This window comes from Streptomyces herbicida, assembly GCF_032656585.1.
GTDB lineage: Bacteria > Actinomycetota > Actinomycetes > Streptomycetales > Streptomycetaceae > Streptomyces > Streptomyces herbicida.
In genome coordinates, this window is the sequence record NZ_JAUYWJ010000001.1 from 230,063 (window position 1) to 286,422 (window position 56,360).

Below are 56,360 nucleotides of genomic sequence, written 5' to 3' on the forward strand. Positions count from 1 at the left end.
ATGCCCAGGGAGATCAGGGCGCCCGCGGCCGCCGTACGGATCAGGGAGGCGAGCGGGGAGACGGTGAGCCTGCCGTGGGCCATCGGCAGCAGCACGCCCAGCGGCGCCAGCAGCCCCAGGCCCTCGCCGATCCGTCTGGCCGCCTCCGGCCAGCCCAGCGCCAGGTCGGCCCGGATGCCGGCGAGCGGGCGCAGATTGGCGGGCATCACCCAGGGGACGTCCAGCGGCCGCAACATGAGCCAGGCGACGAATGCGAGGTGTGCGACGAGGAGGACACCTCCCGTCGTACGGATGCGGATCGCGGCACTGCCGCCGATGGAGCCTTGACGCTGCACGCCCCCCAAGACGCGCCCGTGTGCACGATCGGTTCCGGATCCGTCACGCGTGCGTGCATGAGGCCTCCCACACACCAGGGGTTCGGCCGGCCGTCAGCCCGCCGTCACCTCGCTGGAGGGCGGCTCCGTGCTGCCCGGCCGGGACCGGACGTCGTCGGTGCACTCGTACCGTCGCAGCGGCTCGTTGCCCGGCCCGCCCAGGATCACCGAGCCGTCGCCCTCGGCCGCCGCCGAGTCCGAGAACGTGCAGACGATCTGGGCGAGGGCGTACGAAGTGAGCTCCTGCGGTGCCGTGCTCAGCCGCAGCGTGTCCTCGGGGTCCCTGGGGCGCGGGCCGCTCACGCTCATCCCGCCGTGGACGTACGTCGTGTACCCCGCGTCCCGCTCACTGGGCGAGGGCGACTCGGCGAGCTGGTCCAGCAGGCCCTGTGCCACGATCACCCGCCGCTTGGCGTCGGGCGTACCGTCCGGGACGCGCACCGACCGGTCCACGGTCACCAGCGACGCCCGGCACAGCAGGAAGACCTGCACGGGCACGCCCCGGGAGGACTGGGCCGACAGATCCGGCTCGGCCAGCGAGCACGGCACCCGCGAGGGCGCCGCGCCGAAGTCGGTCGGCACCTCGGTGGCCCGGATGCCGCACCCGGTGAGCACGGCGGCGAGGAGCGGGAGCGCCAGCAGGCGTCGAGCGTTCATGACGCCCCTTCCTTGGAACCGTCGGACGGGCCGCCCTTGTCGTCGTTCTCCTCGGTGAGCCGCGAGGCGTCCCTGGGCAGCCGCAGCGTGAACACCGCGCCGCCCTCGGGCGAGTTGGCGGCGGTGATCTCGCCGCCGTGGATATGGGCGTTCTCCAGGGCGATGGACAGGCCGAGGCCGCTGCCCTCGGAGCGCGGACGGGAGGCACTCGCCTTGTAGAAGCGGTCGAAGACGTGCGGCAGGACGTCCTCGGGGATGCCGGGGCCGTGGTCCCGTACGGCGATGACCAGCTCGTCGTCGGCGATGCGCACCGACACCCGCACGGGCGACCCGCCGTGCTTGAGCGCGTTGCCGATCAGGTTGGCGAGGATGACGTCCAGGCGCCGTGGGTCGAGGCGGGCGTGGATGCCGCGCTCGGCGTCCAGTTCCACCGCGTCCAGCCAGGCACGGGCGTCGATGCAGGCGGTGATCTGGTCGGCGATGTCGACGTCGTCCAGGACCAGCCGGGCGGTGCCCGCGTCGAAGCGGGTGACCTCCATCAGGTTCTCGACGAGGTCGTTCAGCCGCCGGGTCTCGCTCACCACCAGCCGTACGGCGGGCTCGATCATCGGGTCCATGCTCCCGGCCTCCGAGTCCAGCTCCTCCTCCAGCACCTCCGTGACGGCGGTGATGGCGGTGAGCGGCGTACGGAGTTCGTGGCTCATGTCGGCGACGAAGCGCCGGGACGCCTCGTCCCGAGCGGCCATGTCGTCGACCCGCTTCTCCAGCGCCTCGGCCGCGTTGTTGAACGTCCGCGACAGATCCGCGAGTTCGTCGGTGCCCGACACCCTGAGCCGGGTGTCGAGCTTGCCCTCGCCGAGCCGCCGGGCGGCCACCCCGAGCCGGTGGACCGGCTTGAGCACGGTCGTCGCGGCGGCCTGCGCGAGCAGCGCCGAGCCGATCAGCGCGAGCCCGGTGGCGATACCGAGCGACCAGGCGAGGGAGTTGAGGTCCTTCGCCTCCGGCTCCAGGGACTTCACCATGTAGCCGGTGGGACCGCCGCCGATCACCTTCGTGCCGGCCACCAGATACGGGGTGCCGCGCTCGACGATCCGCTGCCAGTACAGGTGGTACGGCGACTTGTTGCTGCCGGTCACCTCCTGCTGCTTGTTCACCGCGGCGCGCAGCGACTTGGGCACCTCCTCCAGCGCGAACCCGTTCAGGCCGCCGGAGTTGCCGTACACCGTGTTGCCGTTCGCGTCCTCGCCGACCAGCAGCACGCTGAAGCGCTGGCTGCTGTTGGCCATCTGGCCCGCGGTGCGCTGCAGTTCGTCCTGGGTGGGGTGCACGGGCAGCGCGCCCGCGCGGTTCTGCATCTCCTGCTGGAAGTCGCGCAGCACCGCGTCCTGGGTGCGGGTGAGCACGGCCTCCCGGTTGAGCCAGTAGGCGATGCCCGACGCCGACACGGCGGCCGTCAGCGCCACCAGCCCGAAGACCACGACCAGACGCAGCCGCAGACTGGTGAAGCGCAGCCGTGACACGGTTCCCTTGCGACCCGCGGCCCAGCCGCGGATACCCCCTTGCGCGTCCGTCACTGAGGAGTGTCCAGGCGGTAGCCGACACCACGCACGGTACGGATCAGCGTCGGGGACGACGGCACGTCCTCCACCTTGGCGCGCAGCCGCTGCACGCACGCGTCCACCAGCCGGGAGTCACCCAGGTAGTCGTGCTCCCACACCAGCCGCAGCAACTGCTGCCGGGACAGCGCCTGTCCGGGCCGCCGGCTCAGCTCCAGGAGCAGCCGCAGCTCGGTCGGTGTGAGCTGCAGGTCCTCGCCGTTCTTGGTCACGGTCATCGCCGAGCGGTCGATGACGAGGCTGCCGAAGGTCGCCGAGTCGCTCGACTCCCGTTCCCCGCGCCGCAGCACGGCCCGGATGCGGGCGTCCAGCACACGGCCCTGCACGGGCTTGACGACATAGTCGTCGGCGCCGGACTCCAGCCCGACCACCACGTCGATGTCGTCGCTGCGCGCGGTCAGCAGAATGATCGGCAGCTGGTCCGTGCGCCGGATACGCCGGCACACCTCGAACCCGTCGATGCCGGGCAGCATCACGTCCAGCACGATCAGATCCGGTCGCTGCTCACGCAGCAGTTTCAGTCCGTCCTCACCGGTGGCAGCGGTGGCCACACGGTGTCCCTGGCGCGTCAGTGAGAGCTCCAGGGCCGTGCGGATGGCGTCGTCGTCCTCGATCAGCAACAGGGAAGGCACGGGGCTCATTCTGGCCCATGGAGGGGCTTTCGTACGAGCTGTGGGGCCGGGAGCTGCCCGGAATCGCGCTACCGCCACCACCTGTGCACATTCCGTGATTCCCCTGTGGCCGACCCCTGTGACAGGTCTGTGACAGTCGGCGGACACGGCCATGAAGGTCCCCGGGCAAGCTTTTCGGCACAGGCAAGGAAGCAAGCCGAAGCAAGACCGAACACCGGAAGTCCACGACGGGGGGCGCGAGATGAACACGCTGCACAGCATGAGCACCAGCGCAGTGATCACGCGGCTGCACGACGTGAACCGGGGTTCCGAGAAGTCCGGTGCCGTGAGCGGGCGGGGGTGCGCTCGCGGCACCGGGCGTCAGCACACCACGTACATGTCGGTGGTTGACGCTCGCACGGGGGGAAGCAACACGGGGGTCACGGGGGCCCACGGGGGAACCGCGTACAGGGAGGACACGGGGGAGCGCCGCTCGCTGACGGAGGCGGAGTTCACCGCCTACGTCCAGGAGCGCCGCGCCTCCCTGTACGCGACCGCCTACCACCTGACCGGTGACCGCTTCGAGGCCGAGGACCTGCTGCAGAGCGCGCTGTTCTCGACCTACAAGGCGTGGGACCGGATCAGTGACAAGGCGGCGGTCGGCGGATACCTCCGCCGCACCATGACGAACCTGCACATCAGCGCCTGGCGGCGCCGCAAGCTCAACGAGTACCCGACCGAGGAACTGCCGGAGACGCCCGGTGACACGGACGCGATGCGCGGCACGGAACTGCGCGCGGTCCTGTGGCAGGCGCTGGCCCGGCTGCCCGAACTCCAGCGCACCATGCTGGTCCTCCGTTACTACGAGGGCCGCACGGACCCGGAGATCGCGGAGATCCTCGACATCAGTGTCGGCACGGTGAAGTCCAGCATCTGGCGGTCGCTCCGCCGGCTGCGCGAGGACGAGGTCCTCAGCTTCGGCCGCGACGAGGAGAACGCCTTCGGCGAGCTGGTCGCCTGAAGGTCGGAGCCCGCGGCCGGAGGCCGCTCATGGGCTCGACGGGGGAAACGGGGGTCCGGGGGGACTCACGGGGGAAGTACGGGGGAGCTCCACCACGGGGGACGCGGGGGAGCGCAGGAAAGCGGGACTGGAGGGCCGGGGGGTCCGTCCAGTCCCGTTTCCGTGTGTACGGCTCCTGCGCTCGGCTAGGCCGCCGTCTGCGCCGCCCGTACCTGACGGCCCGCCGCCGCGGCCGCCAGCCTGCCCAGTGCCTCGTCACGGTCGCAGGAGTGGGCGCCCAGCGACACCTGGCGGGCGACGATCGACCGCTCCGCGCGCATCAGCCGCCAGCCACGGCGCAGCAGGAACGGCACCGACTTGCGGCCCTCCTTCAGGTCCCGCAGGAAGCGGCGCCGGAAGGTGGTGAACGGCCCGCGGTTCAGACACAGGGCGTCGGCCAGGATGCCCAGCTCACCACAGCGCGCCACGATCTCGGCGGCGAAGATGCCCTCCGCGATGAACAGCGGGGTGCGGTCGATGCACAGCGACTCCTCGCCGGTCCGCGCGCTCAGCGAGATGTCGTACACCGGTACGGTCGTCGACCCCGTCGCGCACAGCCGGGCGATGGCCTCGACCGCGACGTCCGCGTCCCATGACAGCGGGTGGTCCCAGTCGATGTCCGAACTCCCCTCCACCAGCGGCAGCGTCGGGTCGTCGCCCTCCTTGTAGAAGTCGTCGAGGCGCAGCACGGGGAGCCCGGAACGGGCGGCGACGAGTGACTTGCCCGAGCCCGAGGGGCCGCACAGCAGCACGACACGGGCGGGAGACGGGGGATGAATGCTCACGGAACACCAGTTTGACGTATGGCGAGCCTCCTGCCGACCCCACGGGTCGGCTTTGGCGCGTGCGTCACACAACACTTCCCCTCGTGCCCGTGAGATCACCGTGCGCAGGGGGCGGATTCGGCAGCCGCGGTCGTGGCGCGTACGGCTCTGCTGCGGGTCGGCTTCGGGGAGTTCGTTGCGCCTCAATTGCTGCCGGTGTGGCGTGAATCGGCATGGGTCGGCTTTTGAGTGTGCCTCGCACCTCAACTACCCTTTGTGTCGACTCGATTACCTTGTGCACCGGAAGGCGGCACCAGAAATGGCCCGACACGCGTCCACCCACAACCCGACCGCGCGGCGCGCCCTGATCGCGCTCGCGACCGCCGGAGCGGCCCTGGGGGCGGGCGCGGCGACGGCGTCCGCCGCCGGCCCGCTCGTCGACATGCCGTCGCGGTCCACCTCGCTCGGCAGCGTCGACCCGGCGGCGGGCACGCAGAGCCTGACCGGCACGCTGGGCTACGCCCTCGGTCCGGTCGCCGGCCTCAAGCCGAACCCCCTCGCGGGCACCGGAGCCGACCCGCTCGACAACGGAGTCGGCACCCAGCTCGCCGACTTCAGGCCCATCACCTCCAAGGCCCTGACCGGGCCGGTGGCGCAGGCGCAGTCCCTCGGTGCGGTGCCCGTGGTGGGGCAGGCGGCGAAGCTGCTGGGCGGACTGGGCTGACGCCCGCCGTCACGAGGAGAGCCGCGCCGCCCCCGGACGGAGGGGCGGCGCGGCTCTCGGTCTGTGTCCGGGCTCAGTACGACGAGCCCGAGGCGCCCAGCGACCCGGTCGGGTGCCAGACGGTCTTCGTCTCCAGGAACGCCGTCATACGGTCGATGCCCGGCGTCGCCGAATAATCCACAGGCTGTGGACGAAGAACGCGCTTCAGGTTGTCGGCCGCCGCGATCTCCAGCTCCTTCGCCAGCACCTCGTCGGCGCCCGCGAGGTCGATCGCGTTGACGTCCTGGTGCGCGGCGAGGGGCGCCGCGATCTCCGCCGTACGGCCGGAGAGCACGTTGACGACACCGCCGGGCAGGTCGGAGGTGGCCAGCACCTCGCCCAGGGACAGCGCCGGAAGCGGGGACTTCTCGCTCGCGATCACGACCGCCGTGTTGCCGGTCGCGATCACCGGGGCGGTCACCGAGACCAGACCGAGGAAGGACGACTCCTGCGGCGCAAGTACGGCGACCACACCCGTCGGCTCGGGAGAGGAGAGGTTGAAGAACGGGCCCGCGACCGGGTTGCCGCCGCCCACGACCTGGGCGATCTTGTCGGTCCAGCCCGCGTACCAGACCCAGCGGTCGATCGCGGCGTCCACCTGGGCCGCGGCCTTGGACTTGGACAGACCCTCGCCGTCGGCGACCTCCCGGACGAACTGCTCCTTGCGGCCCTCCAGCATCTCCGCGACGCGGTAGAGGATCTGACCCCGGTTGTACGCCGTCGCGCCCGACCACGCCCCGAACGCCTTGCGCGCGGTGACCACCGCGTCACGGGCGTCCTTGCGCGACGCAAGCGGCGCGTTCGCCAGCCAGTTGCCCTTCGAGTCCGTCACCTCGTACACCCGGCCGCTCTCGGAACGCGGGAACTTCCCGCCGACGTACAGCTTGTAGGTCTTGAAGACGGAGAGTCGCTCAGTCTTTTCGGTCTTGTCAGACATCGAGGTACGCCTCCAGGCCGTGGCGGCCGCCCTCGCGGCCGAAGCCCGACTCCTTGTAGCCGCCGAAGGGCGAGGTCGGGTCGAACTTGTTGAACGTGTTGGACCAGACGACGCCCGCACGGAGCTTGCCGGCCACGGCGAGGATCCGCGAACCCTTCTCCGTCCAGATGCCCGCCGACAGGCCGTACTGCGTGTTGTTGGCCTTGGCCACGGCCTCGTCGGGCGTACGGAAGGTGAGGACCGACAGCACCGGGCCGAAGATCTCGTCGCGGGCGATGGTGTGCGCCTGGGTGACGTTCGTGAACAGCGTCGGGGCGAACCAGTAGCCGGAGGTCGGCAGTTCACAGGCTGGGGACCAGCGCTCGGCGCCCTCCGCCTCGCCCTGCTCGGCGAGCGAGGTGATGCGGGAGAGCTGCTCGGCGGAGTTGATCGCGCCGATGTCGGTGTTCTTGTCCAGCGGGTCGCCGAGGCGCAGCGTGGACAGGCGGCGCTTCAGGGACTCCAGCAGCTCGTCGTGGACCGACTCCTGGACGAGGAGACGGCTGCCCGCGCAGCACACCTGGCCCTGGTTGAAGAAGATGCCGGTCACGATGCCCTCGACGGCCTGGTCGATCGGGGCGTCGTCGAAGACGATGTTGGCGCCCTTGCCGCCCAGTTCGAGGGTGAGCTTCTTGCGGGTGCCGGCGACCGTGCGGGCGATCTCCTTGCCGACGGCCGTGGAGCCGGTGAAGGCGACCTTGTTGACGTCCGGGTGCGCGACGAGCGCGGCACCCGCGTCGCCGTAGCCCGGAAGGATGTTGACGACGCCCTTGGGCAGGCCCGCCTGGCGGCAGATGTCCGCGAAGAACAGCGCCGAGAGGGGGGTGGTCTCGGCCGGCTTGAGGACGACCGTGTTGCCGGTCGCCAGCGCCGGGGCGATCTTCCACGCCAGCATCAGGAGCGGGAAGTTCCAGGGGATGACCTGGCCGGCCACGCCCAGCGGCCGCGGGTTCGCCCCGCTGTGCCCATTTGTCGTCCTCCGGCCGAACCCGGCGTAGTCGAGCTTGTCCGCCCAGCCCGCGTAGTAGAAGAAGTGCGCGGCGACCAGGGGGAGGTCGGCGTCGCGGGTCTCCTTGATCGGCTTGCCGTTGTCCAGCGTCTCCAGGACGGCCAGCTCGCGGCTGCGCTCCTGGATGATCCGCGCGATGCGGAACAGGTACTTGGCGCGCTCGGAGCCGGGCAGCGCGGACCACTTCTCGAACGCCTTGCGGGCGGCCCTGACCGCGCGGTCGACGTCGGCCTCGCCGGCCTGGGCGACCTCGGAGAGAACCTCCTCGGTCGACGGGCTGACCGTCTTGAAGACCTTGCCGTCGGCGGCCTCGGTGAACTCGCCGTCGATGAACAGGCCGTACGAGGGCGCGATGTCGACGACCGAGCGGGACTCGGGTGCGGGTGCGTAATCGAAAGCCATGGGGGATCAGTCCACCGTCACGTAGTCGGGGCCGGAGTAGCGGCCGGTGGCCAGCTTCTGGCGCTGCATCAGCAGGTCGTTCAGCAGCGAGGAGGCGCCGAACCGGAACCAGTGGTTGTCCAGCCAGTCCTCGCCCGCGGTCTCGTTGACCAGGACCAGGAACTTGATGGCGTCCTTGGACGTGCGGATGCCGCCGGCGGGCTTCACGCCGACCTGGATGCCGGTCTGGGCGCGGAAGTCGCGGACGGCCTCCAGCATGAGGAGGGTGTTCGCGGGGGTCGCGTTGACGCCGACCTTGCCGGTCGAGGTCTTGATGAAGTCGGCCCCGGCCAGCATCCCGAGCCAGCTCGCCCGCCGGATGTTGTCGTACGTGGACAGCTCGCCGGTCTCGAAGATGACCTTCAGACGGGCGGACGTCCCGCAGGTCTCCTTCACGGCGACGATCTCGTCGTACACCTTCATGTAGTGGCCCGCGAGGAACGCCCCGCGGTCGATGACCATGTCGATCTCGTCGGCGCCCGCGGCGACGGCGTCTCGCACGTCGGCCAGCTTCACGTCCAGGGCGGCGCGGCCGGCCGGGAAGGCGGTGGCGACCGAGGCGACCTTGACGCCGGAACCGGCGACGGCCTCCTTGGCGACTGCCACCATGTCGGGGTAGACGCACACGGCCGCCGTCGTCGGGGTCGTACGGTCCGTCGGGTCGGGGTGGACCGCCTTGGCGCCGAGCGCCCGGACCTTGCCCGGGGTGTCCGCGCCTTCCAGCGTCGTCAGGTCGACCATCGAGATGGCGAGGTCGATGGCGTACGCCTTCGCGGTGGTTTTGATGGAGCGGGTGCCGAGGGAGGCGGCGCGCGCCTCCAGGCCCACCGCGTCGACGCCGGGCAGCCCATGGAGGAAGCGGCGCAGCGTGCTGTCGGACGCGGTGACGTCAGCGAGGGCAGCGGGTGCAGTAATGGGCATGGTCACCAGACGAGCATATCTACGCGCGTAGCGGCTGTATACCCCCGGATGCTCATCGCGTGCTCCGCGACCACGTATGAGCACCGTCGGCGGCGTCGGGCAGAATCGGGACCATGACGACCCCGGACCACCAGTCACCCGCGCCACAGCCTCCGGTGCCCGCCGCGAGGGACCGGATCTACCGCTCCCCCACGGGGATCGCGGGCGGTGTGATGCTGCTCGCCATCGTCCTGTGGCTCGGCATCGACGCGCTGACCAGGGGGCACGGCCACGCGCCCTGGCTGGCGCTGGCCACCCTGATCCTGCTGGTCCCGCTGGTGGTCGCCTTCACCCTGCGCCCGGCCGTGTTCGCCAACGAGGACCGGCTGCGCATCCGCAACCCCTTCCGCGTGATCACCCTGCCCTGGGGCGAGGTCGCCTCCCTGCGCTCCGGTTACTCCAACGAGGTCGTCGCCAAGTCCGGCACCAAGTACCAGCTCTGGGCCATCCCCGTCTCCCTCCGGGCCCGCAAGAAGGCCACGCGGCGCCAGGACCGGGCCGCCGCGGAGACACGTGGCGGCGGCAGACCGGGGGCGTCGGCGCGCGGCGGCCTCGGCTTCGGCGGGGCGCGGGACACCGCCGCACCGGGCGGGCAGACCCGCGCGCAGACCGACCAGGTCATGGACGACCTCCGTCAGCTCCTGGAGAGCCACGAGCAGGCGGAGACGGCACAGGGCGAGGTCACGGTCCGCTGGGCCTACGAGATCGCCGCGCCCGCGGTGGCCGGGGCGGTGCTGCTGGCGATCCTGCTGGCGGTGTGGTGAGCCGACCACCGGCTTGACGGTCTGGGACGGGGTACGGGACGGCCGCCGCCCGCTGTCGCCGCCGGGTGTCCTCTTCACGGTCGTCCGGACGGCCGCGCTCGTCCCGCTGCCGTATTCGGGAGGTGCCTGCCGTGAGCGCGGGTCCGGATCAGGGCGCGCTCGGCCACACCAGCAGCATGTATGCGCCGCAGTACGCCGAGACCGCCACCGCCGCCGTCAGCACCAGCGCACGGTGCCGCCGGGAGGCGCGGGACAGGTGCAGGGCGAGCGGCAGCAGCAGCGGGAAGGCGGGGAGCAGAAAGCGGGCGCGCGGGAAGTAGACACCGCCGCTGCCCAGGGCGATCGTCAGCAGGACACCGGTGAACACCAGCAGCGGCAACGGCTGCCGGTCCCACACCGACAGCGCGAACAACACGGCGGACACGAGCAGGGTCACGGTCACCATGATCAGGAACAGCTCGGGTGTGGAGTCCCGGCCGAACAGCTCCCGCAGCCGGCGCAGGGTCTCCCGGCCGCCGTCCAGCTCGTTGTGCCACAGCCGCTGTACGGCGAAATAACCGCCCCAGCGGCCCAGGCGCAGGCCCACCCAGCCGACGTACGCGCACCAGCCGAGCGGGGCGAGGAGGGCGCCCGCCAGCGCCCGGGCCGAGAAGCCGCGGCGCAGGGCGAGCAGCGCGGCGACGGCGACCGCGGCCGCCACCGCGATACCGGTCGGCCGGGTCAGTCCGGCCAGACAGGCACCCGCACCGGCCCACAGCCAGCGCCGGCCGAGCACCGCGTACAGCGTCCAGGCCGCGAACGCCGTGAACGGCGACTCGGTGTACCCCATCCACTGCACCAGTCCGACCGGAAACGCGGCCCACAGCGTGGTGAGCAGGATCCCTGCGTGGCGGCCGTGCAACCGCTCGCCCACCGCGAACACGCCCCAGGCCGCGAGGAAGGAGGCGGCGACGGCGATGCCCAGCCCGGTGCCGGCCCGGCTGCCGGGCGTGACGGCGGCGACGGCCTTCACCAGCAGCGGGTAGAGCGGGAAGAACGCGAGGTTGTTCGAGTCGTACGTGGTGCCCAGCACCCGTGTATACCCGTGGTCCGCGATCCCGAGGTACCAGCGGGCGTCCCACTGCGTCGCCAGCATGGGCCAGATGCCGTGGTGCCGGCGGTGCGCCCACAGGGCGAGGAACAGCATCCCCGTGAGCCGTACGGCGAGAAAGGCGCCGAGGGCGGGAGCCGCGAGCCGGAGACTGCGCACCACCCGCGGCGGGCCGGCGGTCGGGGTGGGGGGGCGCCGGCTGCCCGGGATGTGCCCGCGGGGGGCGGTGTCGGGGGCGGTGGAGGACACGGCGGCGGCTCCGGTGCTCGGCGGGCGGTACCGGTTCACCGTCCCCCGGGGGCGCGGCCGGGCGCGGAGCGCGCGTCAGCTGTCGCCGCTAAATCACCCGATGGGGTGCCCCCGGGCAGGGGCCCCTCATCGGGTGGAACGGGCGTGGCGTCAACGACCGCGGCTCAGATGCCGGCGGCCGCGGACAGGTCCCGCTTGATGGCGTCGAGCAGATCGGTCGCCCGGGCACGGGCGGCCGGCAGGTCCGCGGGCGCGGCGACCGGCACGACGACCTCCAGGTAGCACTTCAGCTTGGGCTCGGTGCCGCTGGGCCGGACGATGACGCGGGCGCCGTCGAGGGTGTAGCGCAGCCCGTCGGTGGGCGGCAGCGTCTCCGTGCCCTTGGTGAGGTCCTCGGCCCTGGTGATGACCAGACCGGCGAGCTCGGTCGGCGGCCGCTCACGGAGCCGGCGCATCGCGTCGGCGATGACCGACAGGTCCTGCACCCGGACCGAGAGCTGGTCGGTGGCGTGCAGGCCGTGCTCCACGGCGAGGTCGTCGAGCAGGTCGAGGAGCGTACGGCCCTCTTCCTTCAGCTCGGAGGCCAGTTCGGTGATCAGGAGCGCCGCGGTGATGCCGTCCTTGTCGCGGACGCCGTCCGGGTCGACGCAGTAGCCGAGGGCCTCCTCGTACCCGTAGCGCAGGCCCTCCGCCCGGGCGATCCACTTGAACCCGGTGAGCGTCTCCTCGTACGGCAGCCCGGCCTTCTCGGCGATCCGCCCGAGCAGCGAGGAGGAGACGATCGACTCGGCGAAGGTGCCGCGGGCGCCGCGCCGGACGAGGTGGGCACCGAGGAGGGAGCCGACCTCGTCGCCACGGAGCATGCGCCACTCGCCCGCGTCCCGGACGGCGACGGCGCAGCGGTCGGCGTCGGGGTCGTTGGCGATGACGAGGTCGGGCCCGGCCTCGCGGGCCCTGGCGAAGGAGAGGTCCATCGCCCCCGGCTCCTCCGGGTTGGGGAAGGCGACGGTCGGGAAGTCCGGGTCCGGCTCGGCCTGTTCGGCGACGAGGACGGGCGCGGGGAATCCGGCGCGGGCGAAGGCGGCGAGGAGCACGTCCTTGCCGACGCCGTGCATCGCCGTGTAGACGGTGCGGGCGGTGCGCGGGGAGCCCTCGGCGAGTACGGCGTCGGTGCGGGCGAGATAGGCCTCGAGGACCGAGTCGTCGAGGGTCTCCCAGCCGGCGTCCGGACGGGGGACGTCGTCCAGCGAGACGATCGCGTCGATCTCGGCGGCGATCCCGGCGTCGGCGGGCGGGACGATCTGCGATCCGTCGCCGAGGTAGACCTTGTAGCCGTTGTCGCGGGGCGGGTTGTGGCTGGCGGTGACCTCCACGCCGGCGACCGCGCCGAGGTGCCTTGTCGCGAAGGCGAGGACGGGTGTGGGGAGCGGGCGGGGGAGTACGGCGGCGCGCAGCCCGGCGCCCGTCATGACGGCGGCGGTGTCGCGGGCGAAGTCGGCGGACTTGTGCCGGGCGTCGTAGCCGATGACGACGAGGCCGTCGCCCTGGCCCTGCTTCTTCAGGTACGCGGCGAGACCCGCGGCCGCCCTGATGACGACGGACCGGTTCATCCGCATGGGCCCGGCGCCCAGTTCGCCTCTCAGGCCCGCGGTACCGAACTGGAGGGTGCCGCTGAAGCGCGCGGCGAGCTCGGTGACGTTCCCACCGCCGATCAGCTCGGCGAGTTCGTCACGGGTCTCCGCGTCGGGGTCCTCGGCAAGCCACGCCTTGGCCCGGGCGATGAGATCGTCGTGCACGTCGGGTCAACCTCTCATGTGTGTCGATGTCACGCCTGGGGCTCCGCCCCGAGACTCCCTTTGCCTGATCAACCGTCCGACCGGGTGGGCCGGGAGGCGAGGCGCAGGGGTGCAGGGACGGAGTCCCCGGCGGGGCCCAGGGCGGTGCTCCGGGGGAGGGGCACCTCTTGGCCTGCCGAGTCGGGTGGGTGGGCCAAGCCGGGGCTACAGCCGCCCGAGCACCTGTGCCAGCAGCGAGCCCATCCGCGCGGCGCTGTCCCGCCCGGCCTGCAGAACCTCCTCGTGGTTCAGCGGCTCGCCGGTCATCCCGGCCGCGAGGTTGGTGACCAGGGAGATGCCCAGGACCTCGGCCCCGGCCTCACGCGCCGCGATGGCCTCCAGCACGGTGGACATGCCCACCAGGTCCGCGCCGATCACCCGGGCCATTCGGATCTCGGCCGGCGTCTCGTAGTGCGGCCCGGGGAACTGCGCGTAGACGCCCTCCTCCAGGGTGGGGTCCACCTCCTTGCACAGCGCCCGCAGCCGCGGCGAGTACAGGTCCGTCAGGTCGACGAAGTTCGCCCCGACGATCGGCGAGGTCGCCGTGAGGTTGATGTGGTCGCTGATCAGCACGGGCTGACCGGGCCGCATGCCCTCGCGCAGACCGCCGCACCCGTTGGTCAGCACCACGGTCTTGCAGCCGGCGGCCACGGCCGTGCGCACGCCGTGCGCCACGGCGGCCACGCCCCGGCCCTCGTAGTAGTGCGTGCGGCCGAGGAAGACCAGCGCGCGCTTGTCACCGATGGAGTACGAGCGGACCTTGCCCCCGTGTCCCTCCACCGCCGGCGGCGGGAAGCCGGGCAGCTCGGTGACCTGGAACTCGGCGTCGGGAGCGCCCAGGGCGTCGACGGCCGGAGCCCAGCCGGAGCCCATCACGAGGGCGACGTCGTGGGTCTCGGCGCCCGTGAGCTCGCGCAGGCGCGCGGCGGCCGCGTCGGCGGCGGCATAGGGGTCGCCCTGGATGTCGTCCGGAAGAAGAGATGCGTTCACGCGGACGAGGGTAGCCGGTTCCGGCCTACGCGCGTAGATGACAGAGCTCACGGGATGGCGATCGTTGTCTTGTCGTTTCCAACAAAGGTTGGGACAAATGAGGCCCAAGGGGTGCTGGAGCCCCGACAGTCCCTAACAGGGGCGCTTGCGAAGCTCCATCACATAGTCGTGCGGCGCGCCGGCCGACTCCGCCGCGTCGGCGATCTCACCGAGGTAGCGGGCGGACGGCAGACCGCCCTCGTACCCGTTCAGGGCATACGCCCACGCCGACTCCTCCCCGTCCAGCGTGTGAACGCGCACCCGCACGCGACGGTAGATGCCGAGGCCCACGCCCTCCCAGCGGTCCAGGGACTCCTCGTCCATCTCGGCGATGTCGTACAGCCCGACGAAGACCTGGGACCCGGGCTCCTCGACGATCGTCGCGAGCGCGCCCTCCCAGCCGAGCTGCTCGCCCCCGAAGGTCAGCCGCCATCCGTTCAGCCAACCGGTGGCGCGCAGCGGTGAGTGCGGGGCGCGGCGGGTCATCAGCCGCGCGTCGAGATTGCCGGCGTACGCGGCGTAGAGCGACATGGATCGAGGGTACGGCAGCGGAAACTCCAGCCTCCCTTGCCCCGGACGTAACAGAACGCGCACCACTCACGCCCCCGGGGCAGTAGCACCTTGAAGCGTGCGGGACAATGGGGTACGTGACTCGGATCGTGATCATCGGTGGCGGACCCGGCGGATACGAAGCGGCGCTGGTGGCCGCGCAGCTCGGCGCGGAGGTGACCGTCGTCGACTGCGACGGTCTGGGCGGAGCGTCGGTACTGACCGACTGCGTGCCGTCGAAGACCCTTATCGCTACGGCCGAGGTGATGACCACCTTCGACTCGTCGTACGAGGAACTCGGCATCATCGTCGCCGACGACACCCCGCCGCTGGAGCAGGCGGCCCGGGTGGTCGGCGTGGACCTCGGCAAGGTCAACCGCCGTGTGAAGCGGCTCGCCCTCGCCCAGTCCCACGACATCACCGCCTCCGTCACCCGGGCCGGCGCCCGGGTGATGCGCGGCCGCGGCCGTCTGGAGGGCATGCAGGCCCTCGACGGCTCCCGCAAGGTCGTCGTCACCGCCGCCGACGGCACCGAGGAGACCCTCACCGCCGACGCCGTGCTCATCGCCACCGGCGGTCACCCGCGCGAGCTGCCCGACGCCCAGCCCGACGGCGAGCGCATCCTCAACTGGACCCAGGTCTACGACCTCACCGAGCTCCCCGAGGAGCTCATCGTGGTCGGCTCCGGTGTCACCGGCGCCGAGTTCGCGGGCGCCTACCAGGCACTCGGCTCCAAGGTCACCCTGGTCTCCTCCCGCGACCGCGTGCTGCCCGGCGAGGACCCGGACGCCGCCGCCGTCCTGGAGGACGTCTTCCGCCGCCGCGGCATGAACGTCATGGCTCGCTCCCGTGCCCAGTCCGCCAAGCGTGTCGGCGACAAGGTGGAGGTCACCCTCGCCGACGGCCGCGTGATCACCGGCTCGCACTGCCTCATGGCCGTCGGCGCCATCCCCAACAGCGCCGGGCTGGGACTGGAGGAGGCGGGCGTCAAGCTCCGCGACTCCGGCCACATCTGGACCGACAAGGTCTCCCGCACCACCGCCCCCGGCGTGTACGCGGCCGGTGACGTGACGGGCGTCTTCGCCCTCGCCTCCGTCGCCGCCATGCAGGGACGTATCGCCATGTACCACTTCCTGGGCGACGCGGTGACCCCGCTCAACCTCAAGACCGTCTCCTCCAACGTCTTCACCGACCCGGAGATCGCCACCGTCGGTTACACCCAGGCCGACGTCGACGGAGGCAAGATCGACGCGCGTGTCGTGAAACTTCCGCTGCTGCGCAACCCGCGCGCCAAGATGCAGGGCATCCGCGACGGCTTCGTGAAGATCTTCTGCCGTCCTGGCACCGGCATCGTGGTCGGCGGTGTCGTGGTCTCCCCGCGCGCCTCGGAACTGATCCACCCGATCTCGATCGCCGTCGACAACAATCTGACGGTCGAACAGATCGCGAACGCCTTCACCGTGTACCCCTCCCTTTCGGGGTCGATCGCCGAGGTGGCCCGCCAGCTCCACACCCGGAAGGCGACGGGCGAGGCCTGACGGCCGGAACCGACTCCCCGCTGTTCACGTGGAGTTGTCGAGCATGCGTACGGCATAGTCGGGGTGGGTAGGCCCTATACCACTTCCTACCCTGCCTTGCGAACAACTTCTGTTATTCGGCGCAAACTGCTGAAAGCAGACGGTCGTTGGGGTTACTGTCAGTTTCGTGTTCGCTGCAGAACGTCGCCAATTGATCCTCGAAATGGTGCGAGCGAATGGGGCCGTGTCGCTCCGTGAGCTCGCCCGCGTCGTCCAGACCTCCGAAGTGACCGTACGGCGGGACGTGCGCGCACTGGAGGCAGAAGGACTCCTCGACCGCCGGCACGGCGGTGCGGTATTGCCGGGCGGGTTCACGCGGGAGTCCGGCTTTCCGCAGAAGTCTCATCTCGCGACCGCCGAGAAGACGGCCATCGCCGATCTCGCCGCGGGTCTCGTCGAAGAGGGCGAGGCCATCGTGGTCGGGGCGGGGACCACCACCCAGGAACTGGCCCGCCGGCTCGCCCGGGTGCCCGGTCTGACCGTCGTCACCAACTCCCTGCTGGTGGCCCAGGCGCTGGCGCACGCCAACCGCGTGGAGGTCGTGATGACCGGCGGCACCCTGCGCGGCTCCAACTACGCCCTCGTCGGCTCCGGTGCCGAGCAGTCCCTCCAGGGACTCAGGGTCTCCAAGGCCTTCCTCTCCGGGAGCGGTCTGACCGCCGAGCGCGGGCTGTCCACGTCCAACATGCTGTCGGCGTCCGTCGACCGTGCGCTCGTCCAGGCCGCGGCGGAGGTCGTGGTCCTCGCCGACCACACCAAGCTCGGCACGGACACCATGTTCCAGACGGTGCCCACGGATGTGATCACCCGGCTGGTGACCGACGAGCCGCCCACCCATGACGACCGCGCGGCCACCGAACTCCAGGCCCTTGCCGACCAGGGGGTGCAGATCGCCGTGGCCGGGGCGTCGGGGAGCCCGGGGGGTGATCAGGTCCCGGCGCGTCACCAGCGTCGGGACGTGGCCCTGCCGGGGCCTCGGCGGGCCGCTGCGCTGCGTTCGGCCGCGGTGTTGGGGGAGCAGGCGGCGGGGGCCGAGCGTGCCCGTGTTGCGGATCTGCGGCGGCGTTGAGGGGCGCCTCTTCGCCGTGGGGTGCCTCTTGTTGCGCGGGTGCGGGTTGTCTGGGGCTGGTCGCGCCCACGCGGCGGAGCCGCACAATGTCACAGCCCCGCGCCCCTTGGGTCGGCTGCCCTTGCGGTGTTGAAAAGGGCGGCTGTATCCCTTCAGGCCCCGAGGCCCCGTAGCGTCAGCCTCAGCAAGCGGTCTGCCAAGTTCGGGTCTCCCGGCGACTCCTCCGCCGCCAGCGCTATGGCGTGGGTCAGTTGGAGGAGGTCGCCGATCGAGACGTCGGGGCGTACGGTGCCCGACTGCTGGGCGCGCGCCAGCAGTGCGCCACCTGCCTCGTGGATCGGGGTGCTGCAACGGGCCAGCGCGGAACCGGAGTCGGTGGACACCGACAGCAGGGCCCGTGCCAGGCCGCGGTACTCACCCGCGTGCGTGACCATCTCGCGCAGCCAGGTCACCAGCGCCGAGCACGGCTCGGGGGCGCTGAGCAGTTCGCGTGAGCGGGCGAGGAGCTCGCTCACCGCGTCCTCGAAGACCGCGCTCATCAACGCCTGCCGGTTCGGGAAGTGCCGGTACAGCGTGCCGATTCCCACGCCCGCCCGGCGGGCCACGTCCTCCAGCGACGCGTCCGTGCCGTGCTCGGCGAACGCGTCACGGGCCTCGGTGAGCAGCCGCTCGTAGTTGCGGCGGGCGTCGGCGCGCATGGCGCGCGGGGCCACGGGCGGCACCGCCGTGTCCCGGGCCCCTGCGGCCTCCCCCGCGGTCGTGCCCCCCATGCCTTCCACCTGCTTCCCTCGCGCCCCCCGACTGCTTCCAGAATGCCATCGAGGACATGCGAGCAGCCTCCCGCAAAGGTGTCGAAGCCGTACCTTCTTCACAAGGCGAGAGCGGCGCCGGGGCGTGTGATGGAGATCAGCGGTACGGACGCGCGGCGCGTGCTGACACTCGTACGAGACCTGGAAGAAGCAGGCTCCCTTGCGGAGTTGCAGGAGCGGGCGCTGCCCGGACTGCTTGAGCTGATCCCGGCGGACGCCGTCCGGTGATGGCGGGTCAGCGATGTCGCCGGGGAACGGCAGTGGCAGCGGACCCACTGCTGCAACCTGGACTTCCGCCCTTCCGGCATGCGGCGCCATCTGGTGGCCTCGGCGGGATGGGACCTGGCCGCGGTCGAGGTATCCATGCCGCTCAACGCCGTCGGCTACGCGGGCAGCCTGATGCCGATCACCGTCGGGTCGTTCCTGCTGATGGCCGTGGCCTTCGGCGGGCCGGGCCGGTGATCGTCCGGCACGGCACCGGCTAGACCCGAACGGGGTGGACCACCGTCTCGGGGGACGGGGAAAGCGAGACGCCCGGCGGACCGACCGCTTCGGTCCGCCGGGCGCCTCGACGCACGTACCCGGAGATCAGTCCTTGATCTCGCAGATCGCCGCGCCCGAGGTGATGGACGCGCCGACCTCGGCGCTCAGGCCCTTGATGGTGCCGGCCTTGTGCGCGTTCAGCGGCTGCTCCATCTTCATGGCCTCGAGGACGACGACCAGGTCGCCCTCCTTGACCTCCTGGCCCTCCTCGACCGCGATCTTGACGATCGTGCCCTGCATCGGGGAGGCGAGGGTGTCGCCGGAGGCGACCGGGCCCGACTTCTTGGCCGCGCGGCGCTTCGGCTTGGCGCCCGCCGCCAGACCCGTGCGGGCCAGGGTCATGCCGAGCGACGCGGGCAGCGAGACCTCGAGACGCTTGCCGCCGACCTCGACGACGACCGTCTCACGGCCGGTGTCCTCGTCCCCCTCGGTGTCGGCGGGGGCCGCGAACGGCTTGATCTCGTTGACGAACTCGGTCTCGATCCAGCGCGTGTGGACCTTGAACGGCTCCTGCGAGCCCTCCAGCTCCGGCGCGAACGCCGGGTCCCTGACCACCGCACGGTGGAACGGGATCGCCGTGGCCATGCCCTCGACCTGGAACTCCTCCAGCGCACGGGCGGCCCGCTCCAGAGCCTCCCCGCGGGTACGGCCGGTGACGATCAGCTTGGCGAGCAGCGAGTCCCAGGCCGGGCCGATCACCGCGCCGGACTCCACGCCCGCGTCCAGCCGCACCCCCGGACCCGACGGCGCGTCGAACCGGGTCACCGTGCCGGGCGCCGGCAGGAAGTTGCGCCCCGGGTCCTCGCCGTTGATCCGGAACTCGAACGAGTGCCCGCGCAGCTGCGGGTCGTCGTAGCCCAGCGCCTCACCGTCGGCGATGCGGAACATCTCGCGCACCAGGTCGATGCCGGCGACCTCCTCGGTCACCGGGTGCTCGACCTGCAGACGGGTGTTGACCTCCAGGAAGGAGATCGTGCCGTCGTTGCCGACCAGGAACTCCACCGTGCCGGCACCGACGTAGCCGGCCTCCTTCAGGATGGCCTTCGAGGACGAGTACAGCTCGGCGACCTGGGCCTCGGACAGGAACGGCGCCGGGGCCTCCTCGACCAGCTTCTGGTGGCGGCGCTGGAGCGAGCAGTCACGCGTCGACACGACGACCACGTTGCCGTGCTGGTCGGCCAGGCACTGGGTCTCCACGTGCCGCGGCTTGTCCAGGTAGCGCTCCACGAAGCACTCGCCGCGACCGAAGGCGGCGACCGCCTCGCGCACCGCGGACTCGTACAGCTCCGGCACCTCTTCGAGGGTCCGGGCGACCTTCAGACCACGGCCACCGCCACCGAAGGCGGCCTTGATGGCGATCGGCAGCCCGTGCTCCTCGGCGAAGGCGACGACCTCGTCGGCGCCGCTCACCGGGTCGGGCGTACCGGCGACCAGCGGGGCGCCGGCGCGCTGCGCGATGTGACGGGCCGCCACCTTGTCACCCAGATCGCGGATGGCCTGCGGCGGCGGGCCGATCCAGATCAGACCCGCGTCCAGGACCGCCTGCGCGAACTCCGCGTTCTCGGAGAGGAAGCCGTATCCGGGATGGATGGCGTCCGCGCCGGACTCACGGGCGGCGTTCAGGACCTTCGCGATGTCCAGGTAGCTGGTGGCCGGAGTGTCACCGCCCAGGGCGAACGCCTCATCCGCGGCGCGGACATGCAGAGCGTCCCGGTCCGGGTCGGCGTAGACGGCCACGCTCGCGATCCCGGCGTCCCGGCAGGCCCGGGCCACGCGGACAGCGATTTCGCCACGGTTGGCGATGAGCACCTTGCGCACGATTGAGGCTCCCTCCTTGAAACAAGCCGAGTTTAGGGACTGCCGACACGGCACTTCGACCCGTCCCCAATGGTGAGCTTGCCCACACGGAGCGTGATTCGAGGCTCGCTCGACCCGCGAAAGCCCTTGTCGCACCTCGGTACGCAGGACCCTTCCGGGAAACCCTAGCCCCGCCGTGTGGTCAAGGTCTCTGTGAGAGCGTGCCGCGGCCCACTCGGTTTCTTTGTCGAGTCCCTACGAATGGCCCAATGATTCTTTGCCCGTGACAGAACCCTTGTCCCCGGGTTTACCCGTTAGTAGCGTTCGCGATGTCTCGAACGTACTTCAGGTAACAGCAGCCGGACTCGGGCTGCGGTCGAAAGTGGGTGGGACCGGTGGTGCGCAGACCGGTGGCGTGGGTCGTGGCGGTCGTCCTCTTCGCCGAAGGGCTCGGCATCGCGGCACTCAACTGGTTCCTGGGGGTGGTCGTCGACCGGCAGGAGATGTCGCTGGCCGGCCTCGACCCGGACATGATGGCGAGTTCCTCGAAGATCGGCGGGGTGGTCTTCGGCCTCTACTTCGCGCTGTGCGCCCTGGTCGCCCTGCTCGTGGCGATACGCAACCGCGCCCCGGCCGGCTTCGGCCGCGTGCTGCTCATCAGCATCGCCGTGGTGCACGGGCTGCTGGGCGCGTTCACCTGGGGGCTGGTGGGCTGGAGCGCGTTCGTGTTCATGATGGTCGTCCTGGGGCTGATCGTGCTGCTCCTGATGACGTACGACCGTCAGGACGGCGCGGCGGAGACGGCGCCCGGCGGCGCTCCCCGGGGCGGCGACACGCCGGAGGCCAAGGGGGCCCCGGAGGGCGTGGAAGGCCCGCAGGAGCCGAAGGGCGAGCTCGAGGGGCCGAAGGGCGGGGGCGAGGCGGAGGAGCCGCAGGACGACGTCCCGGCCCTGGCCGCCCCCGGCACCCCCGCCGCTGAGGTCACTCCGCCGGCGCCCACAACTCCGTGATGCCGATGCCCAGTTCGGCCAGCAGCTGCCGGACGAGGGGCAGGCTGATCCCGATCACGTTGCCGTGGTCGCCGTCGATGCCCCTGATGAACGGGGCCGAGCGGCCGTCCAGGGTGAACGCCCCGGCGACGTAGAGCGGCTCTCCGGAGGCGACGTAGGCGGCGATCTCCGCGTCCGTCGGCTCGCCGAAGTGCACGACGGTGGACGCGGTCCCGGACGCGTACCGCTTGTTCGCCGTGTCCCAGATGCAGTGCCCCGTCTGGAGCGTCCCCGCGCGCCCCCGCATCGCCTTCCAGCGGGCGGTGGCCTCCTCGGCGTCCGCGGGCTTGCCCAGCGCCTGGCCGTCCAGCTCCAGCACCGAGTCGCAGCCGATCACCAGGGCGCCCAGCACCTCCGGCTTCGCCGCGACCACGGAGGCCTTCGCCTCGGCGAGGGCGAGCGCCAGCTCGGCGGGCGTGGGCGCGGTGATCGCGTCCTCGTCGACCCCACTGACGATCACCTCGGGTTCGAGCCCGGCCTGCCTGAGCAGTCCGAGCCGGGCGGGCGACTGAGAGGCGAGCACGACTCGCCTGCGCGGGTTGGCAGTCATGCGGTCAGGTTAGCGGGGTCGCTGCGCTAGGTCCTTTCCGGCGGATCATGCCGCAGACGCGGGGTCTGGCACGCCCTCCCCCAAGCTCTGCGAGCAGGGGGGACCCCCAGGCGTTGTCGTCAGTCGCCGACGCCCCCAAGCTCTCGGCTTCGCTCGAGCAGGGGGACCCCCATCGCGTCGACTCCTTCCTCCGCCTTGCAGCTGGACGCGCCAGACCCCACTCACCTGCGCCGATCGGATGCCGCTTCCTTGCTGCGACCTGATCCGCCGGACAGGCCCTAGCTCAGACCGATCACGATCATCCCGAGCAGCATGGCCAGGGCGAGGAGAAGGCCGAGCCGCCGCAGCATTTCCTGCATGTCGCGCAGTTCTTTGGGCGGCTCGTTCTCCGGATCTGACCACAGCATGCCACCAGCGTGGGGCTTGGCGGGGTCGGTCGGCCTGAGTACGGGTACTCAAATCGCCACCCCGCATTGCACCGACGTGCGCGGGGGCCGCGCCTACCCCGGCCAGTAGGTGCGGGTCCAGGACGCCGGGCCCGGCCGCGGGACGCGGTGGGCCGCGATGCGGGCGGGGTCCGACCAGGAGTCCCTCGGGCCGGGCGCGCCGGGCGGCGTTGCTGCTGCCGCCGCGGCGCGGGCGCGGACCACCGCCAGGGCGGCGGCCAGCTCCTCCGGGGTGGGGTTGCCTCGTACGACCTTGATGTTCATGACCGCTCCAAAGGTCAGCGGGGCCTAGAGGGGGATGTTGCCGTGCTTCTTCGGAGGCAGGGATTCCCGCTTGGTGCGCAGCTGACGCAGGCCGCGTACGACGTGGCGGCGGGTGTCCGACGGCATGATCACCGAGTCGACGTAGCCGCGCTCGGCCGCGATGTAGGGGTTGAGGAGGGTGTCCTCGTACTCCTGGATCAGCTGGGCACGGGTCGCCTCGCCGTTTCCGGAGGTCTCCGCCTCGGCGATGGTCCGCCGGTGCAGGATGTTGACCGCGCCCTGCGCGCCCATGACGGCGATCTGCGCGGTCGGCCAGGCCAGATTGATGTCGGCACCCAGGTGCTTGGAGCCCATGACGTCGTAGGCGCCGCCGAAGGCCTTGCGGGTGATGACCGTGATCAGCGGGACGGTCGCCTCCGCGTACGCGTAGATCAGCTTGGCGCCGCGCCGGATGATGCCGTCGTGCTCCTGGTCGACGCCGGGCAGGAAGCCGGGCACGTCCACGAACGTGAGGACCGGGATGTTGAAGGCGTCGCAGGTCCGCACGAAGCGGGCCGCCTTCTCGCTCGCCTGGATGTCCAGGCAGCCGGCGAACTGCATCGGCTGGTTGGCGACGATGCCGACGGGGTGCCCCTCCACCCGGCCGAAGCCGGTGAGGATGTTCGGTGCGAACAGCGGCTGCGTCTCGAAGAACTCGGCGTCGTCCAGGATGTGCTCGATCACCGTGTGCATGTCGTACGGCTGGTTCGCGCTGTCCGGGACGATGGTGTCCAGCTCACGGTCCTCGTCGGTGACGGCGAGGTCCGCCTCCTCCGGGAACACCGGGGGCTCGCTGAGGTTGTTGGACGGCAGGTACGACAGCAGCTGCTTGACGTACTCGATGGCGTCCTTCTCGTCGCCCGCCATGTGATGCGCCACGCCGGAGACCGAGTTGTGGGTGCGGGCGCCGCCCAGCTCCTCGAAGCCGACGTCCTCGCCGGTGACCGTCTTGATGACGTCCGGGCCGGTGATGAACATGTGCGAGGTCTGGTCGACCATGACCGTGAAGTCGGTGATGGCGGGGGAGTAGACCGCGCCGCCCGCGCAGGGGCCCACGACGAGGCTGATCTGCGGGATGACGCCCGAGGCGTGGGTGTTGCGGCGGAAGATCTCGCCGTAGGCGCCGAGTGAAGCCACGCCCTCCTGGATCCGGGCGCCGCCGGAGTCGTTGATGCCGATGACCGGGCAGCCGGTCTTCAGCGCGAAGTCCATGACCTTGACGATCTTCTGGCCGTACACCTCGCCGAGCGCGCCGCCGAAGACGGTGAAGTCCTGCGAGAAGACGGCGACGGGACGGCCGTCGACGGTCCCGTACCCGGTGACGACACCGTCGCCGTACGGGCGGTTCTTCTCCAGGCCGAAGTTGGTGGACCGGTGGCGCGCGAACTCGTCGAGCTCGACGAATGACCCTTCGTCAAGCAGCAGGTCGATCCGCTCACGGGCCGTCAACTTGCCCTTGGCGTGCTGCTTCTCGACGGCGCGTTCCGAGCCGGCGTGCGTCGCTTCCTGGATACGGCGCTGGAGGTCCGCCAGCTTGCCCGCGGTCGTGTGAATGTCGATCTCTTCCGGCTCGGACATCGGGATGCGGCTCCCTGCCTGCTCAAAAGGGGGGACGGTTACTCATCCGTAGCGTAGTGGGGTGCCTATCAATCGGCAGTGCGGCGTTTACCACACCTAGGGTGGCTTGCATGACGCCGCAAGATGCTTCAGACGCGAACGACAACCGGTGGTCCGACCTGGACCGCCCGCCCCTCAACACGGCCGCGCTGCTGCGAGGTCTGGTGCGGGAGGGCGGACTGTGGACCGGCGTGGAGGTGGTGCAGCGCATCGGCTCCACCAACAGCGAGCTGGTCGCCCGCGCGGAGGCCGGGAAGGCCACCGAGGGCGCGGTGCTCGTCGCCGAGGAGCAGACGGCGGGCCGGGGCCGCCTGGACCGCCAGTGGACGGCACCGCCCCGCTCCGGCCTGTTCTTCTCGGTGCTGCTCAACCCCGCCGAGGTGCCGGTGGCCCGCTGGGGCTGGCTGCCGCTGCTCACCGGCGTGGCCGTGGCGACGGGGCTTGCCCAGTCGGCGGGGGTGGACACCTCACTCAAATGGCCCAATGACCTCCTGGTGACCGTGGGTGACGAGGAGCGCAAGACCGGCGGGATCCTGGCGGAGCGGGCCGGGGACGCCGGCGTGGTCGTCGGCGTCGGCATCAACGTCTCGCTCCGCGCCGAGGAGCTCCCGGTGCCGCAGGCCGGTTCGCTGGCGCTGGCAGGGGCCGTGAGCACGGACCGGGATCCGCTGCTGCGGGCCGTGCTGCGGTCCCTGGAGGACTGGTACGGCCGCTGGCGCGAGGCGGGGGGTGACCCGGTCTCCAGCGGTCTCCAGGAGACGTACGCGGCGGGCTGCGCGACGCTGGGAAGGGTCGTGCGGGCCGAGCTCCCGGGCGACCGGTCGATCGTCGGCGAGGCCGTGGCGATCGACGGCGACGGCAGGCTGATCCTGGCCACGGAGAACGGCGTCCAGGAGCCGGTCGGGGCAGGAGACATCGTGCACCTGCGACCTGCGTGAGCACGGTGCGGCCCCCAGGGCGGCCCGGCACGGACGCCGGGTGGCACACCTGCGCCGGACACCTCACCGTCGGCCCCACCTGACGGAGTGAGCTGGCGCACACCTGCCGTAGAGTTGAGGCCGGTCGATACGTGACCGCGGCAGATCGGAAGGGCAGCAGGCGTGACCGTCGACGATTCGGGCTCCGGCGCGGGCGCGGACGGCCGGGTGGACCCTCCCCCGCACTCGACACCGCTCGAGCGGGAGGAACCCCACGCCGCCGACGCCGGCGAAGACCCGCTCGCCCTGCGCCTCGAAACGCTCATCCTGGGCGCGGAGCGCCGTTACACACCGTTCCAGGCGGCCCGCAGCGCCGGTGTCTCCATGGAGCTGGCCTCCCGCTTCTGGCGGGCCATGGGCTTCGCCGACATCGGGCAGGCCAAGGCCCTGACCGAGGCCGACGTGCTCGCCCTGCGCCGCCTCGCCGGTCTCGTCGAGGCGGGGCTGCTCAGCGAGGCGATGGCGGTGCAGGTGGCCCGGTCCACCGGGCAGACCACCGCCCGGCTGGCCGAGTGGCAGATCGACTCCTTCCTGGAGGGGCTGACCGAGCCGCCCGAGCCGGGCATGACGCGCACCGAGGTGACGTACCCGATCGTCGAGCTGCTGCTGCCCGAGCTGGAGGAGTTCCTGGTCTACGTCTGGCGCCGCCAGCTCGCCGCCTCGGCCGGCCGGGTCGTACAGGGGGCCGACGACGAGGAGATGGTCGACCGGCGGCTCGCCGTCGGCTTCGCCGACCTCGTCGGGTTCACACGGCTGACCCGCCGCATGGAGGAGGAGGAACTCGGCGAGCTCGTCGAGGCCTTCGAGACCACCGCCGCCGACCTGGTGGCCGCGCGCGGCGGCCGGCTCATCAAGACGCTGGGCGACGAAGTCCTCTACGCCGCCGACGACGCGGGCACCGCCGCCGACATCGCCCTGCGCCTGGTGGAGACCATGGCCAACGACGAGACGATGCCCGAGCTGCGCGTCGGCATGGCGTTCGGCACGGTGACGACCCGGATGGGCGATGTCTTCGGTACGACGGTGAACCTCGCCTCGCGGCTGACGTCGATAGCGCCACGCGACGCGGTCCTCGTCGACAGCGCCTTCGCCGAGGAGATCATCCGCACCGGCGAGGCCCCCGCCTCGGAGGCGGAGGCGGCCGAGGCCGCCGCCGCGGCGGAGAAGGAGGGCGAAGAGCCCCCCACCTACCGCTTCGCCCTCCAGCCGATGTGGCAACGCCCGGTCCGCGGCCTGGGCGTGGTCGAGCCGTGGCTGCTCACCCGTCGGGACGTTCCGCCGGCATCCGCGTGACCGCGGCGGGGCGCTCCGCGACCGCCCCCGCCCTCATCGCTCGTTCCGCGCCTCCTCGACGGGCCCCGGGTCGTGGCGCAGCAGCTCGGGCGAGACGTCGAAGGGGGCGCTCCACCAGTCGGGGACACAGCCGTCGGGACAGTGCTCGAACGTCCGGCATGTCGAGCACCACTCCCACAGCCGTCCGCGGCCCCTGAAGGACACCCCGCGGAAGACCTTCGCGCCGGTGTCCTCCAGCAAGTACGAGCGGTGCAGCGCACGGACACCACACACCGGACACGGGGTGTTGAGGTCCGGGCCGGTCCAGTCCTCGTTGAAGACGACCCGCCAGGCCCGGTGCTCCTCGGAGTCCGTCTCCCCGCCAGTCGCCCGGCTCGCTCATCTGCTGTGCAAGGCCGCTTCGATGTCCTCGAAGACGGCGACGTAATCATCCGCGACCTCTCGCACATCGGGCGATGAGTGTGTCGACGCCCGTCGCACCAGCGCCGCCAGCACGGCCCATGCCCGCATCGCCTCGAGCGCTTCGGCGAGCCGGCGGGAGGTGTCGTAGGCATCCTCGTCCGCGTCGTCGGCGTCGAGCAGGTCACGGACGAGGTCCGCGAGATGCTCGACGACGACTTCCTTCGGAGCCTGCATCGCCACGTCGCGGCCTGACCGCACCAGCGGTGGGACAGGCTCAGCGCCATGACCTCGCGCAGGATCGCGCCGTCGATGTAGTACGGGTCGCCGCGGAGAATCTCCAGCGCCTCCGCCCAGTGGTCACTGGTGCGGCCCAGTCCTTCCAGCAACAGCTGCTGCGGCGAGGCCGCGCCGGCGAGCAGGTCGACCTGCTCGCGGCGGAGCGCGGAAGCAGCTTCGCGGACTCGCTCCCAGCCGGCTGTCGTAGTACGTCCACTGCTGAGTGGTGGTAACACCCGGCACGCACCGGTGTCGATCCCGGCGGCCGGCGCCGCCCGGAAGGCCCAGCAGCAGGCCGCGGCACTGCGCGCCGCCCACCACCTGCCCAACCGGCCACCACTCCACCGACGTCAGACCGGCAGGGGGCATGGCCGGCCGGCGAAGAGATCATGAACGGATTGCGTGGTGGTTGCGTGCGGGCGGGGTCTGGTGCGCGCTGGGCTCCAGGCCGTCCACGCACAGCCCGATGACCGGCACGCACAGACCTCCGCCGTGACTCGGCTGCGGGGCCGGGGCGGTCGTGGGGTGGCTGGGTTCCGGTGTCGGTGTGGGGTCGGGACGCGGGGCGGCCGGGGGTGTCGTGGCCGGTGCCGGGGTGGTGTGCGCAGGCGTCGGGCCGTGCGTAGGGCCGTGCGTCGTCCGTGTGACGGCGGTCGGGATCGTCGTGGGGACGTCCGTCGGAAGGGGTGAGGCGGTGGGCGTGGCGCTCACCCCGCCCATGACGGAGGTCGCCGAGGGCGGAGCCGTCGGTGCGGTCCCCGCGGAGGCGGCCGGGTCCGCCGGCGACCGGTCGGTGCCGCCGCCCGGATCCAGCCGGGGTTCCGCCTCGGCGGTGCCCGGGCCGCCGACCCCGGAATCCGGAGATATGCGTACGAGGCTGATGACACCGGCGGCCAGGACGAGCCCTCCGGCAGCGAGCAGGGCCTTGCGCGGGCGGGGCCGGCGGTGGCGGCCGCGGCGGGGGACGGACACGGCGGTGGTCGCATCCGCGTCCCTGAACGTTTCCGCACACGCTCCCGCCGCTTCGGTGCGCTGTGTTCCCGTGCCGGTTGTTCCCGTGTCGGCTGTTCCTGTGCCGGTTGTTGCCATACCCGTTGTCCCTGTGTCCGCCATCGCGATCCCTCCCCGCTGCGCGCCCCCCGATGCGCCGTGGCGGAGCGCACGCTATGCGCTCCCGCGGGCGGTACGGCGGTAGTCGGCCGGGAAGTCACTCGAACGGGGACAACCGGGCCGGCTCTTTTCCCGGCCGGGGCCGGCTGCGATGATCGGGGCACAGGAAGTTAACCCGCGTTAACACGTCGACCGGAGGGTGTCATGAGCGAGGAGCGGTTCGGGGAGTTCGTGCTGGTGCGGCGACACGGGCAGGTCGCGGAGCTCGTGCTGGACCGGCCCAAGGCGATGAACGCCGTCTCCACCGAGATGGCCCGGTCCATCGGGAGCGCGTGCGCGGCGCTCGCCGCCGACAAGGACGCGCGGGTGGTCGTCCTGACGTCGACGCACGAGCGGGCGTTCTGCGTCGGGGCCGACCTGAAGGAGCGGAACTCCTTCACCGATGCGGACCTGGTGCGGCAGCGGCCGCTGACGCGGGGCGCGTACACCGGAGTGCTGGAGCTGCCGATGCCGGCGATCGCCGCGGTGCACGGCTTCGCGCTGGGCGGCGGCTTCGAGCTGGCGCTGTCCTGTGACCTGATCGTGGCCGACCGTACCGCCGTGGTGGGGCTGCCCGAGGTGTCCGTCGGGGTGATTCCGGGCGGCGGCGGTACGCAGCTGCTGCCGCGGCGGGTCGGGGCCGCGCGGGCGGCCGAGCTGATCTTCTCGGCGCGGCGTGTGGAGGCGGCCGAGGCGCACGAGCTCGGGCTGGTGGACCAGTTGGTCGACGAGGGCCGCGACCGGGAGGAGGCGCTGGCCCTGGCCGACCGGATCGCCGGCAACTCCCCGGTCGGTCTGCGCGCGGCAAAGCGGGCGCTGCGCCTCGGGCACGGGCTGGATCTGCGCACCGGCCTGGAGGTCGAGGACGCGGCCTGGCGTGCGGTGGCGTTCTCGGGCGACCGGGCGGAGGGCGTGGCGGCGTTCAACGAGAAGCGGAAGCCGCAGTGGCCGGGGGAGTGACCCTGCCCAGGCAGGGCTCGGGCGAGGTCAGGTCCTCCACCTGATCGCCTCACCGATGTCCCTGTTCGTCCAGAAAATCCCTAACCTGGAGTGATGGGTGAGGACGAGCGGCTCACGGCGGTCGTGGCGCTGGCGCAGGGGATGGCGGCGGCGCACACCCCGCGCGAGTCATGGCGCGCAGCGGCGCTCGGCGCGTGCCGTGCGCTCGACGGGAGCTTTGCCGCGTTGTCGGTGTGGGAGCGTGATCTCGGACGGCTGAAGGTCCTCGTGAACGTGGGGGAGCGGGCCTCGGACGAGGAGGAGTTCCCGGAGGCCGAGTCCTACCCGGTGCACCAGTTCCCCGAGATCACCGAGTTTCTGCACGAGCGGTGGGCGGGCGGCGGCGGGCCGAACGCCTGGGTGGAGACGGCCGAGGGTCCCGCCGCCGGGCGCCCCGGCTACTTCCACCAGCGCGTCGCCGCCCTGCGCCGCCGCGGCCGGGGCTGCTGTGTGGTCGCCCCGGTCGTGCTGCACGGCCGCGCCTGGGGCGAGCTGTATGTGGCCCGCCAGGTCGGTGTCCCCGTCTTCGGCCGGGGCGACGCCGACTTCGCCACCGTGCTGGCGGCCGTGGTCGCGGCCGGCATCGCACAGACCGAGCGGCTGGAGGAGGCCCGGCGGCTGGCGTACACGGATTCGCTCACCGGTCTCGCCAACCGGCGCGCCGTCGACGTACGCCTCGACGAGGCCATCGAACTGCACCGCAGGGAGGGGGTCGTGGTGAGCCTCGTCGTCTGCGATCTGAACGGGCTCAAACGTGTCAACGACACGCAGGGGCACGCGGTCGGGGACCGCCTCCTGGAGCGCTTCGGCTCGGTGCTGTCGCTGTGCGGCGCGATGCTGCCCGGGACTCTCGCGGCGCGCCTGGGCGGCGACGAGTTCTGTCTCCTCGCGATCGGCCCGCCCGCGGACGACGTGGTCAAGGCGGCGGACGAACTGTGCCGTCGCGCCGCGGAGTTGGAACTGGGCGAGGGGGTCGCGTGCGGGGTCGCCTCGACGGACGAGCCCATCGGGCCGGTCCGCTCCGCGCGCCGTCTCTTCCGGCTCGCGGACGCGGCCCAGTACCGGGCCAAGGCGGTCCGTGCCGAGAAGCCGGTCGTGGCCGGCCGCGAGGGCCCGGACGACCCGGTCGTACGGCTCGCGGACACCCCGCCCCCGGAGCGGGCCGAGCGGCGCGCCTTCCGTGGGCGCCGGCCGTGACGTGAACCGGGTAAGGGGCAACCCCGTTCCCCACTAGTGACATCGTCGCATTCAATGCGTACGCTCCTGAATATGGATATGCACACTGTGGTGGTGGGGACGTCCGGTCTCACGGCGTCCGACGTTCTCGCCGTGGCGCGCGGCGGCGCCCGGGTCGAGCTCTCCCCGGAGGCGGTGGCGGCCCTCGCGGCGGCCCGGGAGATCGTGGACGCGCTGGCGGCCAAGCCGGAACCGGTCTACGGCGTAAGCACCGGCTTCGGCGCCCTGGCGACCCGGCACATCAGCCAGGAACTGCGCGCCCAGCTGCAGCGCAACATCGTCCGCTCGCACGCCGCCGGCATGGGTCCGCGCGTCGAGCGGGAGGTCGTCCGAGCCCTGATGTTCCTGCGGCTCAAGACCGTCTGCTCGGGACACACGGGCGTGCGGCCCGAGGTCGCCCAGACCATGGCCGACGTGCTGAACGCGGGCATCACCCCGGTCGTGCACGAGTACGGCTCCCTCGGCTGCTCCGGCGACCTGGCCCCCCTCTCCCACTGCGCCCTCACGCTCATGGGCGAGGGCGACGCCGAGGGACCCGACGGGACCGTCCGCCCCGCCGGTGAACTCCTGGCCGAGCACGGCATCGCCCCCGTCGAGCTGCGCGAGAAGGAGGGCCTCGCCCTCCTCAACGGCACCGACGGCATGCTCGGCATGCTGTTCATGGCCCTCGACGACCTCGAGATGCTCTACAAGTCCGCCGACATCACCGCCGCCCTCAGCCTGGAGGCGCTGCTCGGCACGGACAAGGTGCTCGCCCCCGAGCTGCACGCCATCCGCCCGCACCCGGGCCAGGGCGCCTCCGCCGCCAACATGCTGGCCGTGCTCAAGGGTTCACAGCTCACCGGCCACCACCAGGACGACGCGCCCCGCGTCCAGGACGCGTACTCCGTGCGCTGCGCCCCGCAGGTCGCCGGCGCCGGCCGTGACACCCTCGCGCACGCCCGGCTGGTCGCCGAGCGCGAGCTGGCCTCCGCCGTCGACAACCCGGTCGTGCTGCCCGACGGCCGCGTCGAGTCCAACGGCAACTTCCACGGCGCCCCGGTCGCCTACGTCCTGGACTTCCTCGCCATCGCCGCCGCCGACCTCGGCTCCATCGCCGAGCGCCGCACCGACCGGCTGCTCGACAAGAACCGCAGCCACGGCCTGCCGCCGTTCCTCGCGGACGACGCGGGCGTCGACTCCGGGCTCATGATCGCCCAGTACACCCAGGCCGCCCTGGTCAGCGAGATGAAGCGGCTCGCCGTACCGGCCTCCGCGGACTCGATCCCGTCCTCCGCCATGCAGGAGGACCACGTCTCCATGGGCTGGTCGGCCGCGCGCAAGCTGCGCACCGCCGTCGACAACCTGACCCGGATCATCGCCGTCGAGCTCTACGCCGCCACCCGCGCCATCGAGCTGCGCGAGGGCCTCGCCCCGGCCCCGGCGTCGCAGTCCGTCATCGAGGCCGTACGGGCGGCCGGTGTCGAGGGCCCCGGTCCGGACCGGTTCCTGGCGCCCGACCTCGCGGCCGCCGACGCGTTCGTGCGGGGCGGCGGGCTCGTCGCCGCCGCGGAGAAGGTCACCGGACCGCTCCTGTAGGCACGGAACGAAGAGGGGCCCTGTCTTCGGACGGGCCCCTCTTGCGTCTCCTACGTCACTTGAGCTTGGCCGCCTGGGCCTTGATGACCACGGGCGGCACCGCGTAGGCCTTCTTGGACATCATCGCGCCGATGTTCATCGTGTAGTAGGTCACGAGGGTGTTCTTGTGGCGCACGACCTCGACGTGGACCGGAGCGGCGTCCCCGTCCTCCATGTCGGCGGTCGCGGCGAACGCCACCGACTCGTCGCCCGTGCCCGAGGACTTCTCCTCGGCGATCTTGGTGTACTTCTGCTTGTCGCTGCCCACGGTCGCGGTGAAGCCGCCCGAGCAGCCCTTGACCGCGTCGGAGACCGACTTCAGCGCCTTCTCGGCCCCGTCCCCGTCGTACGAGGCCAGGCCGAGGATGGTGACGTCCCGGTCCAGGGACTTGTTGATCGCGTCCTCGAACTTGCCGTCGGCCAGGTCGCCCATGGACGTCGCGTCGTCCGTGGGGTCCTTCTTGTCCTCCATGACCGTGCGGCCGGTCTGCGTCACCGCGCCGCCCGGCCCGCGGCCGCTCAGGGAGTCGAGAAGCGGCTCGCACTGGGCGGCGTCGGCCTTGGCCGTCTTCCTGACCGAGTCCGTCTTCGCGGGGGTGACCTTGTACCCGTCCACCTCGCCCTGAGCGAGGATCAGCTTCTTCAACTCCGCGGCGCTCAGCGCCTTCGTGGCCGGTTCCGACCCCTTGGCGTCCCCGGAGCCTCCGGAGTCCTTGGAACCCCCGTCGGAACAGCCCGTGACAAGGGCGAGCGACAGCACGCTCACTGCGGCGGTGGCGCACAGCCGCACGCCCGATGATCTCTTCATGATCGGACTATGAGACTTGAGTCAAAGAATCGTCAAGTAATTTAAAAACCCAAGCGTTCCCGGCGCACCGAATACACCACAAAACCCGCACCCACGGCGAGGAAGAGCGTTCCGCCGACGACATAGGGCGTGGTGTCCGGGCTTCCCGTGTCGGCCAGTTGGGTGCCGTCCGCCGCGTCCGCCGCGGTCTCCGTGGTCGCCTCCGACATCGCCCTGGCCTGCTGGGTGACCTGCGTCGCCGAAGTCTCCGCTCTCGCCGGGGCGTCCTGCGACGCATTGGCGGACGGGACGAACCACAGGGCGCCCAGCAGGGTCCCCGCGGCGGTGGCGGTCAGCAACGAGCGGCGAGCGGATGACACGGAATATCGATCCCCCTTGTGACGCTGGCGAATTGGCCGTGTGGGGCGATGTTAGTGAAAATCGCGGGTCACGGGAAAGTCACGGGAGGTTTCGGTCGTACGCTCCGGGCATGAGCACTCCAGAGACATCACGTTTTGTACGCCTTCGGGTGGAGCTGGTCCTCGAGATCGAGGACGCGGACGCCGTGACGAAGCGGGCGCTGCAGCGCCTCGCCGGTGACACCGAGATGCCGGACGAGGAGCGGACGCACGCCGAAGGGGCTGTGACGGAAGACACCGCCGAGGCCATCGCGTATCTCGTGGATCCGTTCGACCTGGTCAGTGAGGTGCCCGGGGTCGAGCTCCAGCAGGCCTCCTGGTCCAGCGAGCGGATCGAGTACGACCCCGACTCGCCGGACTGGGACCTCGACGACGATGATGTCGAGGAGGACGAGGAAGAGGGCATCGGCTGAGCGTTCTGGGGAATTCGTGACCCCGGGCGGCAACCGCCGTCCGGGGTTTCGTCGTCTCAGGGGGCGCACGAGCGGACTCCGCACCACCCCCGCCCCGGCGGACGTGGTGTGGCCCACACATCCGGTGTATGTGGAACGGGGCGAGTCGGCCGTAGCGTTGAAGGTTCTTGAGCCGGGGGCTCGGTGTTTCGCGGATTCGGCAACGATGGAGAAGCGTGTGATGACGGACAGTAAGCGGCGCAAGGGCCTGATGGCCGCGTCCGCACTGCTCGGCGGTGTTCTGGTGCTCACGGCCTGTTCCGGCGGCGACGACAAGGCCTCCGGCACCGGCGGCGACACCTCGCAGGCGAAGGCGGACGAGGCGGCAGCCAAGAAGTCCTCCGAGGCCCAGATCACGATCACGCCCAAGGACGGCTCGAACAACGCCTCCATCAACAACTCCGCCGCCGTCACGGTCAGCAAGGGCACGCTGACCAGCGTCAGCATGACCACCACCGACGGCAAGACCGTCGCCGGCGCGCTGTCCGCCGACAAGAAGAGCTGGAAGCCGACCGGTCAGCTGGAGCGTTCCACCAGCTACAAGGTCGCCGCCGAGGCCAAGGACGCCGCGGGCCTCGTCGCCCACGAGAACGCCTCGTTCACCACGGTCTCCCCGGCCAACAGCTTCATAGGCAACTTCACGCCGGAGGACGGCTCCACCGTCGGCGTGGGCATGCCCGTGTCGATCAACTTCGACAAGGCGATCACCAACAAGGCCGCGGTCCAGAAGGGCATCACGGTCACCTCCAGCAGCGGCCAGGAGGTCGTCGGCCACTGGTTCAACGCCAACCGCATCGACTTCCGCCCCGAGACGTACTGGAAGGAGAACTCCACCGTCACGCTGAAGCTCGCGCTCGACGGCGTCCAGGGTGCGAACGGCGTCTACGGCGTGCAGCAGAAGACGGTCACCTTCCACATCGGCCGCAACCAGGTCTCCTACGTCGACGCGCAGACCAAGCAGATGAAGGTCACGCAGGACGGCAAGACCATCAAGACCATCCCGATCTCCGCCGGTTCGCCCGAGAACAAGACGTATCAGGGCATCATGGTCATGTCGGAGAAGTTCAAGGAGACGCGCATGAACGGCGCGACCGTGGGCTTCACCGACGACGACGGCAAGGGCGAGTACGACATCAAGGACGTGCCGCACGCCATCCGCCTGACCAGCTCCGGCACCTTCCTGCACGGCAACTACTGGGGTGCGAAGTCCATCTTCGGCAGCGTCAACACCAGCCACGGCTGTGTGGGTCTGTCGGACACCAAGGGCGCGAACGACCCGAACACGCCCGCCGCGTGGATGTACAACAACTCGATCCTCGGTGACGTGGTCGTCGTCAAGAACACCGGCGACAAGACCGTGGCGCCGGACAACGGCTTCAACGGCTGGAACATGGACTGGGCGCAGTGGAAGGCCGGTTCGGCCGCCTGAGCACAGCCATCCCGCAGCTTGACCGATGCCGCCCCCGCCGAGGGGCGGCATCGGCGTTTCCGGGCCCTTCCTGGGCCTTTCCGGGCCCCTTCTGGGGTCGGCCACAGCCTTCTCATCGTTCTCTTATTGCGGCCTTATCGAGTCATCACGGTGCGTCCCTAGCTTGCGGGCCATGTTCTTCACCTACCTGAGGCGCGAACTGCGCCGCCGCAGAAAGGCGGCCCTCGTCGTCGCCTCCGGTCTCGCGCTGGGCATAGCGCTGGTCATCGTGGTCAACTCCGTGTCCAACGGCATGGGGAAGGCACAGGACAAGGTCCTCCAGTCGCTCTACGGCCTCGGTACGGACATGACCGTCACCAAGGCGGCGTCGGTGTCCACCGGGAACGCGCAGCGGCCGCGTTTCCAGTTCGACGCGCAGAACAACGGCGACTCCAAGTCGCAGAGCAGCGACCGGGTCATGGTGCAGGGCTTCACCACGCTCGCCTCCTCGACCGTCACCGAGGTCGCGGACCAGAAGGGCGTCTCCACCGCCGTCGGCGGACTGAGCCTCAACGTGGTGAAGGTCAGCGGACAGTTCACCCGCGGCCAGTTCCGGCAGAACCCGAACGCGGGCGGCAACCGGCAGGGCGGACCCGGCGGGGGCAACGGCCAGCCGCAGGGTGAGGTCCGGGGCGGCGGCGCCGACTTCGACATCAACCAGTACACGGTCTACGGCACCGACGTCACCAAGACGGTGCTCGGCCCGCTCACCTCGTCGAAGATCACCAGCGGCCGCACCTTCAGGACGACCGAGACGAACGCCAAGGTCGTCGTCGCCGACTCGGCCTACGCCAGGACGAAGAAGTACAAGGTCGGCTCCACGGTCACCATCAAGGGCGTCAAGTACAAGGTGATCGGCATCGCCACCGCCGACAGCGGTGACTCGGCGGCCAACCTCTACATCCCGCTCAAGCAGGCGCAGGCGCTGGCCGGCGAGAAGAACAAGATCACCACGGTCTACGTCAAGGCGACCGACTCGCAGCAGATCGACACCGTCAAGAGCGCCATCCAGAAGAACGTCTCCGGCACGACGGTCACCACCTCCGCCGACCTCGCCAAGACCGTATCCGGCTCGCTGTCCACCGCCTCCAGCCTGGCCGCCAACGTCGGCAAGTGGCTGTCCATCGCGGTGCTGGTCGCGGCCTTCCTGGTCGCCGGTCTGCTCACCTCCTCCGCGGTCTCCCGGCGCGTCCGTGAGTTCGGCACACTGAAGGCGCTGGGCTGGAAGTCGGGCCGGGTGACCCGGCAGGTGGTCGGCGAGGCCGTCGTCAACGGTCTGGCCGGCGGCGCCCTCGGCATCGCGCTCGGCCTGGCGGGCGCGTATGTCGTCACCGCGATCAGCCCCAGCCTGCAGGCCCAACTCGGTGGCGGCACGGGCGGCGGCTTCGGCGGCCCCGGCGGTGGCGGTCCCGGCGGCGGCTTCGCGGGCCCCGGCCGCCAGGCGGCAAAGACCCTGGAGGTCGCGCTCACGGCACCGGTCAGCGTGACGACGATCCTCCTCGCGGTGGGCCTGGCGGTGGCCGGCGGCCTGATCGCGGGAGCGTTCGGGGGCTGGCGGGCGTCGAGGCTGCGCCCGGCAGATGCATTGCGGCGCGTGGAGTAGCGGCCACTTGAAGGCACGGCTGAGCGATCCCACTCACGGGCGCGGGGCCGTATCGACATGCGGCTTCACCGCGCGGGCGCGAACGACCCCCACTCAGCCGCACCGAACGATGACGCGCACCACCCCAGGACCCTCCCAGGAGCCACCATGTACGACCTCAGAAACGTCAGCAAGCGCTACACCCGGGGCAAAGACACCATCCACGCCCTGGACGGCATAGACCTCACGATCGGCGACGGAGACAGACTCGTCATCCAGGGCCCCACCGGCGGCGGCAAGTCCACTCTCCTCCAGATGCTCGGCGGTCTCGACCGCCCCACTTCCGGCGAAGTCGTCCTCGACGGCACCGACCTGGCCAAGCTCCCCGAGGCCCGGCTGACCAAGGTCCGCAGCGAGAGCATCGGCTTCGTCTTCCAGTCCTTCAACCTGATCCCGACCCTCACCGCCCAGGAGAACGTCGAGACCGCCCTCGTACCGCTCGGCGTGAAGGTGAAGGACCGCCGCGAACAAGCAGCGGAGGCGCTGAAGTCGGTCGGACTCGGCGAACGCCTTGGCCACCTGCCCTCGGAGATGTCCGGAGGGCAGCAGCAACGCGTCGCCATCGCCCGCGCCCTGGTGAAGCAGCCCAAGGTGCTGCTCGCCGACGAACCGACCGGCAACCTCGACGAAGGCATGCGTGACGAGATCATGGAGGTTCTCGAGCGCATGTGGAAGGAGCTCGGGCTGACCTTCATCATGGTCACCCACGACTCCGCGATCGCGAAGAGGGCCCCGCGCCTGGCGACCATCCGCAAGGGGAAGATCACCGTGAAGGAGAACGCGGGCGCGTAGTCGACCGGACACGAGGCGTATAACACCGATCGCACGCGCTCAACTTCCCGATTTTGTAACGGTGTTCCACCCGGCGCGTAACAGTTCCGGGTAGCGCTTTCTCACCCTCCCCTCATCTATTGAGCCGTCAGATCACCCCCCGGCATACTGCGTTGTCCGGGGGGTTGACGTGCATGCGTACGGGACTGCCCCCGGCCGGGTGAACGGGGACTTCGCCAGCCCGGTACTCCATCTCCAGGGGGAGTTTTGCGCAGACAAGTGAAAAGAGCGGCTGCCGCAGGCGTGGCCACCGCAGCAGCCGTCGCCCTCGCCGCAGGCATGACCAGCCCGGCGTCGGCGAAGCCCGAGCAGCGCGCATCGGCCGCTGCCTCGTCGCTCACGTCCAAGCACCGCATCACCCTGATCACCGGCGACCGGGTCGCCGTCGACAGCAAGGGCCGGGTCGTCGGCCTGGAGAAGGCCAAGGGACGCGAACACATACCCTTCCAGCTCCGCAAGGTCGACGGACACACCCTCGTCATCCCCGCCGACGCGGCCAATCTGGTCGCCTCCGGCAAGCTGGACCAGCGGCTGTTCGACGTCACCGAACTGAACAAGGCCGCCACCCGCAAGTCCCTCAAGCACGGTCTGAAGGTCATCGTCGGCTACCGTGGCGCCGCCACCGCCGCCAAGGCCGATGTCCGTGACGCGGGCACGCTGCGTCGCAGCCTGAAGACCCTGAACGCGGACGCGGTGCAGACGCCGGCCAAGGAGACGCCCGAGCTCTGGGACGCGGTCACCAACGGCAGCAAGACCGCCTCCGGCATCGCGCACGTCTGGCTCGACGGGGTCCGCAAGGCCAGCCTCGACAAGTCCGTGCCGCAGATCGGCGCCCCCAAGGCATGGGCGGCCGGCTACACCGGCAAGGGCGTCAAGATCGCCGTCCTGGACACGGGTGTCGACACGACCCACCCGGACCTCAAGGACCAGGTGATCGAGTCCAAGAACTTCTCGGCCGCCGCGGACGCCACCGACCACTTCGGCCACGGCACGCACGTCGCGTCCATCGCGGCGGGCACCGGCGCCAAGTCGGGCGGCAAGTACAAGGGTGTCGCGCCCGACGCGAAGATCCTCAACGGCAAGGTCCTGGACGACACCGGCTCCGGTGACGACTCCGGCATCCTCGCCGGCATGGAGTGGGCGGCCCAGCAGGGCGCCTCCGTCATCAACCTCAGCCTGGGCGGCTATGACACGCCCGAGATCGACCCGCTCGAGGCCGAGGTCAACAAGCTCTCCACCGAGAAGGGTGTCCTGTTCGCGATCGCCGCGGGCAACGAGGGCCCCGAGTCGATCGGTTCGCCGGGCAGCGCGGACGCCGCGCTCACCGTCGGTGCCGTCGACAAGAGCGACAAGCTGGCCGACTTCTCCTCGACCGGCCCGCGCACCGGCGACGGCGCCATCAAGCCGGACGTGACCGCGCCCGGTGTCGACATCACCGCCGCCGCGGCCAAGGGCAGCGTCATCGACCAGGAGGTCGGTGAGAAGCCCGAGGGCTACCTGACCATCTCCGGTACGTCGATGGCCACCCCGCATGTCGCGGGCGCCGCCGCGATCCTGAAGCAGGAGCACCCCGACTGGGGCTACGCCGAGCTGAAGGGCGCCCTGACCGGCTCCGCCAAGGGCGGCAAGTACACGCCGTTCCAGCAGGGTTCGGGCCGCATCGCGGTCGACAAGGCGATCAAGCAGTCCGTGGTCGCCGACCCGGTCTCGGTGAGCTTCGGTGTGCAGCAGTGGCCGCACACCGACGACAAGCCGGTCACCAAGCAGCTGACGTACCGCAACCTGAGCACCAAGGACGTCACGCTCGACCTGGCCGCCACCGCCACCAACCCCAAGGGCCAGGCGGCTCCCGCGGGCTTCTTCAAGCTCGCCAAGACCAAGGTGACCGTCCCGGCGGGCGGCAAGGCCTCGGTCGACCTCACCGTCAACACCAAGCTGGGCGGCACCCTCGACGGCGCCTACTCCGCGTATGTGACCGCGACCGGCGGCGGCCAGACCGTCCGCACGGCCGCCGCGGTGCAGCGCGAGGTGGAGTCGTACGACGTCACGCTGAAGTTCATCGGGCGCGACGGCAACCCGGCCAAGTACTACGACGTCGACCTGGCGGGTGTCGCGGGCCTGGCAGGCGGCCGCGACCTCACGCCGTACGACCCCTCCGGCACGGTGAAGGTGCGCGCGCCCAAGGGCACGTACATCCTGAACTCGGCGCTGTTCGTGGACCCGGAGGACGGCACCAAGGGCATCGACTGGATCGCGCAGCCGAAGCTGACCGTCGGCAAGAGCCAGACGATCACCATCGACGCGCGCAAGGCCAAGCCGGTGGACATCACCGTCCCCGACGCGGCCGCCAAGTCGGCGTTCGCCTCCCCGGAGTTCGACGTCACGGTGGGCGACGGCTCGTACGGCTACGGCTGGTTCCTCGACACGTACGAGAACTTCCGCACCGCGGGTCTCGGCCCGCAGATCACCGACGGTTCCCTGTACCAGCAGTGGGACGGGCACTGGATCAAGGGTGACAACGAGCAGTACGACACCGTCGCCGGTACCCACGTCAAGCAGCTCGCCACCGGTTACACCAAGCACTACAAGGCGGGCGACCTGGCCACGGTGAAGGCCAACCTCGGTGCCGCCGCCAGCGGCAAGAAGGGCTCGGTCAACGCGGTCGGCTGGCTGCCGGAGAGCTCCGGTGGCTCCTCCATCGGCGTCCCGCAGGCGATCCCCAGCACCCGTACGCTGCACCTGTCCACTCAGAGCGGTGTGAAGTGGGGCATGGACTTCGAGCAGACCGCCGGGGTCGACTCGGACGGCTTCCCGATCACCGACGCGTACTACACGCTGGGTGCGGCGCAGACCTTCGCGGCCGGCAAGACCTACGAGAAGACCTTCAACACGGCGGTCTTCGGCCCGCACCTCAACGCGGACTACGGTCTGTTCCGGGACGGCAACGACATCTACGGCATGCTGCCGCTGTTCGCCGACGGCAACAAGCACGCCGGTTCGTCGGACTTCACCTCGGTGACCACCACCCTGTACCGCAACGGCACCAAGGTGGGCTCCACCAAGGACCCGATGTTCGGCGAGGAGCCCTTCAAGGTTCCCTCCGGCGACGCCGAGTACAAGCTGACCACCTCGGTCAAGCGCACGGTCAAGGTCGCGGCCGCCTCCACGCGGATCGACGCGAGCTGGACCTTCCACTCCAAGAAGCCGACCGGCAGCAGCATCGCCAAGCTCCCGGCCTCCACCCTCCGCTTCAACGCCAAGACCGGTCTGGACAGCCGCGTCGAGGCCGACAAGACGGTCACCTTCCCGGTCACCGTGGAGGGCGCGGCCGCGGGCAGCAACCTGAAGTCGCTGTCGGTGTACGTGTCGTACGACTACGGCCAGACCTGGAAGAAGGTCGAGGTCCGAGGCGGCAAGATCACCGTCAAGAACCCGGCCAAGGGCAAGGCCATCTCGTTCCACGCGAAGATCGCCGACAAGAAGGGCAACAAGTCGACGATCTCGATCTACAACGCCTACTACGGCAAGTGAGCCGTAATGGCTGAGTAGGCCGTGAGCGAACGGCCCGCCGGAAGTGCAGCTTCCGGTGGGCCGTCCGTGTTTGTGTGCACCCATGACGGCTCACACGGTCGAATACATCCGGTACCGCATTCCCGAGCAGCAGTCGGCGGAGTTCCTGGCCGCCTACACCCGCGCCGCGACGCACCTCGCGGCGGCACCGCAGTGCGTGGACTACGAGCTCACCCGCTGCGAGGAGGACCTGGAGCACTACGTCCTCCGGATCACCTGGAAGTCCACCGAGGACCATCTGGAGGGCTTCCGCAAGTCGGCCTCGTTCCCGCCGTTCTTCGCGGAGATCCGCCCGTACGTGGAGAACATCGAGGAGATGCGCCACTACGGGCCCACGCCGGTGCGGGGCACGGGCGCGGCGACCCCGACCCTCTACGACTGGGCGGGCGGCGAGGAGGCATTCTCCCGCCTGACCGAGGCCTTCTACGACAAGGTCCTCAAGGACGACCTCCTGGCACCGCTCTTCGCGGACCTGCCGGCCGAGCACGCCGCCCACGTCGCCCTCTGGCTCGGCGAGGTCTTCGGCGGGCCCGCCCGCTACTCCCAGACCCAGGGCGGCCACGGCCACATGGTCGCCAAACACTTCGGCCGCGACATCACCGAGGCCCAGCGCCGCCGCTGGGTCAACCTCATCCAGGACGCGGCGGACGAGGCGGGCCTGCCCACGGACGCGGAGTTCCGCTCGGCCTTCCTGGCCTACGTGGAGTGGGGCACACGACTGGCCCTCTACTTCTCCGGCCCCGACGCGAAGCCGCCGGCGGAGCAGCCGGTACCGAAGTGGAACTGGGGGGCCGCACCGCCGTACCAGGGGTGAGGGGATCCGTCAGGGGTTCAGACCGACGGTACGACCCTCGCCGCGTCCGTGCCCCAGCTGGCGAGCAGCCGCAGGGCCTCCGCCGACGGTGAGCCCGGGTCCGCGTGGTAGGTGATCAGGGACTGGTCACTGCCGTCCGTCATGCGGAACGACTCGAAGTTCAGCGACAGCTCGCCGACCAGTGGATGGTGCAGCCGCTTGACGCCATGGCTCTTCTCCTTGACGTCATGCGTCGCCCACAGGCGCCGGAAGTCCGGGCTCTTCACGGACAGCTCGCCGACCAGCGCCGACAGCCGGGGGTCGTCGGGATAGCAGCCGGCGTCCATCCGCAGCGCGCAGACGATGTCGATCGCCTTCTGCTCCCAGTCGACGAACAGCTCGTGGTACTCCGGCTTCAGGAACACCAGCCGAGCCCAGTTCCGCTCCGCCGCGGGCAGCTCTCCCCAGTCGCCGAAGAGGGCGGCGGCCATCCGGTTCCACGCCAGGATCTCCGAGCGCCTCCCGACGACATACGCCGGCACTCCGTCCAGCGCGTCCAGCAGCTGCCGCAGCGGCACCCGCACCTGCTGGGCGCGTGCCGACGCCTTCTTCTTGTGCTGCTTGCCCTTGGCGAGGTGGGTCAGATGCGCATGCTCGGCGTCGGACAGGCGCAGCGCCCGGGCGATCGAGTCCAACACCTCCACCGACACATTCCGCCCGTTGCCCTGCTCCAGCCGCGTGTAGTACGCCACGGACACCCCGGCCAGCTGCGCCAGCTCCTCGCGGCGCAGCCCGGGCACCCGGCGGTGCCGCCCGAAGTCCGGCAGCCCCACGTCCTCCGGCTTCAGCCGGGCCCGCCGGGTGCGCAGAAACTCGCTGAGCTCGGCGCGCCGGTCCAGGGAGTGGCCGGGGGCGGCAGTCTCGGGCTGTTGGTCCATACAGCCAGTATCGGACGCATTCCGTGGTCGTACGCCCAGGAACCTGACCCCGCCAGTGGTAGGCACGGCAGACGTACGCAAAGGTGTGGTCTGGGTGACCGCCGGGACGTGAGGCAGGCTGGAGCAGTGCCCGGCGGGAAGGCAGCCGGGCGCGTCACCCCTGCTAGGAGAACCACGCCATGACCACTGTTGCTGCGTACGCCGCGCCCGCCGCGAAGGCCCCGCTGGAGCGGACCACGATCGAGCGGCGCCCGGTCGGCGAGTTCGACGTCCTGATCGACATCAAGTTCGCCGGCATCTGTCACTCCGACATCCACCAGGCCCGTGAGGGCTGGGGCACGGCGATCTTCCCGATGGTGCCCGGCCACGAGATCGCCGGTGTCGTCTCCGAGGTCGGTTCCGGTGTCACGAAGTACCAGGTCGGCGACCGTGTGGGTGTCGGCTGCATGGTCGACTCCTGCCGCGAGTGCGACAACTGCAGGGCCGGTCTGCAGCAGTACTGCTCCAAGGGCGGCCCCGTCTGGACGTACAACGCCGTCGGCAAGGACGGCGAGCCCACCTACGGCGGCTACGCCGAGAAGATCGTCGTCGACGAGAGCTTTGTCGTCCGCATCCCCGACGGTCTCTCCCTGGACGTGGCCGCGCCGCTGCTCTGCGCCGGCATCACCACGTACTCCCCGCTGAGGCACTGGAACGCCGGCCCCGGCAAGAAGGTCGCCGTCGTGGGCCTCGGCGGCCTCGGCCACATGGGCGTCAAGATCGCGCACGCGCTCGGTGCGGAGGTCACCGTCCTGTCGCAGTCCCTGCGCAAGAAGGACGACGGCCTGAAGCTGGGCGCCGACCACTACTACGCCACCAGCGACCCGAAGACCTTCGAGGAGCTGAAGGGCACCTTCGACATCATCCTGAACACGGTCTCGGCGCCGCTCGACTTCGACGCCTACCTCTCGCTGCTGCGCACGGACGGCGCGATGGTGAACGTCGGCATCCCTGAGGAGCCGGTCCAGATCCTGCTGTCCTCGGTGTTCGGCAACCGCCGCAGCCTGAGCAGCTCCGGCATCGGCGGCATCCCGGAGACCCAGGAGATGCTCGACTTCTGCGCCGAGCACCACCTGGGCGCCGAGATCGAACTGATCGGCGCCGACAAGATCAATGAGGCGTACGAGCGGGTGGTGGCGAGCGACGTCCGCTACCGGTTCGTGATCGACACCGCGACGATCTGACGCGCCCTGCCCGGCCGCCGCAGTCCCGTACGCCGTGGGTCACTAAGGTAAGGCTTGCCTTGGTTTGTTGCGGAGTATGTTGGCAGGAGGAGGTGGACACGATGACTGTGCAGCTGAACCACACCATCGTCGCCGCGCACGACAGCCACGCCTCGGCCGAGTTCCTCGCCGGCCTTCTGGGGCTCGAAGTGGGCCCGGACTACGGCCCGTTCGTGCCCGTCGGGATACCCAACGGCGTGACGCTGGACTACATGGACACCGCCGGCGCCATCACCCCGCAGCACTACGCCTTCCTGGTCTCCGAGGGCGACTTCGACGCGATCTTCGCCCGCATCGGGGAGGCGGGCCTCACCTACTGGGCGGACCCGTTCCACAGCCGTGCCGGCGAGATCAACACCAACGACGGCGGCCGCGGGGTGTACTTCGACGACCCCTCCGGCCACCGCATGGAGATCCTCACCCGGCCCTACGGAAGCGGGAGTTGAGTCAGCGCACGGGGAACGCCCCGCCGTCGCCGTAGGACCGTACGAGCACGTCCTCGCCGCCGCTGCCGTCCGCCGGCCGCACCACGTGGGCGCGCCCGAGCCCCGAGACCCGGGCGGCCCCGTCGTCGCCCACCTCGACGAGCGTGTTCTCGTCGATGGCGACTCCGTACGGGACGTACCCGCGGGCGACCGCCGCGACGAGCCTCGGCAGCGTCCCCCACTGCGCGGCGTGCACGTCCACCCCGAACGGCACGAGCCCGAGCCCCGGCCGTACACCGATCTCCTCCAGGTCCTCCGCGGAGTCCTCCGGACACACCGGAACCCCGTCCAGGAGCCACCCGCCGACCACGGTGTGCCGCGCGGCGACGGCGGCGCCCGCCGAGAACCCGGCGTACGGGACACCGCGCTCGGCGAGCGCGCGCGGCAGCGCTTCGAGACACCCCGCGAACGCCTCCTGATACGCGGGCGTCAGCCCGCCGCACACCAGCACCCCGTCGAGATCCGCCACTGCCTCCGGCCCGAACCGCCCGCCCAGAGGCACGAGCAGCGGTACGGGCGTGCAGTCCCCGGCCTTGCGCAACGCCCCCTCGTAACGGGCGAACTGCGCGTTGCCGTCGCCCTCGTCCAGGATCACGCACCCGATGCGCGGGGCGTCCCCGGCCGCCCCCAGGAACGGCTCGTAGACCTCCACGGTGTCCCATCCGCCGCCCATCAGAAACGTACGGCTGCCCATCCCTGTCCCTCCCGTGTGGTGAGGGCGAATGTACGAGGAGGGAGCGGCGGCCGTCGACCGGATAAAAGGGCGAGTCGTCAGCGGGGGAGCGCCTGTTCGGCCCAGATGGTCTTGCCCCGTTCGTTGTAGCGGGTTCCCCAGCCCTGCGTCAGCTGGGTGATCAGGTAGAGGCCGCGTCCGCCCTCGTCCGTCTCCTGGGCCCGCCTGACATGGGGAGAGGTGCTGCTGCCGTCCGACACCTCGCAGATCAGGTTGCGGTCGCGGATGAGCCGCAGGGTGATCGGCCCGCCGCCGTAGCGGATCGCGTTCGTCACCAGCTCACTGACGATCAGTTCGGTGGTGAACGCCTCCTCCTCCAGCCCCCACCGCGCCATCTGCCGCGCCGCCAGCTCCCTCGCCCGGCCGACCTGCTCGCCCCGCGCCTCTATCTCCCAGGCGACATGACGGTCCGCGGACAGCCCGACCGTCCGGGCCGCGAGGACGGCCACGTCGTCCTGATGGCGCGTCGGCAGCAGCTCGCGGATCAGCGTGTCGCAGACCTCCTGCGGGGTTGCCGACGACGGCGTACGGGAGAGGACGTCGCGCATGCGGCGCAGCCCGGTGTCGAGATCCCGCACCCGCGATTCCAGCAGGCCGTCGGTGTAGAGCACCAGCAGGTCACCGTCGCCCAGGGTGATCTCGCGCTGCTCGAACACGACACCGCCCAGCCCCAGCGACGGGCCGCCGGGCAGCTCGACGAAGTCGACGGCGCCCTCCGCCGACACCACCGCGGGCGGCGGATGACCCGCGCGGGCCAGCAGACAGCGGCGCGACACGGGGTCGTACACCACGTACAGGCAGGTCGCTCCCGCCGCCTGGGCCGCCTCGTCGCCGCGCTCGTCCAGGAAGCGGTTCATCTGGTCGTCCAGATGGGTGAGGAGCTCGGCGGGGGACAGATCGAGATCCGCGAGCGTGCGTACGGCGCTGCGCAGTCGTCCCATGGTCACGGCGGACTGCAGATCGTGTCCGACCACGTCGCCCACCACGAGCGCCACCCGGGCGCCGGACAGGGGGATCACGTCGAACCAGTCGCCACCCAGTCCCGTGTGCCCGCTCGCCGGCAGATAGCGGGACGCCGTCCGCAGGGAAGTCGGCGAGGGCAGCCGCTGGGGGAGCAGGCTGCGCTGGAGGGTCAGCGCCGTCGTCCGTTCCCGGTGGTACCGGCTGGCGTTGTCGGCGCACACCGCCGTGCGGGTCACGATCTCCTCGGCCAGCAGCACGTCGTCCGGTTCGAACGAGAGGGGGCTGCGGGAGCGCATGAAGACGGCGGCGCCCAGGGCGACACCGCGGGCGAACATGGGGACGAGCAGCCAGCAGTGGATCCCCGGCCCGCCGTCCGGCGACCGGCCGGGGCCGACGGCGGAGGGAACGGTGTGCAGCTGCTCCTGCGTCAGGAGGACGGATTCGCCTTTCGCCAGGGCGTCCAGGAACGGCGAGCCGGGGTCCGTCGCCCGCACGTCGGGGTCACCCACCTGCACCGTCCCGGCACCGTCCGGGCCCATGTCCTCGGCCGCGCCGATGCACGCGGCCCGGCGGAGCAACGGGGGATACGGCTGCCGGCCGCCGGCCGGCTCCCTGCCCGGGAAGAGTGAGTCCAGCAGGTCGACGTAGCAGATGTCGGCGAAGTCCGGCACCGCGACATCGGCCAGCTCCCGGGCGGTGCGCCACAGGTCCATGGTGGTGCCGATCCGGGTGGCGGCCTCGTTCGCCAGCACCAGCCGCTCGCGCGCTCTGACTCGCTGGGTCACGTCGGACACCACATGCGCCAGCGCGATCACCGTCCCCGACGCGTCCCTGAGGGGCAGGATCGACTCGGACCACACGTACTCGCCCGGCGAATTGGGCACGGGGCGGCCGATCACCTCGGTGTCGAGGAGCGCCTTGCCCGTCTTCAGCACCTGGCGCTGGCGGGCCTCCAGGGCGTCGAAGTCGATCAGACCGGGCGGAGCCATCTCCCGCATGGTGTGCCCGGCGTACTCGGTCCGCCGGAACACTCCGGCGCGTTGCTCCGTGAGGTTCTGGGCGACGAAACGCAGCTGTGTGTCGAAGACGTCAATGTGGAACGGGGAGTCGGTGAACAGCCCCTTCAGCAGGGCGCGCCCGAACTCGTAGGTGCGCAGCGCCTCCGGGCCGGCCGCCTGCACGAGCCACTGGCGTTCACCGTTCGCGGAGGTGAGGGGGCGGGCCCAGACCTCGGCCTCCACCGGCGTTCCGTCGCGCCGTCGCAGCACCAGGGTCCGCCGACGGTCGCCCATGTCCCAGTGCAGCATGATGTCCGCGACGTCGGCGGGGTCGTGGAGGAGCTCGTCCGCGCGACGGCCCAGCACCTCCTCCGCCGCGTGTCCCAGTATCGCGCGGGCTCCCGGCCCCCAGGCCGTCACCCGGCCGCGGGCGTCCAGCAGGGCGTCCGCCTCGCCTCCGGGCTCCGGGAACTCCCCGCCTCCGCGGAAGGTGATGTCACGCATCCCGCACCTCGTCGAGCACATCCGTGCCGGTGTGCCGGAAGAACGGATGTGAGTGTTTTGTGGATGTAAGCGTTTTACGGCACTTGCCCACATAGGTATTCCCGACGCCACGCGCGGCAACCGCCCCGATCGCTCGGCGTCGTGGGCCGATTCCGCTGCGCGACTGCGCGACTGTGCGGTGAGGACCTCAAAGGCGGCTGTACGTCTCGATGTCCTCGGTGAACTCCTCGATCGCCCGTGCGGTGAGCGTCGGCCGGGTGTCCGCGATGGCGGTCATGTAGTCCTCGGTGGTGGCCGGAGCGCCCCGGCGATGCGTGACCTCGCGTTCGAATGCCGTCTGCGCGCCCTTGCGGGCGGCGTATTCGATGTCGGCCGGGGTGAACAACTCGCTGGCCTCGACCAGCCGGGTGAGATCCACGGAGTCGGCGGCGGTCCGGAGATAGCGGGCCCAGATCGCGGCCCGGGCGGTGGGGTCCGGAGGGCCGATGGGGATGACGTAGTCGAACCGGCCCGGCCGCAGAAAAGCCGCGTCGAGGGACCGTACCGAGTTGGTGGCGCACGTCAGCATGCGTGTGTCGTGCTCACGGAAGACGGGGATCAGTTTGAGCAGCTCATTGGTCACCCCGTGGCCCGGATCGACGGCCTTGCCGGACCGGGCGCCGGCGATCTCCTCGACCTCGTCGATGAAGAGCAGCACCGAGTCCAGTTCCGCCAGGTCCGCGAACGCCTGGCGCAACGCCACGGCCAGTCCCTCGCTCGTGTCGGCGGCGAGCCGGGACGGGAAGAGTTCCACGAACGGCCAGCCGAGCCGGGAGGCCACCGCTTTGGCGAAGCTGGTCTTCCCCGTGCCGGGCGGACCGAACAGGATGACCGCCTTCGGCGGGGCGACGCCGAAGCGGTCGGCCAGCGCCGGCTCCGTCAGCGGAAGCACCACACGGCGTTCGACGACCTGCTTCTCCCGCTCCATGCCGGCCATGGCGTCCCAGAGCCCGTCGGGCAGCATCCGGCCGCCCAGCGCGGCCAGGACCTCGGCGTTGGCGGTGTCATCCGGCTCGATCTTCTCGTAGTAGGTCAGGTCGTCGCGGAACCGGTACCCGGAGTTCTCCAGCGCCTTCGTCCCGGCGGCCCCGGCGGGCAGCAGGGCGCTGATCCGCCGTACGCCGAGTGCCCGCAGGCGTCGTTCCAGCTCGGCGAGGAGGGCACTGCCGATGCCGCGCTCGCGCCAGCGGGAGGCGAGCGCCACCAGCAGGACCCAGCCTCGCGTACCGCCCGTCTGCGCCACGGCCATGCCGACCAGCTCGTCGCCGACCACCGCGACCACGGCCGTCTGACCGCTCTGTGCCGCGGCCATCACCTCGGAGACCGGAAACACGGGGTCCTCGTCGGCCGGCCGGCTCTGTTCCCAGATCCGGATCGCCTGGTCGAGATCGCTGTCGTGATAGTCACGCAGATGCCATGCGGGCATGGCCGTCACCTCACCCGGCCCGGGAGTGCCATTGTCTCCCTGAGGGCGTCACGCGACGAGCGGAGCGGGCGGCTCGTTCTCGGCGGTCCTCAGACGAGGTAGAGGTACTGCCGACCTGCGCGATGGAACCGTCGCGCGACCTGGATACCACCCGGGCCCACGCGAGCCCAGTTCGCCGGATGGCATTGCTGCAGTCCCACAGGTCGTACGGGCCGGCGGGGGATTTTGATTCGCATTGACGATGACGATGAATTGCCCCGCAGCGCCGTCCCAGTTGCAGTTCCAGCTCATGACGTTGGCATTGCGTGGGTCGGTGCCGGGCGCGACGAGACGGACGGCTGTGTCGTAGTAGTCCGGATCATGGAGATCCTGCACCTGCTGGGCCCTGATGTAGTTCGGGTTGCCGGCGTCACGCATGCGGTCTCTCCTTACCCCGGAATCAGCTCCGCGGTCCGCTCCCCGTTTCCGGAGATTCTGAGCACTTCCTGATGGAATTTCGAGTAGACCTGCGCCGCGCGGTCGAGGGCTCGCTCGATGTCCGTCGGCTCCATGTGCATGGCGTTCAACTGCCCCCGGTACAGGTACAGGAAGGTGTTGCACCCGATCTTCCCGAGGTCGACGCCGATTGGGCAGGGCACCCCTGTTCCGCCAAGAGCGGGGCGGAGCCGGACTCGGGGTTCTTTTCTGCGTCCATTGAGGCGATCACTCGACCGGTCTGCCGTCCTGATTCTCCAGTCTGCCTGTATAAGGGAGCGGTTCCCGCTGCAGTACACAGGAGATCCTGATGGTAGCCACCGCGCCGCTGCCCCCACCACGCGCAGAGATGCAGAGTGCGGAGGCGGTCGCGCCAGGAAGACACCGGATGCAGCCGCTGCTGTGGCCATTCGTTCTCACCTTCGGCGTGACCAGCTACGGTCTGACGGCTCCCGTGCTGGGGCGCGACGAACTGATCACCTGGGACGTGGTGACCCGCGACGCAGGACACATCCTTGTCACGCTGCACAATGTCGACGTCGTGCACGGCGCGTATTACCTGCTGATGCACCTGTGGGTGAGTCTCTTCGGTGACTCCGTCGTTTCCATGCGGCTTCCCTCGGTTTTGACCGCGTCCGGAGCCGCGTCCGTCCTGAGCCTGATCGGGAACCGGCTCTTCGGGTTGCGAGCCGGAATTCTCGCGGGAACTCTCTTCGCGCTCGTTCCGGCCGTGAGTCGCTACGCTCAGGAGGCACGCAGCTATGCCCTGGTGATCCTCCTCGCAGCACTCGCGACCCTCCTGCTGCTCAAGGTGCTCGACCACCCTCGCAGCCCCGGGCACTGGATCGCATACGCACTCACGCTGGTCGGCCTCGGACTGCTCCACGTGATCGCGTTGTCCCTCGTAGCAGCCCACGCCTGCCTGCTCGGGGCCCATGCGCGGCGTGACCGCTCCTTGTGGTGGAAGTCTGCCCTCGTCCTCCTGGCTGTCGTCGCCTTGCTCGCCCCGGTCGTCCTGCTCAGCCGGTCCCAGGCCGACATCCAGCTGGGCTGGATTCCGGTGCCCGACGGGTGGGCGCTCCTCTCCATCTGGCAGGACATCTTCGCCTCCGGGGCATGCGCCGGAGTGGTGATCGCGCTGGCCCTACTGGCTCGCTCGCCGCGCACGGCTGCGCTGCTCATGTGCGCCGTCTGGGGCGTCCTGCCCCCCGTGCTCGTGTGGCTCGCCTCCCAGGGCGACGTCTCCTACTTCCGCCCCGTGTACTTGCTGTTCACCGTCCCTGCCTGGGTCCTTCTCGCCGGCGCCGGCCTCAGCACCGCCTGTCGCTCCTGGAATGCAGCAGCGGCTCTCCTCGCGGTGCTGGCCGTCCTGAGCCTGTTCGACCAGAGACAAGTGCGACAGCCGTTCGACCACGACGGCCCCATCTTCCAGCTCCCCCTCGACTACAGGTCCGCGGCGGACCTGATCAGGAAGAACTACCGGCCCGGGGACGCCGTCGTCTACGACCGTGAGCACGCGTGGAAGGTCGACACCGGAGTCCAGTACTACCTGCCCCGCGGCCTCGAGATGCGCGACGTGTTCCTGCGGAGTGCTCCGCGGCAGATCAACCAGCTCTACGCGATCGACTGCTTCGTGCCGGACAGGTGCCTGAGGGGCGAGCAGCGCATCTGGCTCCTGGCCCACGGTGCCGACCAGAACCCGTTCAACGCCATCAACCAGGGCCAGGCCTCCGCGCTGCGGAACTGGTACGAGCCGTCCTGGAGCCGATCGTTGCCGGGGATGACCGTCACCCTGCTCGTACGCAACGACAAGCACTGGCCTTCTCCCCGGACCCGTGAAGGGGGCTGACCAGCCCACAGCGCGGCGCATCACGGGTGCCGCCAGGTACGCCACGGTCGGGTGATGGTCTCGCGGAAGGTGTCGGCTCCGCATCCGGCTCACGGTCCGGCGTCAGCGTCCGCGTCGCGTGACGGATCACGGATCGCACCGTCACAGACCCCGCACCGCCCGCAAGTTGGCCTGGTACTCCCCGACCCTGCGCCTTACCGGGTCGTGGACCGGCTCTCCGTACCGGGCACTCCAGGTGTCGGTGTTCGGCTCGACCGTGAGCAGCTCCTCGCGGCCCACGACCTGTACCGGCAGAAGGCGCTGTCAGACCGCGACGACAGCCTGGCCATGCAGTACCTCGTCAAGGACTGGACCTTCGACGGCAGACGCCGCTGCCTGGTACGGCCGTGGACCGGCCTCGGTCCGAGCGGCGGCGCCCCTTGGCCCGTCCGGGTGGACAACGGCGGGCGGGCGGACCGGGATCGAACGGATGATGCCCCCTCCAGCCGATCATGAGAGCCGGCGGGGCGAACAAGTCTCGGCCCTCTCATATCGCTTTCCGGGGTTGGTATATGAACCGCACGCGCAGACCGGTGACTCGCCTCCGGCTGACGGGCCGTCGGCTGCCGGGGTTCCTGACCGCATTGCTGACGGCCTGTCTGTTGCCCGTGGTGTCAGGAGCGTTGCCGCTGCTGTCGGCCTCGCCGGCCCACGCCGACGTGACGACCGTCTCGACCGACACGTTCCGTACCGGCTGGGACTCCAACGAGCCCGGTCTGTCGCCCTCCCAGGTGTCCAGCTCCGACTTCGGCCGGCAGTTCTCCACCGCCGTGGACGGCCAGGTCTACGCCCAGCCCCTGGTGGCCGGAAAGACCGTCGTCGCCGCCACCGAGAACGACAAGGCATACGGACTGGACTCGGCGACCGGAAAGATCAACTGGACGCGGGACTTCGGTGCGCCATGGCCGGCTTCGGCCATCGGCTGTGGTGACCTGACGCCCAACATCGGGGTGACCTCGACCCCCGTGTACGACCCGGCCACCAAGACCGTCTACCTCACCGCGAAGGTCAATGACGGTCCCGACACCAAGCATCCCAACTGGTACGTCCACGCCCTCGACGCGGCCACCGGCGCCGAGCGCAGCGGCTGGCCGGTGAAGGTGCAGGGCGCTCCGGTGAACGACCCCGGCCACCCGTTCAACGCGTACAGCGCCGCCCAGCGCCCCGGCCTGCTCCTGATGAACGGATCGGTCTACGCGGCCTTCGCCTCGTACTGCGACCTCGGCACCTACGTCGGCTATGTGCTGGGCGTCAACACCACGACCCGCGCGACCACGCTGTGGGCCACCGAGGACTCCGCCGCCAACGGCCAGGCCGGCATCTGGATGAGCGGCGGCGGCCTGGTCTCCGACGGGCCCGGCCGGATCCTCTTCACCACCGGCAACGGAGTCTCCCCGGCGCCCGGCCCCGGCTCCAAGCCTCCGGGCCAGCTCGCCGAGTCGGTGGTGCGGCTGGGCGTCAACAGCGACGGCACGATGTCCGCCCAGGACTTCTTCAGCCCCACCAACGCTCCGCAGCTCGACCAGAACGACACCGACCTCGGCTCGGGAGGCCCGGTCGCGCTGCCCGGCTCGCCCTTCGGCACCAGCCAGCATCCCCACCTCCTGGTGCAGATCGGCAAGGACGGCCGGCTCTTCCTGCTCGACCGGGACAGCCTCGGCGGCCGCAGCCAGGGGCCCGGCGGTACCGACGCGGTGCTCGGCAACTTCGGTCCGTACGAGGGCGTCTGGGGGCACCCGGCCGCGTACGGGGGCGAGGGCGGCTATGTGTACACGATCGGCAGCCACGGCCCGCTGCGGGCCTTCGCCTACGGGGTCACGGGCTCGGGACTGCCCGCGCTGTCCAGTGCGGGCGCGAGTACCGGCACCTTCGACTACACCACGGGCTCGCCGGTGGTCACCTCCACCGGCACCACACCCGGTTCCGCCCTCGTCTGGGCCGTCTACCCGGACGGCGGCAACAGCCAGCTGCGCGCCTATGATGCCGTGCCGGTGAACGGAACGATGAAGCTGCGCTGGTCCGGCCCGATCGGCGTCGCGTCCAAGTTCACCGTGCCCGCCACCGACGGCGGACGGGTCTACGTCGGCACGAAGGACGGCCATGTGCTCGCCTTCGGCCGCCCGTCGAACACCGCGCTGACCGGCAACCCGGTCGACTTCGGGAAGGTACAGGTGGGCAGTACCGGCAAGGCCACGGCCACCGTCACCGCGACGCGTGACGTGACCGTCACAGCGGTGTCCACGCCGTCGGGCAGCAGGTTCTCCGCCGCACCCACCGGCCTTCCGGCAACGCTGCACACCGGCGACACGTACTCGGTGCCGGTCTCGTTCTCACCGGCGACGTCCGGGGCGGACAGTTCGGTACTGAACTTCACCACCGATACCGGCACGACCGGACTCGGCCTGACCGGATACGGCGTCCAACCCGGCCTCAAGGCCGTCCCGGCCACGCTGGCCTTCGGCACGGTGGCCACCGGCACGTCCAAGACACTGGGTGTGAGCTTCACCAACACCGGTACCCAGGCCGAGACGATCTCGGCCACCAGTGCCCCGAGCGCCCCCTTCAGCGTCACCGGTCTGCCCGCGGCCGGCACCGTCGTCCAGCCCCAGCAGTCCGTCACCGTCCAGGTGAAGTACACCCCGACGGCCGCCGGGGACAACGCCGGGACACTTTCGGTCACCGGGCAGAACGGCACGGCGACCGTGAGCCTGACCGGCACGGCGGTGACCGGCCAGGCGCGGCTGACGGTCACGCCCACCTCCACCGACTTCGGGCAGGTACCGGTCGGGCAGTCGGTCACCAAGACCTTCGACATCAGCAACACGGGCAACATCCCGCTCACCATCACCAAGGCGGCACCGCCCACGGCTCCGTTCCAGGTCAGCAATCCGATCAGCGAGGGTCAGGTCATCGGCCCGGAGGACGTGGTGCACCAGTCCGTCACCTTCTCCCCGACGTCCGCCGGTGCCGTCACCGGCACCTACCTGCTCACCTCGGACGACGGCCGGGGCCCGCAGAACGAGACGCTCACCGGCACGGGAACCGTGGCCGGCACCGGGGTCACCGTCCCGGCGCCCGCGGCCGGCGGCTGGAAACTCAACGGATCCGCGCAGCTCTCCGGCAACGACCTCCAGCTCACCCAGGCCGCAAGCGACCAGGCGGGCTCCGCGGTCTTCCCCGTCCCGGTGGTGACCGACGGCCTCAAGGCGAAGTTCACGACCGTCATCGGCGGCGGGGGCGGCGCCGACGGCCTGACCTTCAGCCTCTTCGACCCGGCCAGGACCACCCCGAGCGCGCTCGGCGGCAAGGGCGGGGGCCTCGGCTGGTCGGGACAACCGGGCGTGGCGGTCACCTTCGACACGTACCGCAACGGGTCCGACCCGTCGTCGAACTTCGTCGGCATCGCCACCGCGGCGAGCGGCGACGACCTCACCTACGCGGCGACCACGTCCGCCGTGCCCAACCTGCGCTCGGGCACCCACGCCGTTTCCGTCTCCGTCACAGGAACCACCCTCACGGTCACCATGGACGGCACCCAACTGCTCCGGACCGCGGTGCCCTCGCTCGGCCCCACGGCGCTGCTGGGCTTCACCGGCGGCACCGGCGGGCTCACCGACATCCACACGGTGCGGGACGTGGGCATCACCGCCCCCTCGTACGCGGTGCCGCCGCCCGGCCCCAACGGCTGGACCTTCAATGGCTCGGCCGGGCTGTCCGGCACCGACCTGGTGCTCACCAAGACGGCCATGAACACCAAGGGGTCCGCCATCCAGGCCACCGCCGTACCGTCGGCGCGACTGCAGGCGCACTTCACCGCTTCGATCGGCGGCGGGAGCGGTGCCGACGGCCTGGCCTTCCTCCTGCTCGACGCCGCCAAGGCGCCCCCCACGGCGCTGGGCGCGGGTGGCGGCGGCCTCGGCTATGCGGGACTGCCGGGCATCGCCGTCGCCCTGGACACCTATCGCAACGGCAACGACCCTTCGGGCAACTTCGTCGGAGTGGCCGTCGGCGGAACCGGCGACAGCCTGCAGTACGCGGCCACCTCGACCGCGATTCCCGCCCTGCGGTCCGGTACCCACGCGGTCGACGTGAGCGTGACGGCCGCCGGGCACCTGCTGGTCAGCCTGGACGGCAAGCAGATCATCGACACCGCGGTGACCCTGCCCCAGAACGTACGGGTCGGGTTCAGCGGGGCCACCGGTGGATACACGGACAATCACACGGTCCTCAGC

Annotated in this window: 53 protein-coding genes (2 of these 53 running past the window's edge); 24 read left to right on the forward strand and 29 right to left on the reverse strand. The window is 70.7% G+C overall.

Annotated elements, in window-relative coordinates; all coding sequences use genetic code 11:
• The 4 genes from Q8A52_RS01000 to afsQ1 all read right to left on the reverse strand — a co-directional run.
• Window positions 1-335 carry the 5' portion of a VanZ family protein gene (locus Q8A52_RS01000; RefSeq protein WP_316747702.1) on the reverse strand. 217 nt of this gene lie to the left of the window's left edge, so only the first 335 of its 552 coding nucleotides appear in the window; the start codon lies at window positions 333-335; its stop codon lies beyond the left edge, outside the window.
• 93 nt (window positions 336-428) lie between these two features.
• Window positions 429-1,031, reverse strand: a complete 603-nt coding sequence (locus Q8A52_RS01005; protein ID WP_316747704.1) for a hypothetical protein — start codon at window positions 1,029-1,031, stop codon at window positions 429-431.
• Window positions 1,028-2,605: a HAMP domain-containing sensor histidine kinase gene (locus Q8A52_RS01010; RefSeq protein ID WP_316747706.1), complete on the reverse strand. Its 1,578-nt coding sequence runs from the start codon at window positions 2,603-2,605 to the stop codon at window positions 1,028-1,030. Before Q8A52_RS01010 ends, Q8A52_RS01005 begins: the two co-directional genes overlap by 4 nt.
• Entirely contained in the window at window positions 2,602-3,279 is a 678-nt protein-coding gene (afsQ1, locus tag Q8A52_RS01015; RefSeq protein WP_263211969.1) for a two-component system response regulator AfsQ1, read from the reverse strand. Before afsQ1 ends, Q8A52_RS01010 begins: the two co-directional genes overlap by 4 nt.
• Window positions 3,280-3,520: 241 nt before the next feature.
• Here afsQ1 and Q8A52_RS01020 point away from each other — a divergent pair, with 241 nt between their 5' ends.
• The gene (locus tag Q8A52_RS01020) at window positions 3,521-4,279 is read left to right on the forward strand and encodes a SigE family RNA polymerase sigma factor (protein WP_316747711.1); all 759 of its coding nucleotides are present in this window, start codon (window positions 3,521-3,523) and stop codon (window positions 4,277-4,279) included.
• 185 nt (window positions 4,280-4,464) lie between these two features.
• Here the strand turns inward: Q8A52_RS01020 and Q8A52_RS01025 are convergent, their stop codons facing one another.
• Window positions 4,465-5,103 carry a uridine kinase family protein gene (locus tag Q8A52_RS01025; protein ID WP_316747714.1) on the reverse strand — a complete coding sequence of 213 codons (639 nt, stop codon included), beginning with the start codon at window positions 5,101-5,103 and terminating at the stop codon, window positions 4,465-4,467.
• Between the two features lie 298 nt (window positions 5,104-5,401).
• Here Q8A52_RS01025 and Q8A52_RS01030 point away from each other — a divergent pair, with 298 nt between their 5' ends.
• Window positions 5,402-5,806 (forward strand): hypothetical protein, encoded by a 405-nt coding sequence (locus Q8A52_RS01030; RefSeq protein WP_316747716.1) that lies wholly within the window; start codon window positions 5,402-5,404, stop codon window positions 5,804-5,806.
• 73 nt (window positions 5,807-5,879) lie between these two features.
• On the opposite strand, the gene Q8A52_RS01035 is transcribed toward Q8A52_RS01030, so the two are convergent.
• The 3 genes from Q8A52_RS01035 to deoC are packed head-to-tail and all read right to left on the reverse strand — an operon-like array spanning window position 5,880 to window position 9,192.
• Window positions 5,880-6,782, reverse strand: coding sequence for an aldehyde dehydrogenase family protein (locus tag Q8A52_RS01035; protein WP_316747718.1), 903 nt, complete (start codon window positions 6,780-6,782; stop codon window positions 5,880-5,882).
• Window positions 6,775-8,232, reverse strand: coding sequence for an aldehyde dehydrogenase family protein (locus Q8A52_RS01040; RefSeq protein ID WP_316747721.1), 1,458 nt, complete (start codon window positions 8,230-8,232; stop codon window positions 6,775-6,777). Before Q8A52_RS01040 ends, Q8A52_RS01035 begins: the two co-directional genes overlap by 8 nt.
• Before the next feature lie 6 nt (window positions 8,233-8,238).
• Window positions 8,239-9,192, reverse strand: a complete 954-nt coding sequence (deoC, locus tag Q8A52_RS01045) for a deoxyribose-phosphate aldolase (RefSeq protein ID WP_316748726.1) — start codon at window positions 9,190-9,192, stop codon at window positions 8,239-8,241.
• A gap of 113 nt (window positions 9,193-9,305) precedes the next feature.
• Between deoC and Q8A52_RS01050 the strand changes: the two genes are divergently transcribed.
• On the forward strand, window positions 9,306-9,995 hold the full coding sequence (locus tag Q8A52_RS01050; protein WP_316747723.1) for a PH domain-containing protein: 690 nt from the start codon (window positions 9,306-9,308) through the stop codon (window positions 9,993-9,995).
• 148 nt (window positions 9,996-10,143) lie between these two features.
• Here Q8A52_RS01050 and Q8A52_RS01055 read toward each other — a convergent pair whose 3' ends face one another.
• The 4 genes from Q8A52_RS01055 to Q8A52_RS01070 form a co-directional block, all read right to left on the reverse strand.
• Window positions 10,144-11,334, reverse strand: coding sequence for a hypothetical protein (locus Q8A52_RS01055; protein WP_316747725.1), 1,191 nt, complete (start codon window positions 11,332-11,334; stop codon window positions 10,144-10,146).
• Between the two features lie 164 nt (window positions 11,335-11,498).
• The gene (locus Q8A52_RS01060; RefSeq protein ID WP_316747727.1) at window positions 11,499-13,130 is read right to left on the reverse strand and encodes a phospho-sugar mutase; all 1,632 of its coding nucleotides are present in this window, start codon (window positions 13,128-13,130) and stop codon (window positions 11,499-11,501) included.
• Between the two features lie 204 nt (window positions 13,131-13,334).
• Complete coding sequence (locus tag Q8A52_RS01065; protein ID WP_316747730.1) at window positions 13,335-14,159, reverse strand: purine-nucleoside phosphorylase; 825 nt, start codon at window positions 14,157-14,159, stop codon at window positions 13,335-13,337.
• Window positions 14,160-14,291: 132 nt separating this feature from the next.
• Window positions 14,292-14,729: a gamma-glutamylcyclotransferase gene (locus tag Q8A52_RS01070; RefSeq protein WP_316747732.1), complete on the reverse strand. Its 438-nt coding sequence runs from the start codon at window positions 14,727-14,729 to the stop codon at window positions 14,292-14,294.
• A 107-nt stretch (window positions 14,730-14,836) separates the two neighbouring features.
• On the opposite strand from Q8A52_RS01070, the gene Q8A52_RS01075 reads away from it, so the two are divergent.
• Complete coding sequence (locus Q8A52_RS01075) at window positions 14,837-16,285, forward strand: NAD(P)H-quinone dehydrogenase (RefSeq protein ID WP_316747734.1); 1,449 nt, start codon at window positions 14,837-14,839, stop codon at window positions 16,283-16,285.
• A gap of 166 nt (window positions 16,286-16,451) precedes the next feature.
• Window positions 16,452-17,393: a DeoR/GlpR family DNA-binding transcription regulator gene (locus tag Q8A52_RS01080; protein ID WP_316747736.1), complete on the forward strand. Its 942-nt coding sequence runs from the start codon at window positions 16,452-16,454 to the stop codon at window positions 17,391-17,393.
• Window positions 17,394-17,545: 152 nt separating this feature from the next.
• Here the strand turns inward: Q8A52_RS01080 and Q8A52_RS01085 are convergent, their stop codons facing one another.
• A complete protein-coding gene (locus Q8A52_RS01085; protein WP_316748728.1) occupies window positions 17,546-18,091 on the reverse strand; it encodes a TetR/AcrR family transcriptional regulator in 546 nt (181 codons plus the stop codon).
• A 201-nt stretch (window positions 18,092-18,292) separates the two neighbouring features.
• Here Q8A52_RS01085 and Q8A52_RS01090 point away from each other — a divergent pair, with 201 nt between their 5' ends.
• Together Q8A52_RS01090 and Q8A52_RS01095 are read left to right on the forward strand one after the other, a co-directional pair.
• Entirely contained in the window at window positions 18,293-18,430 is a 138-nt protein-coding gene (locus Q8A52_RS01090; RefSeq protein WP_316747738.1) for a hypothetical protein, read from the forward strand.
• Window positions 18,431-18,508: 78 nt separating this feature from the next.
• The gene (locus Q8A52_RS01095) at window positions 18,509-18,664 is read left to right on the forward strand and encodes a hypothetical protein (protein ID WP_316747740.1); all 156 of its coding nucleotides are present in this window, start codon (window positions 18,509-18,511) and stop codon (window positions 18,662-18,664) included.
• Window positions 18,665-18,790: 126 nt separating this feature from the next.
• On the opposite strand, the gene Q8A52_RS01100 is transcribed toward Q8A52_RS01095, so the two are convergent.
• Window positions 18,791-20,563 (reverse strand): acetyl/propionyl/methylcrotonyl-CoA carboxylase subunit alpha, encoded by a 1,773-nt coding sequence (locus Q8A52_RS01100; RefSeq protein WP_316747742.1) that lies wholly within the window; start codon window positions 20,561-20,563, stop codon window positions 18,791-18,793.
• Window positions 20,564-20,937: 374 nt separating this feature from the next.
• Here Q8A52_RS01100 and Q8A52_RS01105 point away from each other — a divergent pair, with 374 nt between their 5' ends.
• Entirely contained in the window at window positions 20,938-21,552 is a 615-nt protein-coding gene (locus tag Q8A52_RS01105) for a hypothetical protein (RefSeq protein WP_316747744.1), read from the forward strand.
• Here Q8A52_RS01105 and Q8A52_RS01110 read toward each other — a convergent pair.
• From Q8A52_RS01110 to Q8A52_RS01125, 4 genes are all read right to left on the reverse strand, one after another.
• Window positions 21,524-22,141, reverse strand: a complete 618-nt coding sequence (locus tag Q8A52_RS01110; protein ID WP_316747747.1) for a Maf family protein — start codon at window positions 22,139-22,141, stop codon at window positions 21,524-21,526. The genes Q8A52_RS01105 and Q8A52_RS01110 overlap by 29 nt on opposite strands.
• A 278-nt stretch (window positions 22,142-22,419) precedes the next feature.
• On the reverse strand, window positions 22,420-22,548 hold the full coding sequence (mmpB, locus tag Q8A52_RS01115; protein ID WP_316747750.1) for a morphogenic membrane protein MmpB: 129 nt from the start codon (window positions 22,546-22,548) through the stop codon (window positions 22,420-22,422).
• Between the two features lie 93 nt (window positions 22,549-22,641).
• Complete coding sequence (locus tag Q8A52_RS01120; protein ID WP_316747752.1) at window positions 22,642-22,851, reverse strand: acyl-CoA carboxylase epsilon subunit; 210 nt, start codon at window positions 22,849-22,851, stop codon at window positions 22,642-22,644.
• A gap of 24 nt (window positions 22,852-22,875) precedes the next feature.
• Window positions 22,876-24,468 carry an acyl-CoA carboxylase subunit beta gene (locus tag Q8A52_RS01125; protein ID WP_316747754.1) on the reverse strand — a complete coding sequence of 531 codons (1,593 nt, stop codon included), beginning with the start codon at window positions 24,466-24,468 and terminating at the stop codon, window positions 22,876-22,878.
• A 110-nt stretch (window positions 24,469-24,578) separates the two neighbouring features.
• Here Q8A52_RS01125 and Q8A52_RS01130 point away from each other — a divergent pair, with 110 nt between their 5' ends.
• Both Q8A52_RS01130 and Q8A52_RS01135 read left to right on the forward strand, forming a co-directional pair.
• Window positions 24,579-25,445, forward strand: a complete 867-nt coding sequence (locus Q8A52_RS01130; protein WP_316747756.1) for a biotin--[acetyl-CoA-carboxylase] ligase — start codon at window positions 24,579-24,581, stop codon at window positions 25,443-25,445.
• Window positions 25,446-25,607: 162 nt separating this feature from the next.
• Window positions 25,608-26,777 carry an adenylate/guanylate cyclase domain-containing protein gene (locus Q8A52_RS01135; protein ID WP_316747758.1) on the forward strand — a complete coding sequence of 390 codons (1,170 nt, stop codon included), beginning with the start codon at window positions 25,608-25,610 and terminating at the stop codon, window positions 26,775-26,777.
• A gap of 33 nt (window positions 26,778-26,810) precedes the next feature.
• Here Q8A52_RS01135 and Q8A52_RS01140 read toward each other — a convergent pair whose 3' ends face one another.
• The 3 genes from Q8A52_RS01140 to Q8A52_RS01150 all read right to left on the reverse strand — a co-directional run bounded on the left by Q8A52_RS01140 (window position 26,811) and on the right by Q8A52_RS01150 (window position 28,427).
• Window positions 26,811-27,050 carry a hypothetical protein gene (locus tag Q8A52_RS01140; protein ID WP_316747760.1) on the reverse strand — a complete coding sequence of 80 codons (240 nt, stop codon included), beginning with the start codon at window positions 27,048-27,050 and terminating at the stop codon, window positions 26,811-26,813.
• A gap of 105 nt (window positions 27,051-27,155) precedes the next feature.
• Window positions 27,156-27,413 (reverse strand): hypothetical protein, encoded by a 258-nt coding sequence (locus Q8A52_RS01145; RefSeq protein WP_316747762.1) that lies wholly within the window; start codon window positions 27,411-27,413, stop codon window positions 27,156-27,158.
• Window positions 27,414-27,842: 429 nt separating this feature from the next.
• Entirely contained in the window at window positions 27,843-28,427 is a 585-nt protein-coding gene (locus tag Q8A52_RS01150; RefSeq protein ID WP_316747764.1) for a hypothetical protein, read from the reverse strand.
• A gap of 342 nt (window positions 28,428-28,769) precedes the next feature.
• On the opposite strand from Q8A52_RS01150, the gene Q8A52_RS01155 reads away from it, so the two are divergent.
• The 3 genes from Q8A52_RS01155 (at window position 28,770) to hutH (ending at window position 32,417) form a co-directional block, all read left to right on the forward strand.
• The gene (locus Q8A52_RS01155; protein WP_316747766.1) at window positions 28,770-29,564 is read left to right on the forward strand and encodes an enoyl-CoA hydratase/isomerase family protein; all 795 of its coding nucleotides are present in this window, start codon (window positions 28,770-28,772) and stop codon (window positions 29,562-29,564) included.
• Between the two features lie 93 nt (window positions 29,565-29,657).
• Complete coding sequence (locus tag Q8A52_RS01160) at window positions 29,658-30,800, forward strand: GGDEF domain-containing protein (protein ID WP_316747769.1); 1,143 nt, start codon at window positions 29,658-29,660, stop codon at window positions 30,798-30,800.
• A 78-nt stretch (window positions 30,801-30,878) separates the two neighbouring features.
• The gene (gene hutH, locus Q8A52_RS01165) at window positions 30,879-32,417 is read left to right on the forward strand and encodes a histidine ammonia-lyase (RefSeq protein ID WP_316748730.1); all 1,539 of its coding nucleotides are present in this window, start codon (window positions 30,879-30,881) and stop codon (window positions 32,415-32,417) included.
• Window positions 32,418-32,472: 55 nt separating this feature from the next.
• Here the strand turns inward: hutH and Q8A52_RS01170 are convergent, their stop codons facing one another.
• Together Q8A52_RS01170 and Q8A52_RS01175 are read right to left on the reverse strand one after the other, a co-directional pair.
• A complete protein-coding gene (locus Q8A52_RS01170) occupies window positions 32,473-33,264 on the reverse strand; it encodes a hypothetical protein (protein WP_316747770.1) in 792 nt (263 codons plus the stop codon).
• A 41-nt stretch (window positions 33,265-33,305) separates the two neighbouring features.
• Window positions 33,306-33,623 carry an LAETG motif-containing sortase-dependent surface protein gene (locus Q8A52_RS01175; protein ID WP_316747772.1) on the reverse strand — a complete coding sequence of 106 codons (318 nt, stop codon included), beginning with the start codon at window positions 33,621-33,623 and terminating at the stop codon, window positions 33,306-33,308.
• Between the two features lie 110 nt (window positions 33,624-33,733).
• On the opposite strand from Q8A52_RS01175, the gene Q8A52_RS01180 reads away from it, so the two are divergent.
• The 6 genes from Q8A52_RS01180 (at window position 33,734) to Q8A52_RS01205 (ending at window position 42,439) form a co-directional block, all read left to right on the forward strand.
• Window positions 33,734-34,075: a hypothetical protein gene (locus tag Q8A52_RS01180; protein ID WP_316747774.1), complete on the forward strand. Its 342-nt coding sequence runs from the start codon at window positions 33,734-33,736 to the stop codon at window positions 34,073-34,075.
• 220 nt (window positions 34,076-34,295) lie between these two features.
• Window positions 34,296-35,543, forward strand: a complete 1,248-nt coding sequence (locus tag Q8A52_RS01185; protein ID WP_316747776.1) for a L,D-transpeptidase — start codon at window positions 34,296-34,298, stop codon at window positions 35,541-35,543.
• A gap of 172 nt (window positions 35,544-35,715) precedes the next feature.
• On the forward strand, window positions 35,716-37,185 hold the full coding sequence (locus Q8A52_RS01190; RefSeq protein ID WP_316747778.1) for an ABC transporter permease: 1,470 nt from the start codon (window positions 35,716-35,718) through the stop codon (window positions 37,183-37,185).
• A gap of 147 nt (window positions 37,186-37,332) precedes the next feature.
• Entirely contained in the window at window positions 37,333-38,016 is a 684-nt protein-coding gene (locus tag Q8A52_RS01195) for an ABC transporter ATP-binding protein (RefSeq protein WP_316747780.1), read from the forward strand.
• 258 nt (window positions 38,017-38,274) lie between these two features.
• Window positions 38,275-41,586, forward strand: coding sequence for a S8 family serine peptidase (locus tag Q8A52_RS01200; RefSeq protein WP_316747782.1), 3,312 nt, complete (start codon window positions 38,275-38,277; stop codon window positions 41,584-41,586).
• Between the two features lie 82 nt (window positions 41,587-41,668).
• On the forward strand, window positions 41,669-42,439 hold the full coding sequence (locus tag Q8A52_RS01205; protein WP_316747784.1) for a group II truncated hemoglobin: 771 nt from the start codon (window positions 41,669-41,671) through the stop codon (window positions 42,437-42,439).
• A 17-nt stretch (window positions 42,440-42,456) separates the two neighbouring features.
• On the opposite strand, the gene Q8A52_RS01210 is transcribed toward Q8A52_RS01205, so the two are convergent.
• Window positions 42,457-43,356, reverse strand: coding sequence for a helix-turn-helix domain-containing protein (locus Q8A52_RS01210; protein ID WP_316747787.1), 900 nt, complete (start codon window positions 43,354-43,356; stop codon window positions 42,457-42,459).
• A 179-nt stretch (window positions 43,357-43,535) separates the two neighbouring features.
• On the opposite strand from Q8A52_RS01210, the gene Q8A52_RS01215 reads away from it, so the two are divergent.
• Complete coding sequence (locus Q8A52_RS01215) at window positions 43,536-44,579, forward strand: NAD(P)-dependent alcohol dehydrogenase (RefSeq protein WP_316747788.1); 1,044 nt, start codon at window positions 43,536-43,538, stop codon at window positions 44,577-44,579.
• 101 nt (window positions 44,580-44,680) lie between these two features.
• A complete protein-coding gene (locus tag Q8A52_RS01220; RefSeq protein ID WP_316747790.1) occupies window positions 44,681-45,064 on the forward strand; it encodes a VOC family protein in 384 nt (127 codons plus the stop codon).
• Between the two features lies 1 nt (window position 45,065).
• Here the strand turns inward: Q8A52_RS01220 and Q8A52_RS01225 are convergent, their stop codons facing one another.
• The 5 genes from Q8A52_RS01225 to Q8A52_RS01245 form a co-directional block, all read right to left on the reverse strand.
• Entirely contained in the window at window positions 45,066-45,797 is a 732-nt protein-coding gene (locus Q8A52_RS01225) for a Type 1 glutamine amidotransferase-like domain-containing protein (protein ID WP_316747792.1), read from the reverse strand.
• A gap of 77 nt (window positions 45,798-45,874) precedes the next feature.
• Window positions 45,875-48,301: a SpoIIE family protein phosphatase gene (locus tag Q8A52_RS01230; RefSeq protein WP_316747794.1), complete on the reverse strand. Its 2,427-nt coding sequence runs from the start codon at window positions 48,299-48,301 to the stop codon at window positions 45,875-45,877.
• A 187-nt stretch (window positions 48,302-48,488) separates the two neighbouring features.
• Window positions 48,489-49,766, reverse strand: coding sequence for an ATP-binding protein (locus Q8A52_RS01235; protein WP_316747796.1), 1,278 nt, complete (start codon window positions 49,764-49,766; stop codon window positions 48,489-48,491).
• 48 nt (window positions 49,767-49,814) lie between these two features.
• Entirely contained in the window at window positions 49,815-50,183 is a 369-nt protein-coding gene (locus tag Q8A52_RS01240) for a hypothetical protein (protein WP_316747798.1), read from the reverse strand.
• Between the two features lie 11 nt (window positions 50,184-50,194).
• Entirely contained in the window at window positions 50,195-50,404 is a 210-nt protein-coding gene (locus Q8A52_RS01245) for a hypothetical protein (RefSeq protein WP_316747800.1), read from the reverse strand.
• 146 nt (window positions 50,405-50,550) lie between these two features.
• On the opposite strand from Q8A52_RS01245, the gene Q8A52_RS01250 reads away from it, so the two are divergent.
• The 3 genes from Q8A52_RS01250 to Q8A52_RS01260 all read left to right on the forward strand — a co-directional run.
• The gene (locus tag Q8A52_RS01250; protein ID WP_316747802.1) at window positions 50,551-52,089 is read left to right on the forward strand and encodes a glycosyltransferase family 39 protein; all 1,539 of its coding nucleotides are present in this window, start codon (window positions 50,551-50,553) and stop codon (window positions 52,087-52,089) included.
• Between the two features lie 204 nt (window positions 52,090-52,293).
• Window positions 52,294-52,584: a hypothetical protein gene (locus Q8A52_RS01255; RefSeq protein WP_316747804.1), complete on the forward strand. Its 291-nt coding sequence runs from the start codon at window positions 52,294-52,296 to the stop codon at window positions 52,582-52,584.
• A 77-nt stretch (window positions 52,585-52,661) separates the two neighbouring features.
• Window positions 52,662-56,360: the 5' portion of a choice-of-anchor D domain-containing protein gene (locus tag Q8A52_RS01260; RefSeq protein ID WP_316747806.1), read on the forward strand. It continues 21 nt past the right edge of the window; 3,699 of the gene's 3,720 nt are visible here — the first part of the coding sequence; it begins with the start codon at window positions 52,662-52,664; its stop codon lies beyond the right edge, outside the window.

Bases quoted from the DNA above. Each gene is read 5' to 3' on its own strand.
- Q8A52_RS01250 (WP_316747802.1), top strand. From the start codon at position 50,551: ATGGTAGCCACCGCGCCGCTGCCCCCACCACGCGCAGAGATGCAGAGT.
- mmpB (WP_316747750.1), bottom strand. From the start codon at position 22,548: ATGCTGTGGTCAGATCCGGAGAACGAGCCGCCCAAAGAACTGCGCGAC.
- Q8A52_RS01160 (WP_316747769.1), top strand. From the start codon at position 29,658: ATGGGTGAGGACGAGCGGCTCACGGCGGTCGTGGCGCTGGCGCAGGGG.
- Q8A52_RS01180 (WP_316747774.1), top strand. From the start codon at position 33,734: ATGAGCACTCCAGAGACATCACGTTTTGTACGCCTTCGGGTGGAGCTG.
- Q8A52_RS01190 (WP_316747778.1), top strand. From the start codon at position 35,716: ATGTTCTTCACCTACCTGAGGCGCGAACTGCGCCGCCGCAGAAAGGCG.
- Q8A52_RS01005 (WP_316747704.1), bottom strand. From the start codon at position 1,031: ATGAACGCTCGACGCCTGCTGGCGCTCCCGCTCCTCGCCGCCGTGCTC.
- Q8A52_RS01110 (WP_316747747.1), bottom strand. From the start codon at position 22,141: ATGACTGCCAACCCGCGCAGGCGAGTCGTGCTCGCCTCTCAGTCGCCC.
- Q8A52_RS01125 (WP_316747754.1), bottom strand. From the start codon at position 24,468: ATGTCCGAGCCGGAAGAGATCGACATTCACACGACCGCGGGCAAGCTG.
- Q8A52_RS01230 (WP_316747794.1), bottom strand. From the start codon at position 48,301: ATGCGTGACATCACCTTCCGCGGAGGCGGGGAGTTCCCGGAGCCCGGA.
- Q8A52_RS01035 (WP_316747718.1), bottom strand. From the start codon at position 6,782: ATGTCTGACAAGACCGAAAAGACTGAGCGACTCTCCGTCTTCAAGACC.
- deoC (WP_316748726.1), bottom strand. From the start codon at position 9,192: ATGCCCATTACTGCACCCGCTGCCCTCGCTGACGTCACCGCGTCCGAC.
- Q8A52_RS01210 (WP_316747787.1), bottom strand. From the start codon at position 43,356: ATGGACCAACAGCCCGAGACTGCCGCCCCCGGCCACTCCCTGGACCGG.
- Q8A52_RS01170 (WP_316747770.1), bottom strand. From the start codon at position 33,264: ATGAAGAGATCATCGGGCGTGCGGCTGTGCGCCACCGCCGCAGTGAGC.
- Q8A52_RS01130 (WP_316747756.1), top strand. From the start codon at position 24,579: ATGACGCCGCAAGATGCTTCAGACGCGAACGACAACCGGTGGTCCGAC.
- Q8A52_RS01095 (WP_316747740.1), top strand. From the start codon at position 18,509: ATGCGGCGCCATCTGGTGGCCTCGGCGGGATGGGACCTGGCCGCGGTC.
- Q8A52_RS01075 (WP_316747734.1), top strand. From the start codon at position 14,837: ATGGGGTACGTGACTCGGATCGTGATCATCGGTGGCGGACCCGGCGGA.
- Q8A52_RS01240 (WP_316747798.1), bottom strand. From the start codon at position 50,183: ATGCGTGACGCCGGCAACCCGAACTACATCAGGGCCCAGCAGGTGCAG.
- hutH (WP_316748730.1), top strand. From the start codon at position 30,879: ATGCACACTGTGGTGGTGGGGACGTCCGGTCTCACGGCGTCCGACGTT.
- Q8A52_RS01185 (WP_316747776.1), top strand. From the start codon at position 34,296: ATGACGGACAGTAAGCGGCGCAAGGGCCTGATGGCCGCGTCCGCACTG.
- Q8A52_RS01225 (WP_316747792.1), bottom strand. From the start codon at position 45,797: ATGGGCAGCCGTACGTTTCTGATGGGCGGCGGATGGGACACCGTGGAG.
- Q8A52_RS01235 (WP_316747796.1), bottom strand. From the start codon at position 49,766: ATGCCCGCATGGCATCTGCGTGACTATCACGACAGCGATCTCGACCAG.
- Q8A52_RS01120 (WP_316747752.1), bottom strand. From the start codon at position 22,851: ATGAACATCAAGGTCGTACGAGGCAACCCCACCCCGGAGGAGCTGGCC.
- Q8A52_RS01220 (WP_316747790.1), top strand. From the start codon at position 44,681: ATGACTGTGCAGCTGAACCACACCATCGTCGCCGCGCACGACAGCCAC.
- Q8A52_RS01020 (WP_316747711.1), top strand. From the start codon at position 3,521: ATGAACACGCTGCACAGCATGAGCACCAGCGCAGTGATCACGCGGCTG.
- Q8A52_RS01205 (WP_316747784.1), top strand. From the start codon at position 41,669: ATGACGGCTCACACGGTCGAATACATCCGGTACCGCATTCCCGAGCAG.
- Q8A52_RS01070 (WP_316747732.1), bottom strand. From the start codon at position 14,729: ATGTCGCTCTACGCCGCGTACGCCGGCAATCTCGACGCGCGGCTGATG.
- Q8A52_RS01195 (WP_316747780.1), top strand. From the start codon at position 37,333: ATGTACGACCTCAGAAACGTCAGCAAGCGCTACACCCGGGGCAAAGAC.
- Q8A52_RS01215 (WP_316747788.1), top strand. From the start codon at position 43,536: ATGACCACTGTTGCTGCGTACGCCGCGCCCGCCGCGAAGGCCCCGCTG.
- Q8A52_RS01085 (WP_316748728.1), bottom strand. From the start codon at position 18,091: ATGCGCGCCGACGCCCGCCGCAACTACGAGCGGCTGCTCACCGAGGCC.
- Q8A52_RS01030 (WP_316747716.1), top strand. From the start codon at position 5,402: ATGGCCCGACACGCGTCCACCCACAACCCGACCGCGCGGCGCGCCCTG.
- Q8A52_RS01155 (WP_316747766.1), top strand. From the start codon at position 28,770: ATGAGCGAGGAGCGGTTCGGGGAGTTCGTGCTGGTGCGGCGACACGGG.
- Q8A52_RS01145 (WP_316747762.1), bottom strand. From the start codon at position 27,413: ATGCAGGCTCCGAAGGAAGTCGTCGTCGAGCATCTCGCGGACCTCGTC.
- Q8A52_RS01090 (WP_316747738.1), top strand. From the start codon at position 18,293: ATGGAGATCAGCGGTACGGACGCGCGGCGCGTGCTGACACTCGTACGA.
- Q8A52_RS01040 (WP_316747721.1), bottom strand. From the start codon at position 8,232: ATGGCTTTCGATTACGCACCCGCACCCGAGTCCCGCTCGGTCGTCGAC.
- Q8A52_RS01050 (WP_316747723.1), top strand. From the start codon at position 9,306: ATGACGACCCCGGACCACCAGTCACCCGCGCCACAGCCTCCGGTGCCC.